Below are 57,671 nucleotides of genomic sequence, written 5' to 3'. Positions count from 1 at the left end.
CCAGCTGGCAGACGATGGCGATCTCGCTGCGAACCTGGTCGCTGGGTGGGGCCAGCCCGCCGCGCGACAGGTGCACCATCGACATCGAATCCTCTACCGACACCACCTGTTTGCCGGTCGCCTGGAAATCCTTGTCGGTGCGGCCGAGCGTCGGCAAGATCAGCGCCGTGCGCCCGTGGATCAGGTGACTGCGGTTGAGCTTCGTCGAAATCTGCACCGTCAGGGCGCAATTGCGCATCGCCGCGGCGGTGACGTCGGTGTCGGGAGTGGCCGAGACGAAGTTGCCGCCCATCCCGACGAAGACCTTGGCCTGTCCGTCACGCATGGCCCGGATCGCGTCCACGGTGTCGAGGCCGTGCTTGCGCGGGGAGCTGATGCCGAACCGGGTGTCCAGCGCGGCCAGGAACTCCTCGGGCATCTTCTCCCAGATGCCCATGGTCCGGTCACCCTGCACATTCGAGTGCCCGCGCACGGGACACACTCCCGCGCCGGGCTTTCCGATCATGCCGCGCATCAGCAAGAGGTTGGTCGCCTCGCCGATGGTGGCCACCGCATGCGTCTGCTGGGTCAGGCCCATCGCCCAGCAGATGATGGTGCGCTCCGACCGGACCAGCGCGTCGGCGACCCGTTGCAACTGGTCACGTCCGATTCCGCTGGCTTCGGAGACGACGTCCAGTTCGACTGCGCGGGTGCGGGTTTCGTACTCGTCGAAGCCGGCGCAGTGCTGGTCGATGAAGTCGCGATCCAGCACGGTCCCCGGTGCGATGTCGTCGGCTTCCAGTAGCAACCGGCCCAGGCCTGCGAACAGGGCCATGTCGCCGCCGATTCGGATTTGCACGAACTCATCGGCGATGGGTACCCCGTGGCCGACGACACCGTGCACCTTCTGCGGATCCTTGAAGCGCATCAGTCCGGCCTCGGGCAGCGGGTTGATGGCGATGATGTTGGCGCCGTTCGCCTTTGCTTTCTCCAGCGTGGACAGCATCCGGGGGTGGTTGGTGCCCGGGTTCTGCCCGGCGATGACGATGCAGTCGGCGTGGATGAGGTCGTCGACGGTGACCGACCCCTTGCCGATGCCGATCGACTCGACCAGCGCGGTGCCCGACGATTCATGGCACATGTTCGAGCAGTCCGGCAGATTGTTGGTGCCGTAGCTGCGCACGAGCAGTTGGTAGAGGAACGCGGCCTCGTTGCTGGTGCGGCCGGAGGTGTAGAACAGCGCCTCGTCAGGGGAGCTGAGCGCCTGCAGTTCGTCGGCGATCAGCGTATACGCGTCGTCCCAGTCGATCGGGAGGTAGTGAGTGTCGCCGGGCGCCAACATCATTGGGTGTGTTAGCCGGCCCTGCTGCGACAGCCAGTACTCGGGTCGCGCGGCCAGATCGGCGACCGAATGCCGGGCGAAGAACTCCGGGGTGACGCGGCGCAGCGTGGCTTCCTCGGCCACGGCCTTCGCGCCGTTCTCGCAGAACTCGGCGATCTTGCGGCCGCCGTGTTCCTCGGGCCACGCGCAGCCCGGGCAGTCGAAGCCGTGGCGCTGATTGATCTTGCTCAGCGTCTCCGCGGTGCGGAGCGGCCCCATCTGTGCCATGGCGCGCTGCATGCTGACCAGCACGGCCTTGACCCCGGCGGCTTCGTGTTTCGCGCCGGTGACCTGAACGTCGTGTTCGTCGTAGGTGGCGTCGACGTCGTGGCCGTCCCTGACGGTGGTCATCTCCCCAATCTAATCCCCGGAATCGGCTCCCCGGGGCCGGAAAGAGTGCGCAGCTGATCGGCATTTCAAATGCATTGATAGGCAGCGCCTATCGCCGTCGGCAACAGTAGAGCGCCTGACGAGAGATCCCATCTGGCTTATCGAAGGCCTGAAGGCAGGCGAACCATGCTGGACGAACCAAGTAGTGCAGCGCCGAGCGCGCGACAAATCCACGTAGTGCCGTACGGGGCGGCGGCGCTGTGAGGTGGCCGAGTGTGTCGGTATCGCTGTGGTGTTCTTTCGAATCGGGGTTGTGATGGAAAGCCGTGATGCTGGTCCGTACGCCGGCAGGACCCGCCGGTTGAGGTCACTGTTGCAGTCGGGGTCGGCGGTGATCACCGCCGTGACAGTGGCTGGTGGCGCGGTGGCTGCGGTGAGCCTGCCTGTCAGCGAGCCTGCGCCTGTCACTGTGCAGCCGGATTCGGCGGTGCCTGTGCGATGGGCAGCGGTCGTCGCCCCGACTCCGAACAGCCTCTACGAGGCGGTCTTGGGCACGGGCGGGGCGGGGCGGTCATGGGACGGCCCGCACGCCTTTGGTTCGGGGAACGTGGCTGAATCCGGGTGGGCGCCTGGCACCGGCAGCCCCCCGCCGTCCGTGCGCTTCGAGCCATCGGTGCTGATGTTGCCGGCGCGTACGGGTGCGAATCAGGTGTCGTCGGTGTTGGCGCGCAACACGTTGGCTGCCACGGGGTCGCCGGCGTCGTTGTCGCAGCCGTTGGTGGTGGTCGGTCCCAACACGTCTGCTGCTGTTTTCCTGGCGGCGGTGGTGGCGGTGTTCATCAGCAACGGTGACGAGCCGGGTGAGAACGGCGGCCTGCTCTGGGGCAATGGTGCCGACGGCGGGCCGGGGCAGAAGGGCGGCAACGGCGGCTTCTTCTTCGGCAACGGCGGTCACGGCGGCGCCGACGGCGGCAGCGGCGGAAACGGCGGCCTGCTGATCGGCAACGGAGGCAACGGAACCAACGCCGTGACGGCCGGGAAGGACGGCGGCAGCGGCGGAAACGGCGGTCTGCTGATCGGTAACGGCGGCCACGGCGGAAACGGCGCCGCAGGCACCAACGGCCCCAACGGTGTCAACGACGGAACCGGAGCCGCAGCGGGTGCGAACGGGTTGCCCGGCACACCGCTCGCCGGCGGCGGCCAAACGGACGGATCACCGGCGGACGGCGGTACGGGCGGCACCGGCGGCCATGGCGGCGACGCCTACATACCTGCTGCGCCGTCTGCCGTCGCCACTGGTGGCGACGGTGGTGCGGGCGGGGTCGGAGGCCAGGGCAGCGCCGGCGGAACGGGTGGCATTGGCGGCAAGGGCGACACCGGCGGTTTGTCCGCCACGGCCCATGGCGGGGTCGGTGGTGCCGGCGGTGCCGGCGGGGACGGCGCATCAGGCCATGCGGGCACAGCCGGCGGCAAGGGCGGCAGCGGCGGAAACGGCGGCCTCCTGTCTGGAAACGGCGGAAACGCCGGTGCCGGTGCCAATGGCGGTGACGGCGGGAACGGCGCGGATGGCGGCAACGGCGGCAAGGGCGGCAAGGGCGGCGACGCGAACGCCAATACCGGAGGCTACTTGCCCGGTCAGGCAGAACAAGGCGGCGTCGGCGGCAAGGGCGGTCAAGGCGGCAAGGGCGGAGACGGGGGCGCCGGCGGCGCCGGCGGCGCCAGCGGTACAAGTGGCAAGGGCAGCATCTTTGGCAAATCCGGCAAGACCGCCACCTCCGGCACTGCAGGCCGCACCGGCATCGGTGGCACCGGCGGTACCGGTGGCACCGGCGGTACCTCCGGCCAGATCTCTTACAGGGACAAGGGCAACGTCGGTACCTCCGGTAGCGCTGGCTCGGCTCCGGGCGCGGGTGGCGCCGGGGGCGCGGGCGGAGAGGGTGGCACAGGTGGGCCCGGCCCCCATGCGCAAAACTGAGGCAGGCTGAACCAAGTAGTGCAGCGCCGAGCGCGCGACAAATCCACGTAGTGCCGTACGGGGCGGCGGCGCTGTGAGGTGGCCGAGTGTGTCGGTATCGCTGTGGTGTTCTTTCGAATCGGGGTTGTGATGGAAAGCCGTGATGCTGGTCCGTACGCCGGCAGGACCCGCCGGTTGAGGTCACTGTTGCAGTCGGGGTCGGCGGTGATCACCGCCGTGACAGTGGCTGGTGGCGCGGTGGCTGCGGTGAGCCTGCCTGTCAGCGAGCCTGCGCCTGTCACTGTGCAGCCGGATTCGGCGGTGCCTGTGCGATGGGCAGCGGTCGTCGCCCCGACTCCGAACAGCCTCTACGAGGCGGTCTTGGGCACGGGCGGGGCGGGGCGGTCATGGGACGGCCCGCACGCCTTTGGTTCGGGGAACGTGGCTGAATCCGGGTGGGCGCCTGGCACCGGCAGCCCCCCGCCGTCCGTGCGCTTCGAGCCATCGGTGCTGATGTTGCCGGCGCGTACGGGTGCGAATCAGGTGTCGTCGGTGTTGGCGCGCAACACGTTGGCTGCCACGGGGTCGCCGGCGTCGTTGTCGCAGCCGTTGGTGGTGGTCGGTCCCAACACGTCTGCTGCTGTTTTCCTGGCGGCGGTGGTGGCGGTGTTCATCAGCAACGGTGACGAGCCGGGTGAGAACGGCGGCCTGCTCTGGGGCAATGGTGCCGACGGCGGGCCGGGGCAGAAGGGCGGCAACGGCGGCTTCTTCTTCGGCAATGGCGGCCGCGGCGGCGATGCCGTCGTGGTCGTTGTGGACGGTGGCCAACTGGTCGGGCAGGACGGGGGCGACGGCGGCCATGCGGGTCTGTTCGGCATGGGCGGAGCGGGAGGAAACGGCGCGGCTTCGGAAGTGGACGACACCGGTAGCGATTATCGGCCCGGCAAGGGTGGCAAGGGTGGCAAGGGTGGTAACGGTGGGCTTCTGGCCGGCAGCGGCGGGGATGCCGGAAATGGTGGCGCCGCCCATCTCATCGGCCAAGCCGAAGGGGGTGCCGGCGGTATCGGTGGGCGCGGCGGGTTCCTGTCCGGTGATGCGGGTAGCGGCGGTGCCGGAGGGGCGGCGACATCCGTGTTTTCCGATGTCGACCCGACCGGTGGTGCCGGCGGCGACGGTGGTAGCGCCGGCCTGAACGGTGCCGGCGGCGCCGGGGGCGCCGGGGGTGCCGGTGGGCACGGCGCCATTGTTCATGGCGGTGCCGGCGGCAAGGGCGGCGACGGCGGCGTGCTGACCGGAGACGCCGGCGGCGGCGGGCGCGGCGGCAACGCCGAGACCGGCAGCCAGACCATCGCCGGAGCGGGCGGTGCCGGCGGAAATTCCCGCCTCGGTAGCGCCGGTGCCGGCGGTGCGGGTGGCGATGCAGCCTCTAGCGGCGGCGCAGTCACCGCGGGTGCCGGCGGGCGGGGCGGCAACGCGGCGTCCGACCGTGCCGGCGGGCGGGGCGGCGACGGCGGCAACGCCCGCTCCGGCCAACCCACTTCCCTCCTGGGTGGCGATGGCGGACGTGGTGGAAACAGCTTGAGCGGTACCGGAGGGTCCGGCGGCAACGGCGGCGGCTCGGTTTCATCATTGGGCGGAACTGGCGGTAAAGGTGGCGACGGCGGCAACGGCCGCACCGGCGGGACGGGAGGCAACGGCGGCACTCCCGGCGGGGCCGGCGGCACCGGCGGTTCGCCGGGGGGCAGCGACGGCGCAGCCGGTTAGATCAGTTCCCGCGGTGGCGACCTCCGAGGACTATGCGGCGGCATTGCGACGGCTTCCCGAAGCACACGCGCTGGCACTGCGGTTGCGCGACGCCGGGTTCGCCGATGACGTCATTTGCCGCCGGCTGAACATCGACGCCGAGAGTCTGCCCATCCTGCTCGATGTGGCGCGGCTGAAGCTGGAGGCTGTACTGGGCAAACCTTCGCCAGAGGATCGAGGGAGCCGATAGCATCGGCGCCATGGTGCAGCGGTGGCCGCTGACGGGTCGCGCCGAAGAGCTGCTCGTGGTCGAGAAGGCGCTCGTCGACGACGAGCACGCCGGCATCGTCATCGCCGGCCCCGCCGGCGTCGGAAAAACCCGTCTGGCCCGCGCTGCTGCCGAGTCGGCCGCGCAGAGCGGCTGGGCCGTCCATCGCATCGCGGGGACTGTGACGGGACGGGGGGTTACCCTGGGCGCCTTTGCGCGCTGGGTCGACGATACCGACGTCTCGTCACTTACGTTGGCACGCAAGGTGTTCGCCGGCTTGACGGCCGGTGCGGACAGTCGGAGGCTTTTGCTGTTCGTCGACGACGCCCATCTGCTCGATGACCTTTCGGCGCTCATCGTCCATCAACTGGTGGTACAGGAGGCCGCCGCCGTCGTTGCCACCATTCGCACCGGCGAACCCGAGCCCGACGCGGTGACCGCGTTGTGGAAAGACGGTCATCTGCGCCGGCTGGAGCTACAGCCGCTGTCGCGCGACGAATGCGTCGACCTCTTGCGCAGCGTCTTGGGTTTGCCCGTGGACGCGGGTTGTGCCGAGCATATGTGGAATCTGAGTCGCGGCAACGTGCTGTTCCTGCGACATCTGATCGAACACGAGCACACGTCAGGTGCGCTCAGCCAGGCCGACGGCCGATGGGTTTGGGCGGGTAAATCATCCTTGTCGCCGTCGCTGATCCAACTCGTCGACATGCAGATCGGCCGCGTGCCCGACGGCGTGCGTGAAGTCGTCGATCTTGTTGCGATCGCCGAGCCCATGGACCGCTCGGTGCTGGCGGTACTCGCCGACCAGGAATCGATCGAGGATGCCGAACATCGAGGTTTGATCACCGCTGCCGCGGCGGGCGACATCGTGTATGTCGGGCATCCGCTGTACGCCGAGAGTCGACTCAGTCAGTGTGGTCCATTGCGGCTGCGCCGACTGCGCGGCCGGGCCGCGACCGTGATGGCGCAGACGAAGTCCTGCGATCCGCTTCGGTTGGGTCTGCTCTGGCTCGAGTCCGATCTCCCGCCCGACCCGGCCGTCTTCGCCCGGGCGGCGAGCATCTCGGCGTTGCGGCTCGACGTCGGTCTGGCCGAACGGCTGGCGCGGGGGGCCGTCGAGGCCGAACCGAGCCCGGCCAACAAACTTCAGCTGGCGCACATCCTGTACTTGCAGGAGGACGGTGAGGGGGTCGAGACGATCCTCGACGGCCTCGATGAACGGGAGCTCGCGGTGCCGGGCTTTCTCGACGGCATCATCATTCGCGCAGCCAATCTGCTTCTACCGCTACGTGATCCGCGGCGTGCCCGCGAAGTCCTCGACGACGCGGTGAGCCTCGGTGACGAGGAACGCAACCACGCGTTACGAACGTTCCAGGCGGTCTGGCTGGCCATGGCGGCTCGACACGCCGAGGCACTCGACGCGATGTCGGCGGTGGACTATGGGCACCTGGACAACTACGGCCGCGTGGTCGGCTACGCGGCGGAGACGATCGCACTCGGCGATCTCGGACATGTGGACGAGGCGGTGCGCCGGGCCGCGGCAGGCGAGCGGGTACTCGACGAATCGCCCATGGATTCGTTCCACGCCACGGGCCTGGCCGAATTCCACGCGTTCGTACTGCTCGCCGCAGGCTTCCTGGACGAGGCGGCGGCGGTCGCCGAGAGCGGTTACCGACGGTGCGCGGGCCTGCCCGGTGCGTCGCATTGGATGGCCGTCGCCGCGTTGGGCATGACCGCGCTGGCAAAAGGCGATCTGACGGTCGCGCGGGGGCATTTGCAGGCGGCCGGCGAGAGTTTCGGTGGCTACGGTGAAGTCTCGGGCCTGTTCTATCGATTCAGGATTCTGCAGACCGAATTGTTGGCCCGGTCCGGCGACATCGACGGCGCCGTCGCCGCTCTGAAAGCCACCCAAGGCAGTCGCCACCCCGCGTACGAGTATGTCGAATCTGGTTACCTGTTGGCCGTTGCGTGGGTGTCCGCCGTCCAGGGCCGCGTCGCCGAGGCGCGCGAGAGTGCTTTGCGCGCAGCGGAATTCGCCCGCGCGCATGGGCAGCCGGCGCGCGAAGTGCTGTGTCTGCAGGCGGCACTCCAGTTCGGCGACGTCAGTGCCGGCGACCGGTTGGCGGAGTTGGCCGCGGTGGTCCAGGGACCGCGGGCGCCGCTGGTGACCCGCTATGCGCGCGCCCTTGCCAACGACGACGGCGCTGACCTGGATGCGGTTTCGGTCGAGTTCGAGCGGATGGGCGACGCCTTGGCGGCCGCCGATGCCGCGGCGCAGGCAGCGGCGTCGCACCGGCTGGCAGGCCGTCGGGGCAGCGCACTCACCGCCAGCGCACGCGCATGCCTGCTCGCCGAGGAATGCGGTGGCGCGGTCAGCCCCGCTCTGGCCGCAGCCCGGGTTCCGCTGCCGTTCACGCGCCGGGAACACGAGATCACCAGGCTCCTGTCGCGCGGCATGTCGAACAGGGCCATTGCCGAGGCGACCTCATTGTCGGTCCGCACCGTGGAAGGCCACATCTATCAGGCCAGCGCCAAGGCAGGAGTGTCGTCGCGTTCCGAGCTTTCCGAACTGGTGCAACAGTTCAGCAAGCTGGCGGCCGCCGCACCGTCCTGATTGTGCAAATCTTCACCAGACCGACATGTCGCCGCCCCGTCGCCGGACGTGCGCGGTTGCCCAGCTTCTGGACAATGGCCGTATGGATACCGATACCGGTCGTGGTACGCCGGGTCGCCGCGCCTGGGCCGACCCGCTGACGTTGGGGTTCCAGGCACACCGGCAGCTGATGCTGCTGCGCCTCCGGTGGCATGGCCGCCGTCTGGACACCCGTCCAGACGGCCAACCGGACTGACGCCTAATCTCTTGTGCCGCCGGGCATTTCCGACGCGGCCGAGCGCTAGCGCAGACGGCTACCGATCGGTAACCGCGTTCTTAGGAATTCCGTCGAGTGGACGTGATGAAAGCCACATTTTGACAGGTGTCAAGCGCCTGCAATCCGTTTGACGTGCGTATTCATGTGGTCGTCACCCGGCCTTCAATGGCGCGTCCTGGCGAGTGCACCCTAAGAGAAGTGCAATAATCGGTACTAGCAGTGACATCAAAATTTTGGCGGCGCCGGGCTGGCGATCGTGAGCACCGTTCCGCGGCGTCTACGACACAGTGCGACGGGCTGCCGAAACAGAATGTGAAAGGCAGGCGTCGTGGGTCTTAACGACGGCGACAACGGCACCGGCGCCGGGAGCGGCGCAGCCTCGCGCCAGAAGCTCGAGAAGGTCGTCATCCGCTTCGCCGGTGACTCCGGTGACGGTATGCAGCTGACCGGTGACCGGTTCACTTCGGAAGCCGCGCTCTTCGGCAATGACCTTGCGACGCAGCCGAATTACCCCGCCGAGATCCGCGCACCACAGGGCACCCTGCCCGGTGTGTCGTCGTTCCAGATCCAGATCGCGGACTACGACATCCTCACCGCCGGTGACCGCCCCGACGTGCTGGTCGCGATGAACCCGGCCGCACTCAAGGCCAACGTTGCCGACCTGCCGCGCGGCGGCATGATCATCGCCAACTCCGACGAGTTCACCAAGCGCAACCTGGCCAAGGTCGGGTACGACGAGAACCCGCTCGAGAACGATGAACTGTCCGAGTTCGTCGTCATCCCGGTCGCGATGACCACGCTGACCCTGGCCGCCGTCGAGGCCATCGGCGCGACCAAGAAGGACGGTCAGCGCGCCAAGAACATGTTCGGGCTCGGCCTGCTGTCCTGGATGTACGGCCGCGAGCTGGAGCACAGCGAGGCCTTCATCCGCGAGAAGTTCGCCCGCAAGCCCGAGATCGCCGAGGCCAACGTCCTGGCGCTCAAGGCCGGCTGGAACTACGGCGAGACCACCGAGGCGTTCGGTACCACCTACGAGGTGGCCCCGGCCAAGCTCAAGTCCGGCGAGTACCGCCAGATTTCCGGTAACACCGCCACCGCGTACGGCATCGTCGCCGCCGGCCAGCTGGCCGACGTTCAGGTGGTGCTCGGCACCTACCCGATCACCCCGGCCAGCGACATCCTGCACGAGCTGTCCAAGTACAAGCACTTCAACGTCATGACCTTCCAGGCCGAGGACGAGATCGCGGGCATCGGCTCGGCGATCGGCGCCTCGTACGGTGGCGCGCTCGGCGTCACCAGCACCTCGGGTCCCGGCGTCTCGCTGAAGTCCGAGGCCATCGGCCTCGCGGTGATGACCGAGCTGCCGCTCATCGTCATCGACGTGCAGCGCGGTGGCCCGTCGACCGGTCTGCCCACCAAGACCGAGCAGGCCGACCTGCTGCAGGCGCTCTACGGCCGCAACGGTGAATCGCCGGTCGCGGTGCTGGCCCCGTGCTCCCCGTCGGACTGCTTCGACATCGCGGTGGAGGCGGTGCGGATCGCCATCGGCTACCACACCCCGGTGATCATCCTGTCGGACGGCGCGATCGCCAACGGCTCCGAGCCGTGGCGCATCCCGGACATCGCCAGCTACCCGGCCATCGAGCACACGTTCGCCAAGCCGGACGAGCCGTTCCAGCCGTACGCGCGTGACCCCGAGACCCTGGGCCGCCAGTTCGCCATCCCGGGTACGCCGGGCCTCGAGCACCGGATCGGTGGTCTGGAAGCGGCCAACGGCTCCGGCAACATCTCCTACGAGCCCAAGAACCACGACCTCATGGTCCGGTTGCGCCAGCTCAAGATCGACGGCATCAAGGTGCCCGACATCGAGGTCGACGACCCGAGCGGCGAGGCTGAATTACTGATGCTCGGCTGGGGCAGCTCGTACGGCCCCATCGGCGAGGCGTGCCGCCGCGCCCGACGCAACGGCATCAAGGTGGCCCACGCCCAGCTGCGTCACCTCAACCCGTTCCCGGCAAACCTGGAAGAGGTTCTGCGCAAGTACGACAAGGTCGTCGTGCCCGAGATGAACCTCGGCCAGCTGGCCCTGCTGCTGCGGGGCAAGTTCCTGGTCGACGTGCAGTCGGTGACCAAGGTCGAGGGCATGGCGTTCCTGGCCGACGAAGTCGAAGGCATCATCGGCGCGGCACTGGACGGATCGCTGCGCGAAAAGGAAACTGACAAGGCCAAGTTCGCACGGTTGGCGGCCGCCACCGTGGAGACCGGTGTGGGAGCAAACGCATGACGGATCTGATCGGTGCTGATCTGGGCCTGACCGAAGCCCTCAGCAAGAATGCCCTGGTTCCGACTACGGACCAGCCGCAAAAGGGCAAGGACTTCACCAGCGACCAAGAAGTGCGCTGGTGCCCGGGCTGTGGCGATTACGTCATCCTCAACACCATCCGCAACTTTCTGCCGGAACTGGGCCTGCGCCGCGAGAACATCGCGTTCATCAGCGGCATCGGCTGCTCCAGCCGGTTCCCGTACTACCTGGAGACCTACGGTTTCCACTCGATCCACGGTCGTGCCCCGACCATCGCGACCGGCCTGGCGCTGGCGCGTCCGGACCTGTCGGTGTGGGTCGTCACGGGCGACGGTGACTCGCTGTCGATCGGTGGTAACCACCTGATCCACGCGCTGCGCCGCAACATCAACATCACGATCCTGCTGTTCAACAACCGGATCTACGGTCTGACCAAGGGTCAGTACTCGCCGACCTCCGAGGTCGGCAAGGTCACCAAGTCGACCCCGATGGGCTCGCTGGACCAGCCATTCAACCCGGTGTCGCTGGCGCTGGGTGCCGAGGCCACGTTCGTCGGCCGGGCGCTCGACTCCGACCGCAAGGGCCTGACCGAGGTGCTGAAGGGCGCGGCTGCCCATCGTGGCGCCGCCATCGTCGAGATCCTGCAGGACTGCCCGATCTTCAACGACGGCTCGTTCGACCCGCTGCGCAAGGAAGGCGCCGAGGACCGGCTGATCAACCTGGTGCACGGCCAGCCGATCGTCTTCGGTGCCCAGGGCGAGTTCTGTGTCACCAAGTCCGGTTACGGGCTGGAGATCGGCAAGACCGCTGATGTGGACCCGTCGGACATCGTGGTGCACAACGCCAACCTCGACGACCCGGCCTACGCCTTCGCGCTGTCGCGCCTGTCGGAGCAGAACCTGGAACACACCGTGATGGGTATCTTCCGTCAGGTGAACCGGCCCACCTACGACGACGAAGCGCGTCTGCAGCTGAAGACGGCGATGGATTCCAAGGCGCACGACACCGCCGCTCTGCAATCCTTGCTGCGTGGCAAGGACACCTGGACCGTGGATTAGTCGCGCGAGTAGTCCGATTTTGACCGAGGACGCCCCGCTGGCCGCAGTTGTATTGGCCGGCGGGGCGTCTCGTCGTATGGGGCGGGACAAGGCCACCGTTCGGTTCGACGGGCCGGCGGGGGAGATCACGTTCGTCGAACAGGCGGTGGACACCTTACGAGCGCGGTGTGCGCAGGTGTTCGTGATCGCAGCTCGTGGCCAGGCGCTGCCGGACCTGGATGCCCAGGTGCTGCGGGACGCGACACCCGGCGTCGGGCCGTTGTTGGCCACCGCGCGCGGGTTGCGTGCCGCGGCCGACGCCGGATTTCCGCGCGCGTTCGTGTCCGCCGTGGACATGCCCTACTTGACCGTTGATCTGATCGACGAGCTTGCCGAGCACGCGGCGCGGGTCGACGCCGACGTGGTGCTGCCCTGGGATGGCCGGGACCACTATCTGGCAGGCATCTACCGCACCGCGCTGGCGACTCGGGCGGAGGAGTTGGTAGCCCGCGGACGACGCAGCATGCGGGCACTGGTCGACACCGCCGACACCCAGCGGGTGGTGATGGATCGGCAGCGGGCGCTGGTGAACGTCAACAGCCCCGACGATTTCGCCTGAGCGTCTCAGCAAATGCCCGTAACCGGGTTGCTCATTCTTGAATTTCCTTCTGTGTCGCGAATTGGAATTGATGTTATTTCGGCGATGCGCAAATAACATGCAAATTAAGTGCCGCAATTCCGGCAAATTATCACCCCAATTGTTCGACTAATTCTGAACCTGTTGCAGGACAATGGATTTGGGTGACTTGGGCGAGTGGCGGCCGGTTAACAGGTCCTGAACGGGCTGCGGCGTCAATGTGAAAAGTCCTGATTGGCGGCCGTATTGCCCGATCCTGCCCAGTCAATGGCAGTTTGACGCACCCGTCGGTAGCGAACGGGGGCCTGAAAGGGCGGAGATTCCACCGGGCGACACGCCGGAGGTTTACTGTCGACGCCGCATGATTATGCCGCTGACCTGCGACAACTGTGACTAATGTGAATTGAATTGTGTGTGCCAGGCCACAATTTCATGGTGACCTCTATCACGGAATGTTGCCGAACTGTGATTTGTTAGCGGGCCTTTATATGTCACATGACCTGCTTATGTTCCTCTCAGGTTGGGCCGTGATCTGCCTGTTATCTGGCTGGGATGGATTCGACATCGCAGGGTCAGTTCTTGCTACGGTCCTCGTACTGCTCCAAGAGAGCAAATAACTGAAAAACCATGAACCTGCGTGTGAGCGGGATCGCGGTGGGACCAGAGCAGATGGCCTGTTGCCCGTGGCGTCCGCCGGCATTGAGCCCGGACCGATCAAACCGCCCCCGCTGTCGTGTCTGACCGAGACGACACGACTCAGCCCCCCTAACGCCTGCCCGGCAGGCAGTAGTTCGCACCGCCTATGCGCGGGCGATGTTTGGCGCGCGCTCGGCGAGAGGAACGAAGTGAAGAACATCCGCACAACGCTTGGACTGGTTGCCGTTGCTGGGGCAGTTGCAGTTGCCCCCATGGTCATCGGTGCCGGTACCGCGAATGCGGACGGCGGCCGCAATTGGGACGCCGTTGCAGCCTGTGAGTCTGGTGGCAACTGGGCCATCAACACCGGCAACGGTTACTACGGCGGGTTGCAGTTCAACCTGGGCACCTGGCGTGCCAACGGTGGCACGGGCATGCCCCACACCGCCAGCAAGGACGAGCAGATTCGGGTTGCCGAGAATGTGGTGCGCACCCAAGGCATCGGTGCGTGGCCGGTCTGCGGTCGTCGGGGCTAATACCCCCTCACGAGCGCCACAAACGCTCGCACGAGACAACAAAGGGTGTCGGACCATACGGTCCGACACCCTTTGTCGTTGTCTGGGATGCCTTGGGGGCCGACCGGTGTGATCCGTCACATGATGAAACTGGCCTCGTGGCCGTCCATACCGCGAGCGCACCGATCGCGAAGACGGCACCGAGAATGCTGGACCCGATCCATCCGGCGGCCGAGTACAGGGCTGTGGTGCCGACCGCGCCGAGGGCTGAGCCGAGAGAATAGAAGAGCATGTAGCCGCCGAGGACACTGCTGGCGTGGTTCGGGTGGATGGCGGTGAGTAGGTGCTGATTGCTGACATGCACAGCCTGGACGGCGAAATCGAGAATGATCACGCCGACGACGAGCAGCCACAGTCCCCACGATGTCTGGGCGATCGCCAGCCATGACGCGGCCAGGAGCGCGAGGGCTGCCCCGGTGACCGCGTTGGCGAAACCGGCATCTGCCCAGCGGCCGGCGCGGCCGGCGCCCAGCGCGCCGGCCAGCCCTGCGATCCCGAACAGGCCGATCTGAGCGGCGCTGAGATGCCACGGTGACGCTGTGAGCGGGAGGGCGAGGCCGCTCCAGAGGGTGCCGAACGACGCGAACAAGAAGAACGCGATCAGGCCACGTGAGACGAAAAGCCGGTCGCCGAACAACATGCGCGACGCGCTCAGCGCCTGCCGATAGCCCGGGCGGTCAGCGCGTGGGTCGGGCGGAAGGAGCGTCAGGACCAGCGCCGCGAGCACGACAAGCAGTGCGGCGAGTGTGGCGTAGGCGCTGCGCCAGCCCCAAGCTGTGGCGAGAGCGCCGGCGACGGTCCGAGCGCCGAGAATGCCGATGACGACGCCGGCGGTCACGACGCCCAGGGTGCGTCCGCGCTCCTGTGGCGCCGACAATGCCGCTGCATAGGCGACCGTCGTCTGTACGACGACCGAGAACAGACCGGCTATCGCTACGCCGGCAAGCATGGTCCACGCGTGCGTCGCGGTTCCGGCGATCACGACACCAACCGCGGTGAGTAGCAGGTGTCCGACGATGAGCGTGCGCCGGTCGCGTACGTCACCCAGGGGTACCAGTAGGCCCAATCCCGCGAGGTAGCCGAGCTGCCCTGCCGTGACGATCCAGCCGAGGCTGCCGCTCGATACGCCAAGGTCACTGCCGATCTGAGTGAGCATGGGCTGGGCCGAGTAGATGGTCGCGACGGACACCCCGCAGATGGTCGCGAGCAGCAGGCGGGTGCTTCGAGGCGTCACATGAAGTCCAATCGGTAGCAATTTGCAACTGATTCGACGCTACGTCACATTGGTTTCAATTAGCAACTAATGTGGAGGTGTGATGACCCAGTCCGAGGTTGAGTGGACCGACCCCACGTGTCCCGTCGCGCGCACGCTCGATCTGGTCGGTGACCGCTGGAGCCTGCTGATCGTTCGCGATGCCATGGATGGTGCCCGGTCCTTCGGGGATTTCCAGCAGGTGACGGGAATCGCGCGCAACATCCTCACCGACCGGCTCCGGCGACTCGTCGAGCGCGGAATCCTGGAACGAAAACCGGCTCCGACGGGCAGGCGGCACATCTACGAGCTCACGCCCACCGGATTGGACCTGTTCACCGTCGTCGTTGCGTTGCGTCAGTGGGGTGAGCGGCACGCATTCGCCCCGGCCGAGGAGCGCTCCGTCCTGGTGGACGACGGTGGGCTACCCATCCGCGAGTTGCAGCCCACCAGCTCAACCGGTCGGCGGGTAAGCGTCGAGACCACGTCTGTACAGCGGAATCGGTGACCGCCGGAAACTAGCTGCGCGAGTTCGACGTGGGGCGTGTGATACCAACGGAGTATGGCCGGAACTCCTTTTGCCGATCTCGACGCCTACCTCTCTCTGCCCCGGGTGTCCGGGCTCGCAGTCTCGCCCGACGGCCGCCGCGTCGTCACGATGGTCAGCGAACTGAACAACAAGGGCACCGAATATGTCACCGCGGCTTGGGAACTCGACCCGGACGGCGAGCATGCGGCGCGCCGGCTGACCTACGGAGCCAAGGGGGAATCCCAGCCGACCTTCACCGCGGCCGGAGATCTGCTGTTCGTCGCGGCGCGACCCACCGACTCCGACGAGGAGCCACCGGCGGCGCTGTGGCGATTGCCGGCGAACGGCGGTGAAGCACAACGGATTCTCGAGTTGGCCGGCGGCGTCAGTGGAGTGCACGCGGCCCGTTCGGCTGACGTCGTGGTGGTGACGGCGCCGATGCTCCCGTCGGCCGGTACTCCCGAGGATGACAAGCGACTACGCACCCTCCGCAAGGACAACAAGGTGTCGGCGATCCTGCACACCGGCTACCCGGTGCGGCACTGGGACCATGATCTGGGGCCGGATCATGCGCACCTGCTCCGCGTGGAATCCGGTGCGGCCCAAGACATCACCCCGCAGCCTGGCATGGCGCTGAACGAGGCCACCGTCGATATCACCGCGGACGGGAGCTTCGCCGTCGCGTCGTGGGAGTTACCCGCGCCGGGGGCCGCGTTGCGCAGCGTTCTGGTCCGCATCGACATCGGTACGGGGGAGCGCACCGTGATCGCCGACGACCCGGTCGCCGATCTGGGCAGCCCGGCGATCTCGCCCGACGGCAGCACGGTCGCGTTCATCCGGGAGACGCACTCGACGCCGGATCAAGCGCCGCGGATCACCTTGTGCACCCAGGTCTCCGGTGGCGAGCGAGTGGAGCTCACCGCGCACTGGGACCGCTGGCCGACGTCGGTGACGTGGTCGCACGACGGATCCACACTGCTGGTGACCGCGGACGACGACGGCCGCGCACCGATCTTCTGCGTCCGGCCCGGCACGGGCGACGTGAGCCGGCTGACCCACGACGACTTCGCCTACAGCGACGTGCGGCCCGTCGCAGATGGTGCGCTGTACGCCCTCCGCAGCAGTTACCTGACGCCGCCCCATCCTGTCCGGGTCGCCGCCGATGGATCCGTGACCGTGCTGCCCTGCGTCGAATTCCCCGAATTGCCAGGTGAATTGGTCGAGGTGACGGCAACCACGGATGACGGTACGCCCATCCGGTCCTGGCTTACGCTCCCGGCCGGCGACACTCCTGCGCCGCTGCTGCTGTGGGTGCACGGCGGACCGCTGGGCAGCTGGAACAGCTGGCACTGGCGGTGGAATCCTTGGGTGCTCACTGCGCTCGGTTACGCGGTGCTGATGCCTGACCCGGCGCTGTCCACCGGATACGGTCAGGACTTCATCCAACGTGGCTGGGGTGCTTGGGGTTTCGCGCCGTTCACCGACCTGATGGCAGCTGTCGACGCCGCCTGCGAGCAGCCGCGTGTCGACGCCGGCCGGATCGCGGCGATGGGCGGCTCGTTCGGCGGTTACATGGCCAACTGGATCGCCGGGCACACCGACCGGTTCGCCGCCATCGTCACCCATGCCAGCCTGTGGGCGCTCGATCAATTCGGGCCGACGACCGACGGCGCCTACTGGTGGGCCCGCGAGATGACACCGGAGATGGCCGAACACAATTCGCCGCACCGCCACGTCGAGCGCATCACGACCCCGATGCTGGTGATCCACGGCGACAAGGACTATCGCGTCCCCATCGGTGAAGGCCTGCGGTTGTGGAACGACCTGCTGACCCGGTCAGGACTGCCCGCCGACGACACCGGCGGCACGGCGCACCGCTACCTCTACTACCCGTCCGAAGGGCACTGGATCGCCGCGCCGCAGCACGCCAAGATCTGGTACCAGGTGGTGACGGCGTTCCTGTCCGAGTACGTCCTGAAGGAACACATCGACCTGCCCGAAATGCTCGGATAGGTTGGCAACCATGACCGCACCGCAGCGCGAATTCGACATCGTCCTCTATGGCGCCACCGGCTTCGTCGGGAAACTGACCGCCCAGTATCTGGCCCAGCACGCCGGGTCGGCGCGGATCGCGCTGGCCGGCCGCACCATGGACAAGCTCGCCGTGGTCCGGGACTCCCTGGGCGCGGCGGGCAAGGACTGGGGACTGATCCAGGCCGACGCTTCATCGCAGCAGAGCCTGGATGCGATGGCGGCCCGGACCCAGGTGGTCGTCACGACCGTCGGGCCGTACCTCAAGTACGGCCTGCCACTGGTGGCGGCGTGCGCCGCGGCCGGCACCGACTACGCCGACCTGACCGGCGAGAGCCTGTTCATCCGGGAGAGCATCGACCTGTACCACAAGCAGGCCGCCGACACGGGGGCCCGCATCGTGCACTCCTGCGGATTCGATTCCATCCCTTCGGATCTCACCGTATACGCGCTGTACAAGGCCGCCCAGGCAGACGGTGCCGGCGAGCTCACCGACACCGACTACGTGCTCCGCGGATTCTCCGGCGGAGTGTCGGGCGGCACCGTCGCGTCGATGCTCGAGCTGTTTACCATGACGTCCGACGACGCGGACCTGCGTCGGACCATGATGGACCCGTACACACTGACCACCGATCGCGGCGCCGAGCCCGATCTCGGCCATCAATCCGACACCCCGTGGCGCCGCGGCAGGGACATCGCCCCGGAACTCGCCGGGACCTGGACCGGTGCTTTCGTCATGGCTGTCGCGAACACGCGCATCGTGCGGCGCACCAACGCGCTGTTGGACTGGGATTACGGCCGCCGGTTCCGCTACTCGGAGAACATGAGCCTGGGTTCGTCGCCGATCGCCCCCGTGGCCTCGGCGCTGGGCACCGCGGCCAACGCGGCGGTCATGGGCCTGGGCAGCCGCTTCTTCAACAAGCTGCCCCGCGGCCTGGTCGACCGTGTGGTCCCGAAGCCCGGCACCGGGCCCAGCGAACAGGCCCGGGACAACGGCTACTACCGCGTCGAGACCTACACCCGCACCACCAGCGGCGCCCGGTACCGCTCCGTCATGGCGCAGCAGGGCGACCCGGGCTACAAGGCCACCGCGGTGCTGCTGGGGGAGAGCGGGCTGGCGCTGGCCCTCGACCGTGACCGGCTGTCGGACTTGCGCGGCGTCCTCACCCCGGCCGCGGCGATGGGCGACGCGCTCCTGACCCGGCTGCCGGCCGCCGGCGTCACCTTTGAAACCGAAGCACTGGGACGCTGATTCGCGCACCGGGCGTCGAAGTCCTGTGCGGCCGGCCGGAGCGGGCTAGTGTCGGCAGCGACGCACATCACACATCTCGGTGACGAAGGGGGACTTTGCCATGGCCGGTCTTGACGATCTGCTCAATCAGATTCCGACGCAACAGATTGCGAGTCAGCTGGGTGCTGATGAAGGCGAGGTGAACAGCGCCGTCCAGCAGCTCGTGCCGCTGCTGGTGGGCAGCCTGCAGCACAACGCGCAGGACCCCGATCACGCCGCCACCATCGAGAGCGACGCGACCAGCCAGGCTGCCAGCGGCCTGCTCGACGGCGGCGTCAGCGTCGACCAGGTCGACCAGGACGGCGGCGCCGAGGCCATCTCGCGAATCTTCGGCGGCAACAGCACCGATCAGGTGGCGTCGGCGCTGGCCGGCGGCGGAGCGGGCAACAGCGGATTGATCCAGAAGCTGCTGCCGATCCTGGCGCCCATCGTGCTCGCCTACATCGGCAAGCAGCTCGCGGGCGGCGGAGGCCAAGCCCAGCCGCAGGCTCAGCCGCAAGCGCAGGGCGGTGGCGGGCTCGGTGATGTGCTGGGCAACATCCTCGGCGGCGCCCTCAGCGGCGGCGGCTCGGGCGGCGGCAACAACAACCCGCTGGGTGACATCCTCGGCAACGTGCTGGGCGGGGCGTTGGGCGGCGGTTCCGGCAAGGCCGGGAACAACCCGCTCGGCGAAATCCTCGGCGGACTGTTGGGTGGCCGCAAGTAGGGCGCAGCCTTCCCGAAGGACAGACATAAAAGTGCCCAGATGGTCCACTTTCTGGGCACTTTTACGTCTGCTCACCGGGCTTACCTAGAATTGGCCGGTGACTGCCAGCGATACACCTGATCCCGCGACCGTGACTGCGGCCGATGACCTGCCCAAATCGTGGGATCCGAGCGCGGTAGAAGCTGACATGTATCAGGGCTGGGTCGACGCCGGGTATTTCACCGCCGACCCGACCAGCGACAAGCCGCCGTACTCGATCGTGCTGCCGCCGCCCAACGTCACGGGCAGCCTGCACATGGGTCACGCACTCGACCACACGCTGATGGATGCGTTGACCCGGCGTAAGCGGATGCAGGGCTTCGAGGTGCTGTGGCTGCCGGGCATGGATCACGCCGGCATCGCGACGCAGACCCTGGTCGAGAAGCAGCTCGCCGCGGGCGGCCAAACCAAGGAAGACTTCGGCCGCGAGGGCTTCGTGGAGAAGGTCTGGGAGTGGAAGCGCGAGTCCGGCGGCACCATCGGCGGCCAGATGCGCCGCCTCGGCGACGGCGTCGACTGGAGCCGGGACCGCTTCACCATGGACGAGGGCCTGTCGCGCGCCGTCCGCACCATCTTCAAGCGGCTGTTCGACGCCGGACTGATCTACCGGGCCGAGCGTCTGGTCAACTGGTCGCCGGTCCTGGAGACCGCGATCTCCGACCTCGAGGTCAAGTACGACGACGTCGAGGGCGAGCTGGTCTCGTTCCGGTACGGCTCGATGGACGACGCCGAGCCCCACATCGTGGTGGCCACCACGCGACTCGAGACGATGCTCGGTGACACCGCCATCGCCGTGCATCCCGACGACGAGCGCTACCGTGCGCTGGTCGGCAGCACACTGCCGCACCCCTTCCTGGATCGCGACATCATCATCGTGGCCGACGAGCACGTCGACCCCGAATTCGGCACCGGCGCAGTCAAAGTCACGCCCGCACACGATCCGAACGACTTCGAGATCGGCCTGCGGCACAACCTGGCGATGCCGACCATCATGGACACCAAAGGCGCCATCGCCGGTACCGGAACCGAATTCGACGGCATCGACCGTTTCGAAGCCCGGGTCAAGGTGCGCGAGAAGCTGGCCGCCGAGGGCCGGATCGTCGCCGAGAAGCGGCCGTACCTGCACAGCGTCGGGCACTCCGAGCGCAGCGGCGAGGCCATCGAGCCGCGGCTGTCCATGCAGTGGTGGGTCAAGGTGGAATCGCTGGCCAAGGCCGCCGGTGACGCAGTCCGCAACGGCGACACCGTGATTCACCCGACCAGCCTGGAACCGCGCTGGTTCGCGTGGGTCGACGACATGCACGACTGGTGCATCTCCCGCCAGCTGTGGTGGGGACACCGCATCCCGATCTGGCACGGACCGGACGGCGAAACCGTCTGCGTCGGCCCCGACGAAGAGCCGCCGGCGGGCTGGGAGCAGGACCCCGACGTGCTGGACACGTGGTTCTCCTCGGCGCTGTGGCCGTTCTCCACCATGGGCTGGCCCGAGAAGACGCCGGAACTCGAAAAGTTCTATCCGACAACGGTTCTGGTCACCGGCTACGACATCCTGTTCTTCTGGGTGGCGCGGATGATGATGTTCGGCACCTTCGTGGCCGACGACCCCATCCTGGGCGGCGCCAAGGTGCCGTTCGAGAACGTCTTCCTGCACGGGCTGATCCGGGATCAGTTCGGGCAGAAGATGAGCAAGTCCAAGGGCAACGGCATCGACCCGCTGGACTGGGTCGAGATGTTCGGTGCAGACGCGCTGCGCTTCACCCTGGCCCGCGGGGCCAGCCCCGGCGGCGACCTGTCCATCGGTGAGGACCACGCCCGCGCGTCCCGCAACTTCGCGACCAAGCTGTTCAACGCAACGCGTTTCGCGATGATGAACGGCGCCGCGCCGGCCGCGCTGCCGGACGCTGCCGAGCTCACCGATGCCGACCGCTGGATTCTGGGCCGGCTCGAAGAGGTCCGCGTCGAGGTCGACAACACGCTGGAGCGCTACGAGTTCAGCCGAGCCTGCGAGGCGCTGTATCACTTCGCCTGGGACGAGTTCTGTGACTGGTACCTGGAGCTCGCGAAAGCCCAACTGTTCGAAGGTGGTTCGCGTGCCGAGCACACCAAGGCCGTGCTGGCGGCGGTGCTCGACGTGCTGCTCAAGCTGCTGCACCCCGTGATGCCGTTCGTCACCGAGGCGCTGTGGAAGTCGCTGACCGGTGGCGAGTCGGTGGTCATCGCGCAGTGGCCGCAGGCATCGTGCGTCGAGCTCGATGAGGTTTCCGCCGGGCGCATCACCGACATGCAGAAGCTGATCACCGAGGTGCGCCGGTTCCGCAGCGACCAGGGCCTCAACGACCGGCAGAAGGTCCCGGCCCGCCTGGTGGGCATCAGCGAGGCGGACCTGGACGCCCAGGTGGCCGCGGTGACGTCCCTGGCCTGGCTGACCGAGCCGGCTGACGACTTCAACCCCTCCGCGGCAGTGGAGGTCCGGCTGTCCAAGGGCACCGTCGTGGTCGAGGTCGACACCTCGGGCACGGTCGACGTCGCCGCCGAGCGCCGCCGACTGGAGAAGGACCTGGCCGCCGCGCAGAAGGAACTCGCCCAGACCGCAGGCAAATTGGGCAACGAGGCGTTCCTGGCGAAGGCCCCGGAGGATGTGGTCGCCAAGATCAAGGCGCGGCAACAGCTGGCGACCGAAGAGGTCGACCGGATCAACGCCCGCCTGGCCGGGCTGCCGTCCGCATGATCGCGCCCACGCCTGACGAGATCGCCGAGCTGCTGCAGGTCGAGTACCTGCTCGACCAGCGGTGGCCGGAAACGAAGATCGAACCGAGCACCGTGCGTATCGAGGCGCTGCTGGAGATGCTCGGCTCGCCGCAGCGCGGCTACCCGAGCATCCACGTGGCGGGGACCAACGGCAAGACGTCGGTCACCCGCATGATCGATGCGCTGCTGACGGCGTTCAGCCGTCGTACCGGCCGGACCACCAGCCCGCACCTGCAGGCCGCCACCGAACGCATTGCGATCGACGGAAAGCCCATCAGCCCAGCGCAATACGTCGCCACCTACGCCGAGATCGAGCCGTTCGTCGAGATCGTCGACCGGCAGTCGGAAGCCGGCGAGTTGGGCGAGCCGGGCCCCAAGATGAGCAAGTTCGAGGTGCTCACCGCCATGGCGTTCGCCGCGTTCGCCGACGCCCCGGTGGACGTCGCGGTCGTCGAAACCGGGCTGGGCGGACGGTGGGATGCCACCAACGTCGTCGCCGCCCCGGTCGCTGTCATCACCCCGATCGGCTTGGACCACACCGATTTTCTCGGCGATACCATCGCCGCCATCGCGGGGGAGAAGGCGGGCATCATCGCCCGCCAGGAGCCCGACCTGGTGCCCACCGGCACCGACCCCAGCACTGTCGCGGTGATCGCCCGCCAGCCTGCCGAGGCCATGGAAGTGCTGATGGCGCAGGCGGTTACGGCCGACGCCGCGGTGGCACGCGAGGACTCCGAGTTCACCGTCCGTGGCCGTCAGGTCGCCGTCGGCGGGCAGGTGCTGGAACTGCAGGGCCTCGGTGGCGTCTACACCGACATCTTCCTGCCGCTGCATGGCGAGCATCAGGCGCACAACGCCGTCCTGGCGCTGGCAGCGGTGGAGGCGTTCTTCGGCGCCGGTGCCGACCGTCAACTCGACATCGACACCGTCCGGGCCGGTTTCGCCTCGGTGACCAATCCTGGTCGCCTGGAGCGGATGCGCAGTGCCCCAACGGTATTCATCGACGCCGCGCATAACCCGGCCGGTGCCGCCGCCCTCGCCGACGCGCTGGACACGGAGTTCGAGTTCCGGTTCCTGGTCGGCGTCATCTCGGTCATGGCAGACAAGGACGTCGACGGCATCCTGACCGCCCTCGAGCCGGCGTTCGACCTGCTGGTCGTGACCCACAACGGCTCGCCGCGGGCCATGGATATCGAATCCTTGGCCGCGTTGGCAGAAGAGCGCTTCGGCCCGGAGCGGGTCGTCACCGCGGCGACGCTGCCCGACGCCATCGAGGCGGCGACGGCGTTGGTGGAGGAGTCGGGCAACGACGGGTCGTCCGACGGCTTCTCCGGCGCGGGCATGGTGATCACCGGTTCGGTCGTGACGGCCGGAGCGGCCCGCACCCTGTTCGGAAAGGATCCGGCATGACGGCACCGAGCAGCGGAGCGGATCGCGAATCGAGTCAGCCTGATCCCTGGAAGAGCTTCCGCGGCGTGATGGCCGGCACCCTGATTCTGGAAGTCATCGTGGTGCTGCTGGCGCTGCCGGTCGTGTCGGTGTTCCACGGCGGCCTGACGCCGGTCAGCAGCGGCTACCTGATCGGCATGGCGATCGTGCTGGGCCTGCTGTCGGGGATGCAGGGCCGGTCGTGGGCGCTGCCGGTCAACATCGGGATCCAGTTCGTGCTGATCCTCGGCGCGTTCATCGACGTCACCATCGGCATCGTCGGCATCATCTTCCTGCTGGTCTGGTTGTTGATCTTGTATCTGCGGTCCGAGGTCAAGCGCCGCCAGGACAGGGGACTGCTGCCCGGCCAGCAGTGAGCCCGCCCGAATCGCAAGATTCGGTTACTGGCCGGTACGCTGTCCGCCGTGACTGAGCAGACCCTTGTATTGATCAAGCCCGACGGCGTGCAGCGCAACCTGATCGGCGAAATCATCAGCCGGATCGAGCGCAAGGGCCTGACCTTCGCTGCTCTCGAGCTGAAGACCGTCAGCGTGGAGCTGGCGACCAAGCACTACGCCGAGCACGAGGGCAAGCCCTTCTTCGGCGACCTGCTGGAATTCATCACCTCCGGCCCGGTTGTGGCCGCCATCGTCGAGGGCCCGCGGGCCGTCGCCGCATTCCGCCAGATCGCCGGCGGCACCGACCCGGTGGAGAAGGCCGCGACCGGCACCATCCGTGGTGACCTGGCCCTGGTCACCCAGGACAACCTGGTGCACGGCTCGGATTCCCCGGAGTCCGCGGCCCGCGAAATCGCTCTGTGGTTCCCCGCTAACTGACACTGTGGGCCGCCGGTAGCTGAGCTACCGGCGGCACCTCGTCGGAGATTGGCCGACGATGTGGGATACTGGCATCGGGTGACCTGCTTCATACCAGGAGCGGACGCCCGGATGAAGACTTAGACGACGCGACCACCCGGAGAAATCCAGGTGCGGCGCCGACCGTCCAGCCATCATTCAGCCAGGCGCCGAGGGCTCCCCTGTGGGCCGCTAGGTGCGAGACCACAACAATCTCGGGAGAAGTTCCCCGAGCCAATACAAGAAGCCCTCGCGTGGCCGCGTCGCACGACGCGCCCGGGGGCTTGAGGAGAATACGTGGCCGACGATGCCCGACTTGATGCCCCATCCGAAGACGCCAGCAGCGCAGCGGAGCCGATAGAGCTCCCGGAGCGCCTGCGGATTTTCTCGCTGGCCCGAATCCTCGGGACCACCAGCAAGAAGATCACCGAGACGCTGGCCAGCGTCGACGGTAGGCCCCGCAACCCCGCGTCCACGGTGACCCGCGCGGAGGCCGAGCGCGTCCGCGACCTGCTGGGTCTCAGTGGCGACGCCACGGAGACCGCGGCGCCCGCCGCCGAGGTGCCGGTCGCAGCCAACGATGAGGCGCCCGCCGAAGTCGCCGTCGAAGCCGTCGACGTCGCCGAAGCAGCCGTCGAAATCGCCCGTGAGGCGGAGGCCGAAGCAGCCGACGTGGAATCCGACGCCGGCGAGCCCGAGTCCCGGCTGCTGCTGGAGACGGTCCCGGCGCCCACTGCCGAGCCCGCCGACTACCTGCCGCTGTTCGTGGCCCCGCAGCCCGTGACCTTCCGGCCGCCCGCTCCCGAGCCCGACGACTTCGCCGACGCCGACGCCGACGACGACAACGCCGATGACGTGGCCGACGGTGCCGACGACGGTGGCGAGGACGGCACCGATGAAGACGGCGAGCGGCCCGCCAACCGGCGCCGTCGTCGTGGTCGCCGTGGCCGTGGCCGTGGCAGGGGCGAACAGAGCAGCGACGACGCGACCGACGCGGACGCCGAAGGCGACGCGCAGGACGCCTCAGCTGAAGGCGATGAGGACACCGACGGCGAGGCCGACGACGACTCCGGTGACGACGACGCGAACGCGTCCGACGGTGCCAGCCGCCGTCGACGTCGTCGCCGCCGCCGCAAGTCGGGCGGTGCCGGAGGTGACGATGCCGATGGCGAGGCTGGTTCGCCGGACGATCCGCCCAACACCGTCGTCCACGAGCGCGCCCCGCGCGCCAAGTCGGACAACAACGAAATCCAGGGCATCACCGGGTCCACCCGGCTGGAGGCCAAGCGTCAGCGCCGTCGCGACGGCCGCGACGCGGGCCGCCGCCGCCCGCCGATCCTGAGCGAGGCCGAGTTCCTGGCTCGCCGCGAAGCCGTCGAGCGCGTGATGGTGGTGCGCGACAAGATCCGCACCGAACCGCCGCACGAGGGTGCCCGGTACACCCAGATCGCCGTGCTGGAAGACGGCGTCGTGGTCGAGCATTTCGTGACGTCCGCCGCATCGGCCAGCTTGGTCGGCAACATCTACCTCGGCATCGTGCAGAACGTGCTGCCGTCGATGGAAGCGGCGTTCGTCGACATCGGCCGTGGCCGTAACGGTGTGCTCTACGCCGGTGAGGTCAACTGGGAGGCTGCCGGCCTCGGTGGCAACAACCGCAAGATCGAGCAGGCGCTCAAGCCCGGCGATTACGTCGTCGTCCAGGTCAGCAAGGACCCGGTCGGGCACAAGGGCGCGCGTCTGACCACGCAGATTTCGCTGGCCGGGCGCTACCTGGTGTACGTGCCGGGCGCGTCCTCGACCGGGATCAGCCGCAAGCTGCCCGACACCGAGCGCCAGCGCCTCAAGGAAATCCTCAAGGAGGTCGTGCCTGCCGACGCCGGTGTGATCATCCGCACCGCGTCCGAGGGCGTGAAGGAAGAGGACATCCGCTCGGACGTCAATCGGTTGCAGGAACGCTGGACCGAGATCGAGACGACCGCCACCCAGACCAAGGCCAAGGCCGCCGGTGCCGCCGTGGCGCTCTACGAAGAGCCTGACGTGCTGGTCAAGGTGATCCGCGACCTGTTCAACGAGGACTTCACGAAGCTGGTGGTGTCGGGCGACGAGGCCTGGAACACTATCAGCACCTACGTCAATTCCGTTGCGCCGGAACTGCTTTCACGTATGTCGCAGTACGAGCCGGCGGGCGGTGCTACCGGCCCCGACGTGTTCTCGGTGTACCGCATCGACGAGCAACTGGCCAAGGCGATGGACCGGAAGGTGTGGCTGCCCTCGGGCGGCACCCTGGTGATCGACCGCACCGAGGCCATGACGGTCATCGACGTCAACACCGGCAAGTTCACCGGTTCGGGCGGAAACCTGGAGCAGACGGTCACCCGCAACAACCTGGAGGCGGCCGAGGAGACGGTGCGCCAACTCCGGTTGCGCGATATCGGCGGCATCGTGGTGATCGACTTCATCGACATGGTGCTCGAATCCAACCGCGACCTGGTGCTGCGCCGCCTGACCGAGGCATTGGCACGGGACCGGACCCGGCACCAGGTGTCGGAGGTGACGTCGCTCGGCCTGGTCCAGCTGACCCGCAAGAAGCTCGGCACCGGGCTGATCGAGGCGTTCTCGACGACCTGTACGCACTGCGCCGGCCGCGGCATCATGCTGCACGTCGACCCGGTGGACACCGCGTCGCCCAACGGCCGCAAGGCCGAGGCGGCCGGCGGTGCCGGCGCTGGTGGCGGTGGCCGCCGCAGCAAGCGCGCCAAGAAGGCCGCCCCGCGCCCCGAAGAAGAGCCGCAGGTCGTCAAGGTGCCGCCGCATCCGCAGGGTGAGCACCCGATGTTCAAGGCCATGGCGGCCGCGAACGGCAAGCACGAGGACGACGTCGACGACGAGGACCTCACCGAGGACATCGCCGACGAAGCAGCCGACGGCGACGCCGTCGAGTCTGCCGAGGCGCTGACCGACCTGGACCAGGCCGATGACGACCTGGATGCCGACGAGGCTGACGAGGACGACTCCGACGAGGCCGAGGACGACGAGGACTCGGATGAGGACGAACTCGAAGTCGAGCTCGACGAGGACTTCGAGGACAGCGACGACGAAGACGACGAAGACGACGATCTGGACCTCGACGAGGACGACGAGGACTCGGACGACGACGACGAAGACGACGAAGACGACGACGAGGACGACGACGACGAGGACGACGAAGATGACGACGAGGAAGAGGCTGATCAGCCTGCTCAATCGGTCGTCACCCGTGCTCCCGTCGTCCGTCAGCGGCGCCGCGCCGCGGCCCGTCCAGCCGGTCCACCGGTCGGAGGTGTCGATGACTGATGCCGTGAGGGTCCACGCGGTTTGACCCTCGATTAACTGGTCACGTACCCTTGACCAGTTGTCGCCTGGCTGACACCGGCGGCATGGAGCTGCCGGGGGATGCCCCGCGCCACTCCAACCTAAGACCCGCGTTCGCAACCTTCGGGTGGCGCGCGCCCCGCAGTAGACGCAACGAAGAACAGAGGAACACCAACGATGGCAGCCGATAACGCCACGTACGCAATCGTCAAGACTGGTGGCAAGCAGTACAAGGTTGCCGTCGGTGACGTGGTCAAGATCGAGAAGCTCGACGTCGAGCAGGGCGCTTCGGTGTCGCTGCCGGTCGCTCTCGTGGTCGAGGGTGCGAAGGTCATCACTGGTGCCGACGCCCTGGCCAAGGTCGCTGTCACCGGTGAGGTGCTCGAGCACACCAAGGGCCCGAAGATCCGCATCCACAAGTTCAAGAACAAGACCGGCTACCACAAGCGCCAGGGCCACCGTCAGCAGCTGACGGTCGTCAAGGTCACCGGCATCAAGTAAGAGGGAGCGAACAGACATGGCACATAAAAAGGGCGCTTCCAGCTCTCGTAACGGTCGCGACTCAGCCGCCCAGCGGCTCGGCGTCAAGCGCTTCGGCGGCCAGGTCGTCAAGGCCGGCGAGATCCTCGTCCGCCAGCGCGGCACCCACTTCCACCCGGGCGTGAACGTCGGTCGCGGTGGCGACGACACCCTGTTCGCGACGGCTGCCGGCTCGGTGCTGTTCGGCACCAAGCGCGGCCGCAAGACGGTCAACATCGTCCCGGCAGAGGTCTAACCTTTTTTCACGAGGTGTGAAGCTGCCACGAGGTTTCGCCTCGTGGCAGCTTTTCTTTTTGTGATGGAGAGGACGACAGATGGCACCCCGGTTTGTTGACCGTGTGGTGATCCACGCGCGCGCCGGCAACGGCGGCAATGGCTGTGCATCGGTACACCGAGAGAAGTTCAAGCCGCTCGGTGGGCCGGACGGCGGTAACGGCGGTAAGGGCGGCAGCATCGTCCTGGTCGTCGACCCGCAGGTGCACACCCTGCTGGACTTCCACTTCCGCCCGCATGTCGATGCCCCGTCCGGTAAACCCGGCGCCGGTAGCAACCGGGAAGGTGCCGCAGGCGCGGATCTCGAGGTGCGGGTGCCCGACGGCACCGTCGTGCTCGATGAGCATGGCCGCATGCTGGCCGACCTGGTCGGCGACGGCACCCGCTTCGAGGCCGCCGCCGGTGGCCGCGGCGGGCTGGGAAACGCCGCACTGGCCTCGCGGGCCCGCAAGGCGCCCGGTTTCGCGTTGCTGGGGGAGAAGGGCCAGACCTGCGACCTCACCCTCGAACTCAAGACGGTCGCCGACGTCGGCCTGGTTGGGTTCCCGTCGGCCGGCAAATCGTCGCTGGTATCAACCATTTCGGCGGCCAAGCCCAAGATCGCCGACTATCCGTTTACCACTTTGGCTCCGAATCTGGGTGTGGTGTCCGCCGGTGATCACACATTTACCGTCGCAGACGTTCCCGGCCTGATCCCGGGTGCAGCCGACGGCCGCGGCCTGGGACTGGACTTCCTGCGGCACATCGAACGCTGCGCGGTGCTGGTCCACGTGGTGGACTGCGCGACGCTGGAGCCTGGCCGTGACCCGATCTCCGACATCGACGCGCTCGAGGCCGAGCTGGCCGCTTATACGCCGACGCTGCAAGGGGATTCGACGCTCGGCGACTTGGCCGAGCGACCCCGTGCGGTGGTGCTCAACAAGATCGACGTGCCCGACGCTCGCGAACTGGCCGATTTCGTCAAGGACGAGGTCGCCGCAAAATACGGCTGGCCCGTCTACGAGATCTCTACGGTCAGCCGAGATGGCTTGCGCCCGTTGATCTTCGCTCTGTGGGACATGGTCGCGGCGTACCGGGCCGCACAGCCCGTGGTGGCGCCGAGGCGGCCGGTCATCCGGCCGGTGGCGGTCAACGAGAGCGGCTTCACCGTCGAATCGGACGGCTTCGGCGGCTTCATCGTGCGCGGCACGCGGCCCGAACGCTGGATCGCGCAAACAGCTTTCGACAACGACGAGGCGGTCGGTTACCTCGGCGACCGGCTGGCTCGCCTGGGCGTCGAGGACGCGCTGCTGAAGAAGGGCGCTCGTGCCGGCTGCGCCGTCACCATCGGCGACGTCACATTCGACTGGGAGCCGCAGACGCTCGCCGGTGTCGACACCCTGCTGTCCGGTCGTGGCACCGACATCCGCCTGGAGCAGACGGACCGGATCGGCGCCGCCGAACGCAAGGCGGCCCGCAAGGAGCGTCGTCGCTCGGCGGAGGACCTCGAGGACGACGCGTGACCCTCGGCACGGATGCGGCAGTCTCGGCGCACCGCGAAGCCGTGCGGACCGCGCGCAGCGTCGTCGTCAAGATCGGGACCACTGCGCTCACCGCGCCCAACGGCATGTTCGACGCGGGGCGGCTGGCCTCGCTCGTCGATGCCATCGAGAAGCGGATGAAGGCCGGCTCGGACGTCGTGATCGTGTCCTCGGGTGCCATCGCCGCCGGTATCGAGCCGCTCGGCCTGACCAAGCGCCCGACGGATCTGGCCACCAAGCAGGCCGCGGCCAGCGTGGGGCAGGTGGCCTTGGTCAATGCGTGGAGCGCGGCGTTCGGCCGGTATGACCGCACCGTCGGTCAGGTGCTGTTGACGGCGCACGACATCGCCCAGCGGGCGCAGCACAACAACGCCCAGCGCACTCTGGACCGGCTGCGGGCGCTGCACGCGGTGGCCATCGTCAACGAGAACGACACGGTCGCGACCAACGAGATCCGGTTCGGCGACAACGACCGGCTGTCGGCCCTGGTGGCGCAGCTGGTCGGTGCCGACGCGCTGATCCTGCTCAGCGACATCGACGGCTTGTACGACTCCGACCCGCGCAAGGGCGACGCCCGCTTCATCCCCGAGGTCGCCGCATCGGGTGACCTCGATGGCGTGTCCGCGACCGGCGGCAGCCGGCTGGGCACGGGCGGGATGGCTTCCAAACTGTCGTCGGCGCTGCTGGCCGCCGATGCCGGTGTGCCGGTCCTGTTGGCCGCGGCCGGTGACGCCGCCGCCGCGCTGACCGATGCCTCGGTGGGTACGGTCTTCGCCGCGCGCCCCGAGCGCATGTCGGCGCGACGGTTCTGGGTGCGCTACGCCGCGGAGACGACGGGGACGCTGATCCTGGACGCCGGTGCGGTGCGGGCCGTCGTCCGGCAAAGAAAATCTTTGTTGCCCGCCGGCATCACCGCGGTCTCGGGCCGCTTCCACGGCGGCGACGTCGTCGAGCTGCACGGCCCTGACGGCAACGCTGTGGCCCGCGGCGTCGTGGCCTACGACGACTCCGAACTCGCGGGCATCATCGGCCGGTCCACGCCCGAATTGCCCGTGGAGCTGCGTCGACCTGCGGTGCACGCGGACGACCTGGTCGCGATTTGACGTCGACTTCGTGTGTATTTGGATAGAATCCACGCCTCGATCACACGTTTTGCCCGCTGGATAAGGCCTGCCTATTAAATTAGGGTTATGCTGCCTTCGACACCTGCGCAGCAAACAGGATTGAGGGGGCGATGGCGAGACAGTCGGTGCTGGCGGTCGGCGCGCATCCCGATGACATCGAACTGGGCTGCGGCGGCGCACTGGCAAAGCATGTAGCGGCCGGCGACCGGGTCACCATGTTGGTGGTGACCCGTGGCGAAGAGGGGCCGGGCGACTCCCAGGAGCGGGTGCGTGAGCAGCTCCGCGCGGTGGAGGTGCTGGGCGTCCACGAGCTGCTGTGGGGCCAGGGTTTCGGTGACTGTCGGGTCTCGCTGCAGGAATTCGAGTTGGTGCACCTCATCGAGGATGCGATCGAAAAGTCTGCTGCCACAATCGTTTACACCCATACGGCCAATGACAGCCACCAGGATCACCGGGTGGTTTCCCGCTGCACCCTCGGTGCCGCGCGGTGGGTGTCTTCGATCATGACGTACGGCGGACCGTCGGCCATCGGCTTCAATCCGACCGCGTTCGTCGACATTTCCGACTCGCTGGACAAGAAGATCGAAGCCCTGATGTCGCACGTCTCGCAGGCCGAGGCCAGCGAAAAGGTCAGTGCCTCCTGGGTGCGCAGTTCCGCTGAGCACTACGGCTTCCTGTGCCGCCGGACGTTCGCCGAAGGTTTCGAGCCGGCCCGACTGGTCGTCGATTTCTGACCCTGTGCCGACCTTTCTCATCGTCGGAGCCGGTCCGACCGGGCTCGGCGCTGCCGTCCGGCTGACCGAACTCGGCATCGACCACCTGGTGGTGGACGCGGGCGATCAGGTCGGGGGCATGGCGGCGTCGGTCCGCGACGCACATGGTTTCACCTGGGATCTTGGCGGCCACGTGCTGCACAGCCACTTCGCGGAATTCGACCGGGCGGTCGAGGGCTCCGGGGTCAAGATGAACGCCGTCGCCCGGAACGGTTGGGTGTGGCTGGACGGCAGCGGGCCGCAGGCGCTGGTGCCCACGCCCATCCAGCAGCAACTCACCGAGATGCCCACCGACCTGTACCCGGACGCGCCGCTGCACAACCTCGCCGACTATTACCGGAACAATTTCGGTGGCAAACTTTATGACGAGTTTTTCGGCCCCTACAACTACAAGATGTGGACGGCCCCGCTCGAGCAGATCGACCATGAATGGACGTCGCTGCGTAGCGGCAGTGCCGCGCCGAACGTGCCACGCCTCGGCTTGGCGGGCTCGGCGACCGGACCCGCGGGCAGTTTTCCGTATCCGATCGGTGGCACCGGCGCGCTGTGGCAGGGAGTGCACGACCGGATGCTGGCACCCGGGACGGTGCGGCTGAACACCCGCGTCGTCGACATCGACGTTTCCCGGCGGAGCGCCACGCTGGACGACGGCTCGACCGTCTCGTACGAGCACTGCGTCAGCTCTGCGCCACTGACCACGGCCTGGGGCTGGCTCGGTGGCGCCGGCGCTGAGGGGACGGCTCAGCGAAACACTCTGTGCGCCAGTCGTATCTACGCGGTCGGTCTGGGCTACCGCGGTCCGGCCCCTGAGACGCTGGCCGACAAGACCTGGCTGTACTGCCCGGATCTCGGGGTGCCGTGGTACCGGGCCACGATGCTGAACAACTACGACCCCGCCAATGCCGGCGACGGACGCTGGAACGTGCTGTGTGAGGTGCCGTTGCTGCCGGGGCAATCGCTGACGGGCGACGAGGCGGTGCGGCGGACCGAGGAGTCGTTGCGGGCACTGGGCGCCGAGTCGGAGTACGTGGTCAGCCGCTTCGTGCAGGAAGTCCACATGGGCTATCCGGTGCCGACGCTGGGGCGTGACGACATCGTGCGGACGGTCGACGCGCGGTTACGCGCACACGGCCTCTACAGCCGGGGCCGGTTCGGCGGGTGGCGCTACGAGTCGTCCAACCAGGACTACGGCTACCTGCAGGGCCGGCAGGCCGTCGACAACGCGCTGTCCGGTACGCCGGAGGACGTCTACTGGCATCCGGAGAGGTTCTGAGCCGCCAATTCACTGGCCAGCAGGGCGAGGAGTTCCGAACATCCGCTGTCGATCTTGACGGTGGCCAGGTCGTCGCCGCGGGTGATGCCGCGGTTGATGATCGCGACGGCCTTGCCGGCGACAGCCGCGTGCCGGACGAAGCGGTAGCCCGAGTACACCGTCAGTGACGAGCCCGCGACCAGCAGCGCGTCGGCCTCGTCGACCAGGGCGTAGGCCTGCTGCACCCGGTCTTTCGGGACGCTGTCGCCGAAGTACACGATGTCCGGTTTGAGGATGCCGCCGCAGCGTGGACAGTCCAGGTACCGGAACGTGGCGGTGTCCTCGACGATCGCGTCGGCGTCGGGTGCCACGCCGATACTGCCGACCTCGGCCCGTTCGGTGAAACCGGGATTGAGCCGTTCCAGTTCGTCGGCCAGCTCCGCGCGCGTCATGGTGTGCCCGCAGCTGAGGCAGATGACCTGCGCGTAGGTGCCGTGCAGGTTCACCACGGTCTGGGAACCCGCCTTGGTGTGCAGCAGGTCGACGTTCTGGGTGATGACGCCCGTCACCAGGCCTGCGCGTTCCAGCGCGGCCACGGCGCGGTGGCCGGCGTTGGGCCGCCGAGCGGCCATGTGCAGCCAGCCGATGTGGTTGCGGGCCCAGTACCGCTGCCGGAAAGCCGGACCGGACAGAAACTGCTGGATGGTCATCGGATTGCTCGGCGGCGAGTCGGGCCCGCGATAGTCCGGGATGCCCGAATCGGTGGAGATGCCGGCGCCGGTCAGCACGGCGATACGCCGGTCGGCCAGCAGATTGACCAGTTCAGGAGCCTGCACGTCATCGAGGGTAGGCCGTCTGCCCTGTTACGCGACGTGACGGCGCGTCAATCGTGCGCCGGAGCGGTGCGACAATCAGACGGTGGACTTCTACTCCGCCTACCGGCACGGATTCGTCCGGGTGGCCGCGTGCACGCACCACACTGCGCTCGCGGACCCGGCGGCCAACGCTGCCTCGGTGCTGCGCCTGGCCCGGGACTGCCATGACGACAACGCGGCGCTGGCGGTGTTTCCCGAGCTGACGCTGTCGGGGTACTCGATCGAGGACATCCTGCTGTCGGACGCGCTGCTGGAGTCGGTGACCGAGGCGCTGGCCTCGATCGTCGAGGCGTCGGTCGAGCTGTTGCCGGTTCTGGTGGTCGGTGCGCCGCTGCGGCACCGGCATCGGATCTACAACACCGCCGTGGTGATCCACCGCGGCTCGATCCTCGGCGTGGTGCCCAAGTCGTACCTGCCGACCTACCGCGAGTTCTACGAGGCGCGCCAGGTGGCGGCCGGTGACGATGTCGAGGGCACCATCCGGCTGGGCGGTGTCGACGTGCCGTTCGGTCCGGATCTGCTGTTCGCCGCGGCGGATCGGCCGAACTTCGTTCTGCACGTGGAGATCTGCGAAGACATGTGGGTGCCGGTGCCGCCGAGCGCGACGGCCGCGCTGGCCGGTGCGACGGTGCTGGCCAACCTGTCGGGCAGTCCGATCACCATCGGCCGGGCCGACGACCGCAAACTGCTGGCCCGTTCGGCGTCGTCGCGGTGCCTGGCGGCGTACGTCTATGCGGCGGCGGGGGAGGGCGAGTCGACGACGGACCTGGCCTGGGACGGGCAGACCATGATCTACGAAAACGGTGTGCTGCTGGCCGAATCCGAGCGTTTCCCGCGTGGCGAACGACGGTCGGTCGCCGACGTCGACACCGAGCTGCTGGCCGCCGAACGGCTGCGGATGGGCACGTTCGATGACAACCGGCGCCACTTCGCCGACCGGACCTCGGGGTTCCGGCGCATCGAGTTCACGCTCTCGCCGCCGGCGGGCGACATCGGCCTGCTCCGTGAGATCGAGCGGTTCCCGTTCGTGCCGTCGGATCCGCTTCGCCTGCAACAGGATTGCTACGAGGCCTACAACATCCAGGTGTCGGGTCTGGAGCAGCGTCTGCGGGCGCTGAATTTCCCGACCGTGGTGATCGGCGTGTCCGGTGGGCTGGATTCCACGCACGCCCTGATCGTCGCGGCCCGGGCCATGGACCGGGAGGGCCGGCCGCGCAGCGACATCCTGGCCTTCACCATGCCGGGCTTCGCGACCGGTGACCGCACCAAGAGCAACGCCACCGCGCTGGCCAAGGCACTCGGAGTCACGTTCTCCGAGTTGGACATTCGGGACACCGCGCGGCTGATGCTCGCCGAGATGGGGCATCCCTTCGCCCGCGGCGAGGCCGTGTACGACGTGACGTTCGAGAACGTGCAGGCCGGGCTGCGCACCGACTTCCTGTTCCGGTTGGCCAACCAGCGTGGCGGCATCGTGCTCGGGACCGGTGACCTGTCCGAGCTCGGCCTGGGCTGGTCGACCTATGGTGTCGGCGACCAGATGTCGCACTACAACGTCAACGGCGGGGTGCCGAAAACCCTGATCCAACACCTGATCCGGTGGGTGATCTCCTCAGGGCAGTTCGGCGACGACGTCAACGACGTCTTGCAGTCGGTGCTGGACACCGAGATCACCCCGGAACTGGTGCCCGGCGCCGATGTTCAGAGCAGCCAGGCCAAGGTGGGACCGTATGCGCTGCAGGACTTTTCGCTGTACCAGGTGCTGCGGTACGGATTCCGTCCGTCGAAGATCGCGTTCCTGTCGTGGCATGCCTGGCGGGACGCCGCGGCCGGTGACTGGCCCGCCGGTTTCCCGGCCGATGAGCGGGTGGCCTACTCGCTGGCCGATATCCGGCATTGGCTGAAAGTCTTCGTCCAGCGGTTCTACTCGTTCAGCCAGTTCAAACGGTCGGCGCTGCCGAACGGTCCGAAGGTGTCCGCGGGCGGAGCGCTGTCCCCGCGCGGGGACTGGCGGGCGCCGTCGGACATGTCGGCACGCATCTGGCTCGACGAGATCGAGCGCAACGTTCCGGAGCACTGAGCAGGCACGTTGATCCTGCATCTACGGCGCATTTGTTCGAGTGAGGTGCGCCCCCACGTCAGGGTGAATGATCCGGGACGTAGTTGTGCGAGTAGACCTCAGCGCGGGGGCATGCGCAACCGCCAACGCGCTCAGGCGGCGGCCAGCACGTTGGGTTCGTCATCGAGGTCGGTCCGCCGCCGGGACCGCGTTGCCGCATGTACGACCAGCGCGAAGCTGGCGGTGATGGGGATGGCAGGGCCGTCCATGCCGCCGGCGAGGACGGCGTCGGCCGTGGTGAAGGCCGGTGGCACGATCTGCGCGTACAGGCTGGCGGCCGTCGGCGCCGCGGCGAAGCCCCACAAGAGCCAGCGCCACTGGCGTTCGCGCACGGTGTCGCCACCGGTGCGGGCGCGGAACACCCCGCGCACGGCGAGCGCGATGGCGATCCAGGCCGGCACCAGATGGAAAAGCGCCAGGGAGTGCGGGATCGGCGCCGGCAACCGGACGACCAGGCCGGCGTAGGCCAGCGATCCGACAACTGCCAGTCCCATCGCAGCGCCGTATGACCGCATCGGAGCGGAACCGACGCGCGCGTCGGACTGTGCACGCTGGGTCAGCATGAAAGCGAAAATGGCACTGCCGGGTGCGACGACGCCGAGCACGATGGAGCCCACCCCGATATTGGTCAGCAGATCGTGCTGCGGGATCAGCGGCTGAATCCCGATCCAGATCACGCGCAGCAACGGCGCCGTCATCATCAGGGCGATGCCGTAGGTCATCCAGGCCCGGTGGGTGATCACGTCGCGGCGGCGGATCGCGTAGACCGCGTACCAGGCACTGCCGAGCGTGCCGATTGCCAAGGCGCGCAACTGCGTTTCGAATGCCGGTCCGATGAAGTGCTGCGCCGGTGGCGTGAAATACAGGAACACCAAGGCGGTCACCATGCTGACGGACATCAGCGCGAGATACCCGCGGCCAGTCCACCGGTGCATCGCCGGCCACCGGGTGCGCAGTCGCGTCGAGAACTGGAACATGGCCAGCGTCAAGGAAAGTCCGGCCAGCGTGGTGTGGACCATCAGGACCACGCGATGCTCGGCATAGGCGCCATGGCGAACCGCTTCGACCGACCCGTCGCCGACCGCGTAGCCGCGACCGTTGATCAGGGTGTTGACGGTGTCCTGCCAACGAGACATGCCGGGGGCGAACAGCGGCCACGTGTAGTTGAGCGCGAGCGGCACGTAGAAGACGGCGATGGCGACCGTGAGCAGGAAGAATCGCCGCGACACCGCGATTCCCTTGTGGTCGTCCATTTGAACGTCAGATTCTAGGGCCACGCATGGCCAACCTGCAGTATTTGCTGTATCGGCACCGACATGCGGGTTTCTGAGCGTCCAGGGCCGCAGTCGAATGGAACAGTGATGTTGCTAGGAAGCCGCCCGCCACGACTGATCGACACGGTCGAACGCGATGGGCAGGGTGATCGGTCCGCTCAGTCCCAGCAACGGCTTCCACGGGACCGGCCCGGTCACGCGGGCGTTGGGCATGCGCTGGGTCATCAGGGCGAGCGCTTCGGCCAGCTCCATCTTGGCCAGGTGCACGCCCAGGCAATAGTGCCCACGTGCGACCTGACGGTCGACCAGGTCGCTCACGACGTCGACGACTGTCGCGCGTAGTCGGTCAATCGCGCGCCGGCTGAATGCGGTCGCCACCAGGCGGCGCAGCCGGGTGTGTTCGGGGCCGTCGATGCTGATGATCGATGCGCTGGCGCGATCCCACACGGGGCCAGAGGTGATGCCCTGAGCCACCAGGAACATGCCCTGCGGGATGCGGAAACGCGGGTCCCGCAGCACCTCGTGTGCGAGGTCGTAGGTCAGCACTTCAGGTCCGTGCGGACCCATCGCGATCGGCGCCTCCTCCCGCGCCGCGCGGATGACTGCCTGCGCCTCGTCGGGGCTCTGCGCGCCGGCGTAGTCGATGGTCGGGAGCGCGGCGTCGAAGACGTTCGGAATGCCGCTTGCGGTGGTCATGGCATCGACTATCCGGTGATGCGGCCGGCACATCATCAGCCAAGTGGCGTATATCCGCGCGGCAGTTACGGAGCCGAGCCAGCCGCGTCCTCGATGGCCTCGTCGTACGGTGCGCAATCGCCGGCTCCCGCGGTCAGCGTGGCGAGCGCGCCCGCCGTCACGGCCCGCAGCAGGGCATGGTCGGGGTCCACCGGCCAGCCGGCGGCCAGCACCCCGGCGAAGACGTCGCCGGCGCCGGTCGTGTCGATCGCCTCGACCTCGGGTGCCGCGACATGGGTCTCGCCATCGGGTGTGCGATGCACCGCACCGTCGGCGCCGCGGGTGATCACCAGATGCGGGACGGGCCAATGCCATTGTGCGGCTTCGGTCTCGTTGACGATCACCACGTCGGTGACGGCGGCCAGTTCGGCAAGCGCACCCGGATCGGTGCCTACGGGAGAAGCGTTGAGCATTACCGTCGCGCCGCTCGCCTTGGCCGTCCGCGCCGCGGCCAACGCGGTGGACGGGGGGATTTCCAGCTGCAGCAACAGCACCTCGCAGTCGGCGACCACCGCACGAATCTGCCGTGAGTCCAGGGTCAGGTGCGCGTTGGCGCCCGGCGCCACCACGATCATGTTCTCGGCGCTCCGGCCGACCATGATCGCCGCGGTGCCGCTGGGGGTCGGCAGGCTGACGACGCCGTCGAGGCCGACACCGTTGTCCTGCAGGTGCTTTCGCAATACTGCGCCGGTGGCGTCGGTCCCGAGCGCGGCGACCAGCTGGACGTCGGCGCCGGCGCGGGCGGCGGCGACGGCCTGATTGCCGCCCTTGCCACCGGGCTCCGAATGCAGCGACGACGCCAGCACCGTCTGCCCCGGTTCCGGGAGGTCGGCCAGACCGAACACCAGGTCCATGTTCACGCTGCCCACCACAGTGATCCGAGTCACCCGGCCACGGTAGCCCCGACCGGGCTGAACCGCGGATACCTCGTTACCCTGGGTTAATGAGTGTGCACGCAGCTACGGACACCGATCTGCGCCAGCAGGTACATGACGCAGCCCGGCGGGCCCGGGTCGCATCCCGTGCGCTGGCCACACTGACCACCGAAACCAAGAACCGCGCGCTGCACGCCGCGGCCGACGCCCTGCTGGCCGCGGCCGACACGGTGCTGGCCGCCAACGCCGAAGACGTCGAGGCCGCGCGCGCCGTCGGTACCGCCGAAGCGATGATCGACCGCTTGGCCCTGAACAACCAGCGGGTCGACGGCGTCGCCGCCGGGCTGCGCCAGGTCGCCGGCCTGCCCGACCCGGTCGGTGAGGTGCTGCGCGGCAGCACCCTGCCCAACGGTCTGCAGATCCGCCAGCAGCGGGTGCCGCTGGGCGTGGTCGGCATGGTGTACGAGGGCCGGCCCAACGTGACGGTCGACGCCTTCGGTCTGGCTCTGAAGTCCGGCAACGCGGCCCTGCTGCGCGGCAGCTCGTCCGCGGCCCGGTCGAACCAGGCCCTGGTCACCGCATTGCGGTCCGCACTGGCCGCCGAGGGCCTGCCCGAGGACGCGGTCCAGCTGCTGCCGAGCGAGGACCGGGCCAGCGTCACCCACCTGATCCAGGCCCGTGGTCTGGTCGACGTGGTGATCCCGCGCGGCGGCGCCGGCTTGATCGACGCCGTGGTGCGCGACGCCACCGTGCCGACCATCGAGACGGGCGTCGGCAACTGCCACGTCTACGTCCATGAAGCCGCCGATCTCGACATGGCCGAGCGCATCCTGCTGAACTCCAAGACCCGCCGTCCCAGCGTGTGCAATTCAGCCGAGACGCTGCTGGTGGACCGGGCCATCGCCGACACCGCGCTGCCCCGCTTGGTCACCGCGCTGCAGGACGCCGGAGTGACGGTGCACCTGGACCCGAGCGAGGACGAGCTGCGCGCCGAGTTCCTGTCGCTGGACATGGCGGTCGCCGTGGTGGACGGAGTGGACGGGGCCATCGCGCACGTCAACCAGTACGGCACCGGGCACACCGAAGCGATCGTCACGACCAACCTTGCTGCGGCCCAGCGCTTCTCGGAGCAGGTGGACTCCGCCGCGGTGATGGTCAACGCGTCGACGGCGTTCACCGACGGAGAGCAGTTCGGCTTCGGCGCCGAGATCGGCATCTCGACCCAGAAGCTGCACGCCCGCGGCCCGATGGGGCTGGCGGAACTGACCTCCACCAAATGGATCGTGTGGGGCGACGGCCAGACCCGGCCCGCGTAGAGGAGAAGAACTTGAGTACACCCGCTCGTTCGGTGCCGCTGTTCGCGGACATCGATGACGTCGCCAAGCGACTCGCCGAAACCGGATACCTGCCCGATACCGCAACGGCCACAGCGGTTTTCCTGGCCGACCGGCTGGGCAAACCGCTGCTGATCGAAGGACCGGCCGGTGTCGGCAAGACCGAGCTGGCCCGGGCCATCGCCCAGTGCACCGGTTCGGAGCTGGTGCGGCTGCAGTGCTACGAGGGTGTCGACGAAGCCCGCGCGCTGTACGAGTGGAACCACGCCAAGCAGATCCTGCGCATCCAGTCCGGTCAGCAGTCCGGCGACTGGGACCAGACCAAGCTGGATGTGTTCAGCGAGGAATTCCTGCTGAGCCGTCCCCTGCTGACGGCGATCCGCCGCACCGAACCCACCGTGCTGCTGATCGACGAGACCGACAAGGCCGATATCGAGATCGAAGGCCTGCTGCTGGAGATCCTGTCGGACTTCGCGGTCACCGTCCCCGAGCTGGGCACCATCAAGGCCAAGCAGACCCCGCTGGTGGTGCTGACCTCGAACGCCACCCGCGAGCTGTCCGAGGCGCTCAAGCGCCGCTGCCTGTTCCTGCACATCGATTTCCCCGACCCCGACCTGGAGCGGCGCATCCTGCTGTCCCGGGTACCCGAGCTGCCGGAGAAGATCGCCGACGAGCTGGTGCGGATCATCGGCGTGCTGCGCGGCATGCAGCTCAAGAAGCTGCCGTCGGTCGCCGAGACCATCGACTGGGGCCGCACGGTGCTGGCGCTGGGCATGGACACCCTGGACGACGCCATGATCGCCGCGACGCTGGGCGTGGTGCTCAAGCACCAATCCGACCAGGTGCGTGCCGCCGGTGAGCTGAAGCTGAACTAGGGAAACTGCCATGGCCGTCGCACGAACCCCAGCGCAACCGCTTGCCCCGCAAGGTATTCCGGGCCACTTGGTGGGGTTCGTCGAAGCCCTGCGCAAGGTGGGCATCAACGTCGGGCCGTCGGAGACCGTCGACGCCGGACGGGTGATGGCCACTCTTGGCCTGGGTGACCGCAAGGTGCTGCGCGAAGGCCTGGCCTGCGCGGTGCTGCGCCGCCCCGACCACCGCGAGACCTACAACGCACTGTTCGACCTCTGGTTCCCCGCGGCCATGGGGGATCGGGCGGTGCTGGAACTCGACGACGATGAGGACCCGGAGAACCGGCCCGACCGGATACCGCCCGAGGATGTCGAGGCGATGCGATCGGCACTGATCGACCTGCTCTCCAACGCCGACATGGCCAGCCTCGACGACCGGCTGATGGCGATGATCGCGCAGATCGTCGACGCCTACGGCAAGTACAACTCCAGCCGCGGCCCGTCGTACTCGTCGTATCAGGCGCTCAAGGCCATGGGGCTGGACCAGCTGGAAGGCAAGCTGCTGGCCGGCCTGCTCGCGCCGTACGGTGACGAGCCCTCACCCACTCAGGAACAGATCGCCAAAGCGATTGCCGCCAAGCGTATTTCGCAGCTGCGACACATGGTCGAATCCGAGACCAAGCGGCGCACCGCCGAGCAGATCGGCCGCGATCACGTGCAGACCTACGGCATCCCGCAGCTGGCCGAGAACGTCGAATTCCTCAGGGCGTCAGGCGAACAACTGCGCCAGATGCGCAATGTCGTTGCGCCGCTGGCCCGTACGTTGGCGACCCGGCTGGCCGCGCGTCGCCGTCGCTCTCACGCCGGCCAGATCGACCTGCGCAAGACACTACGCAAGTCGATGTCGACCGGCGGCGTGCCCATCGATGTCGTCCTCAAGAAGCCGCATCCGGCGCGCCCCGAGTTGGTGGTGCTGTGCGACGTGTCCGGCTCGGTGGCGGGCTTCAGCCACTTCACCCTGATGCTGGTGCATGCCCTGCGCCAGCAGTTCTCGCGCGTGCGGGTCTTCGCCTTCATCGACACCACCGACGAGGTCACCGAGCTGTTCGGGCCCGACGCCGACCTCGCCGTCGCGGTGCAGAAGATTACCCGCGAGGCCGCCGTGTACACGCGGGACGGGCACTCCGACTACGGGCACGCCTTCGTCTCGTTCCTGGACAAGTGGCCCAACGCGCTCTCGCCGCGCACGGCCCTGCTGGTGCTCGGCGACGGCCGCAACAACTACCGCAACCCGCAGGCCGACCTGCTGGCGCACATGGTGAGCGCCAGCCGCCACGCGCACTGGCTGAACCCCGAGCCCAAGCATCTGTGGGGCAGCGGCGACTCGGCCACCGCCAAGTACCAGGACGTCATCACGATGCACGAATGCCGGTCCGCCAAGCAGCTCGCGTCGGTGATCGACAACCTGCTGCCGGTCTAGCTCCGCCGAAACGGCATTCCAGCAGAAGAAGTGCGAGTAGAGGCCTGCCGGAATGCCGTTTCGTGAGGTCCTGCCCCCGAGTTGGCTCCGAACACTGCCGTAAGCTGGCGAATCGTGACTCGACGCAGGCTGGGAGTGATGGGTGGGACATTTGACCCCATCCACCATGGACACCTCGTCGCGGCCAGTGAAGTGGCTGACCTGTTCGAGCTCGACGAAGTGGTGTTCGTGCCCACCGGGCAGCCCTGGCAGAAGCGGGACCGGCTCGTCACCGCTGCCGAGGATCGGTACCTGATGACGGTCATCGCGACGGCCGCCAACCCGCGGTTCTCGGTCAGCCGCGTCGATATCGACCGCGGCGGTCCGACGTACACCAAGGACACCCTGCGGGACCTGGCCAGGCAGAACCCTGACACCGACCTGTTCTTCATCACCGGCGCCGACGCGCTGGCCTCGATCCTGTCCTGGCAGAACTGGGAGGAGCTGTTCTCCACGGCCCGGTTCATCGGGGTCAGCCGGCCCGGCTACGAGCTGGACGGCAAGCACATCGAGGACGCGCAGAAAGAACTGCCGCCCGACGCCCTGACCCTGGTCGAGGTGCCCGCGCTGGCCATCTCGTCGAGCGACTGCCGTCGCCGCGCGCACGCCAACCGGCCCATCTGGTACCTGGTGCCCGACGGCGTCGTCCAATACGTATCCAAACGTGGGCTCTATCAGGCCACGAACAAGCAGGAGAATTCATGACCGCCACCCCCGAAGCCCTCAGCATGGCGACGGTCGCCGCCCGCGCGGCTTCAGCCAAGCTCGGCGAGAACATCAGCGTCATCGACGTGTCGGAGCAGTTGGTCATCACCGACTACTTCGTCATCGCCTCGGCGTCCAACGACCGCCAGGTCAACGCCATCGTCGACGAGGTCGAGGAGAAGATGCGCTGGGCAGGGCACAAGCCGGCGCGTCGCGAAGGCGCCCGCGAGGGTCGCTGGGTGCTGCTCGACTACGTCGACATCGTGGTGCACATCCAGCATCAGGAAGAGCGCGAGTACTACGCGCTGGACCGGCTGTGGCGGGACTGCCCGGCCATCGAGGTCGATCTGGACGGTGAGCTCCCGGTGAACCCGGACGGTGACGACGCGTCCGACGAGGACGGCGAGTGAGGAACCGTCGCCTCCTGCTGCTGCGTCACGGCCAGACGGAGTACAACGCCACCAGCCGGATGCAGGGTCAGCTCGACACCGACCTCAGCGATCTGGGCCGGGCGCAGGCGGTGGCGGCGGCCGAGGTCCTGGCCAAGCGTCAGCCGCTGGTGATCGTCTCCTCTGACCTACGTCGCGCTCTCGACACCGCGACGACGCTGGGCGACCAGGCCGGCATGTCGGTGTCGGTCGACGAGCGGCTGCGCGAGACGCACCTGGGGGACTGGCAGGGCCTGACCCACCACGAAGTCGACGCCATCGCGCCCGGTGCGCGGCTGGCCTGGCGTGATGACGCCCGCTGGGCGCCGCACAACGGCGAGAGCCGGGTCGACGTGGCGAACCGAAGCCTGCCGGTGGTGGCCGAGCAGCTCCGCAACCTGCCCGAGTGGGGTGTCGACGAGGTCGACCGCCCGGTCGTGCTCGTCGCGCACGGCGGCCTGATCGCGGCGCTGACCGCGGCCCTGCTGAACCTGCCGGTGGACAACTGGCCGGTGCTCGGCGGCATGGGCAACGCCAGCTGGGTGCAGCTGTCCGGACACAGCGCCGGGCTGGCGGACGACGACCCCGTGACGTGGCGTCTGGACGTGTGGAACGCTTCGGCTCAGGTGGCCAACGATGTCCTCTGACCGTCCCGTACTGCTCGTCTTCTGTGACTCGCTGTCCTACTACGGACCGACCGGCGGTCTGCCGTCCGACGATCCGCGCATCTGGCCGAATATCGTTGCCTCACAACTTGGTTGGGACCTGGAACTGATCGGCCGGATCGGCTGGACCTGCCGCGACGTGTGGTGGGCCGCGACGCAGGATCCGCGGTCGTGGGCAGCGCTGCCCAAGGCCGGCGCGGTGATCTTCGCGACCAGCGGCATGGATTCACTGCCGTCGCCGTTGCCGACGGCGCTGCGGGAACTGATCCGCTACGTGCGCCCGCCGTGGCTGCGTCGCATCGTGCGGGACGGCTACGGATGGGTGCAGCCCCGCCTGGCGCCGATCGCGCGGCCCGCGCTGCCTGCGCACCTGACCGCCGAGTATCTCGAAGAGACGCGCGCGGCAATCGATTTCAACCGTCCCGGTATTCCGTTCGTCGCGACGATCCCGTCGGTGCACATCGCGGAGACCTACGGCAACTCGCACCGGTGGCGCGACGCCACCGTGTCGGCGATCACCGATTGGGCTGACGCACAACAGGTTCCGATCGTGGACCTGAAAGCCGCCGTCGGTGACGAGGTGATGTCCGGCCGGGCGAATCCGGATGGCATCCATTGGAACTTCGAGGCGCATCGTGCGGTCGCCGAACTCATGCTCAAGGGGCTGGCCGAGGCCGGTGTGGTGTCGCAGCGGACTGACGACTAGTCATGACCGTGGTGGTGGTCACCGATTCGTCGGCCCGGCTTGGTCCAGATGAGTTGAAGCGCTGGGACATTCGGGTGGTCTCGCTGCACGTGCTGCAGGACGGTGTCGACTACCAGGACGGGGTCGATCCGATCCCGCAGGACATCCAGGACCGGTCGCACGTGTCCACCTCGGGCGCGTCGCCTGCGGATCTGATGGACATCTACCAGCAGGCGCTGGCCGACAGCGGCGGCGACGGCGTGGTGGCGGTGCATCTGTCGGCCGGCCTGTCGAGCACGTTCAGTTCCGCCGCGGCTGTCGGCCGTGAGCTGGGTCCTGCAGTGCGCGTGGTCAATTCGCGGTCAGCTGCCATGGGCGTCGGGTTCGTCGCACTGGCTGCGGCCCGGGCTGCGGCGTCCGGTGCTGACCTGGATGCCGTTGAGGCGGGGGCGCGTTCGGAATCGGGCCGGCAGCACGGATTTATCGTCGTGCATCGGCTGGACAACCTGCGGCGCAGTGGCCGGATCGGCACGGCCGCCTCGTGGCTGGGCACCGCGTTGTCACTGAAGCCGTTGCTGCAGTTGGACATCGATGGCCGGCTGGTGCTGGATCAGCGGATTCGGACCGTGGCCAAAGCGCATGCCGCGATGATCGAGCGGGTGGTTGCCCTGGTCGGTGACCGGCCCGCATCGATCGCCGTGCACCACGTCGACAATCACGATGACGCCGCGTCGATCGGCGCCGCGCTGACTTCCCGTCTGCCCCAGGTCGATTCACTCGTGGTGACCGACATGGGGCCGGTGCTGGCAGTGCACGTCGGCTCCGGGGCCGTCGGCGTGATCGTCAACACCGAGGAGTAGGGCCCGCCCAGCGCGTCGTGCAGCCTGCATTTCAACCGCATCGGAGCAGGTTGGTCGGCGGCCCGTGCCGTGTGTCGGCCGAACTACGCAGGTAGGGGACCGCTAGGCCGCGCCGTTTTCGAGTACCCGTCTACTCGCGCTCAGGAGTCGCCGTCACCGCACTCTGAAATCACGAGCGGCACCCCCTCGCCGCTGACCCGATTGAAAGGTGACGACGATGAGCCACACCATGAACTTCGGCTGGACCCACGCCCTGTCGATTCACGCACCCACCGCGCCTCGGTGGTTCACAACGGTGGAACGGGCGGTCGCGCAGGCGCGCACTTGGCTCGTCGCCGAACACACTGCCAGCCCGGTGTACGAAACCCACGTCGGCTACATCGAGAATGCACTGATGGCACGCGAAATGTACCGGCTGTGAATGCTTTTGGACTAGCCGGCGAATCGGCCGGTGACCGGCGGCAGATCTTTCAGCGTGAGGATGCCCGGCGCAGCGGCCACCACTGCCGGCACTGCGTTGGTCGCCGGCAGCGCGGTGTAGATCATGCCCAGGCCGTTCAGGCTCACCTCGCTCCAGTCCTTCGACGGCAGGCAGTACACCACGGTGCGCATGTTGGGCACACCGAACACCTGGATCACGTGACCGTGTGCCACCGGCTTCGGCGGCGTGACGTGGTTGCCCATGATCCAGTTGAAGCCGACGCTGACGACATTCTTGTCGCCGACCCAGCCCCGGTGATACCCGTAGACACTGGCGACGGTGCCCTTCGGGATCTGCATGAAACCTAGGTCGGAGTCCTCGTCGGCCGCGGTGAAGGTGACGTCGAAGTCGATCCGGTCCAGCTTGGCGCCGATGGCGTCGGCCATCATCGCGGCCGATTCGGCAAACACCTCGCTTTCCAGGCGCACGCTCTCGGCCAGGCCCGGCGTCTCCGGGTCCTTGCCGAAGCCCATCGCGGCCATGGTGCCCGCTGATTCGTAGACGCCGCAGTCGACCGACTCGGTGATGCGGATTTCATCGACGCTCTCGCACGCGCTGGACAGCACTATCCCCATCATGTTTGTCAGGCCGGGGTGCGCGCCGCTGCCGAAGATCGTGGAATTGCCTGCCTCGCAGGCCTTTTGGATGCGCGCCAGGTCCTCGGGGGACTGCTTGCCGCCGGTGATCCAGGCCGCGGTGGAACAGACGTTGATGCCGGACTCGAGCAGCCGGACCAGCTCGTCGACGCTGGGCCAGATCGGGTTGTAGCAGCAGGCGTCGGGCTTGAGCGCCACCAGCTCTTCGATGTCGTTGGTGGCCTTGATGCCGGTGGGTTCGGGCCAGCCGGCCAGATCGGCGGCGTCGACGCCGATCTTCTCGGCGCCGTATGCGTAGACCCCGACCAGCTCCATGTCGTCGCGGGCGATGATCGCGTGCAGGGACCGCTTGCCGATGTTGCCGGTGGTCCACTGGATGACGCGGAGCGGGCGGGCTTCATTCGGTGTGCTGGTCATGGAGGCCTCCTCGTTGGGGCTGTGCGCTTTCGCTAGACACTATGCCGCAGGTGTCTACCCGACGCCGGGGGTCAGCCCCGATTCATGAGTCTGCACCAAGTGACGATCTCGCCATCACCTTCACAAGGACGTATGGAGCGTTGGCGACAAACGATGATGGACTGGCTCGAAGGTCGCCTGCACGCCAAGGAACAGATCGCACGTGCGTGCACTCAGCTCGTCGTGGCGGTCGCGGACGCCAAAATGGCGCACAAAGCACGGGTCAACGAGTTCGGGCGACCACGGTGCGCCGTCCGCTACGGACGCGCCCACACAGACGGCCTCCCAGGACTCGAAATTCTACGTCGGTCACCAGTTTCGGCCTATCTCGGACATCGAGGCTGTCAGTATCTTGAACGTCTCGTGGCGGTGGCGAAAGTGCTGCCGTCATTTCTCTAAATTGCGTCCTCCTGTAGGCGAAGTGCACCCACTGGGCAACTTGCGACCACCTGACGCGCAGCGACCAGCACATCAGCTGGTACTTCGTCAACTAGTACCCGCGCGAAGTCGTTTTCGTCGAGATCGAACAACTCGGGCGCCATGCCCACACATACGGCGTTTGACTCGCACAGATTCAGGTCTACTTCGATACGCATCGTTAACTCAATCTCACGGAGGGGTCTGACTCGACTTCTTGCTGCTTTGCAACGGCTGCGTCGCCGTAGGCCTCGGCGAGTTCAGCTAGCGTCTGGCTGGTTACCTTGCCTGTCGCCCCGCGCGGGAGGTCCGCGACGACGACGAAGTCTCGTGGCACGCTGGGCCGCGACAGTTCTCGGGCGACGTGCTCCTTAAGCCCGGCAACGTCAAGTTCAGCAGTGGTGTCCATGACGATGTAGGCGCGTAGCCGCTGCCCGAAGTCCGCGTCCTGTACAGGAACGACCTTGACGTCCCGGATATGGGGAATGTGTCCTAGGACGGCTTCCACCTGCTCGGGGAAGACGTTTTCGCCACCGGAGACGATCATTCCGTCAGAACGTCCTTCGACGAACAAGCGGCCTTCGGCGTCGACGCGACCGGTGTCGCCGGTCTGGAGCATGCCCCGGTAGTACTTCTTGGTCTCTCCGCTGGTGTAGGCGGCCATCTGTCCGCCTGATCTGACGTAGATCTCGCCAAGTTTGCCGGGCGGCGCCTTGTGGCCGTCTCGGACGATGGCCACTTCGACCCCCAACGGTGGACGGCCCGCACACGCCGGCTCCGCTAGCAGGTCGTCGGGTGTCGCGATCGTGATGTAGGAAGCCTCGGTTGCCCCGTACAAGTTGTGAAGTACCGGTCCGAAGGTCGCCATCACGGTATTGACCAGGCTTGTGTCAAGCTTCGCTCCGCCAGAGCCGATGACACGAAGCCGAGAGCGGTCGATGCGTGCTAGCTCAGAGGAGTCCAGCGCAACAATGCGCTTCAACATTGTCGGAACCGCCATGAGGGCTGTGCATTGATGGTCCACGACAGCGTTAACCGCCCGCTGTGCATCGAACCTTCGGTCGAACACGAGTGTCGCCCCGCACATCAGCGATGCCAGTGCGATGATTGCTCCCCAGCCGTGGAAGATTGGCGGGCCGCAGAACACTCGATCGGCACCGCTGACCGGAATCTTCTGCAGGAACCCGCCAAGCGTCGTTAGGGAAGGGCGTGAATCCCCCCGCGAAGCACCCTTTGGGAGCCCGGTGCTGCCACTGGTCAGAATAATGACGTCCGGCCTGAACTCCGGGCGGGCTGGAGTTCGACCCCGGCTGCGCTCGACAATAGTGTCGATAGTTAGGCCAGCGTGCTTTTGCTCCGACCATGCGTCGATCTGCACGATGCCGTCGTCGAGTAGCGCGCAGGCCGACTGGAATTCGTCGTCCCGGACGACGATTCGAACACCCTCCCGCCGGCAGACCTCTGCCAGCTGGCGAGCTCCCATATCCGTGTTGAGGAAGACCAACTTGGCGCCCAGCCCGACGCCGGCGAACGTAGCAAGGAGCGCGTAGCGGCTGTTGCGACACATCACGCCGATCGTCTCTTGCCCGTCTTTCCGTACGAGTGCACCGAGGCCGCAGGTGAGCGCGGTGACTGCCTCGCCCAGCTCGCGGTAGGTTACTGATCCGGCGGCATCAATGATGGCTATCTTGTCGCCGTGAATATGGGCAAACGCTGGTCCGACAGCAGCGGCCCCGGCTCGTCGAGCGATCTTGATTAGCCCAGGCCAAGAACGTAGCCGCGGCACCGCGCCCGACCGATAGAGAATTCTCGCGCTAGCGGCTTCTCGCGCAAATGTCGTTCGGAAGCTCGTCATTTCGCCACCACTGCCGGTGCTGCGTGCTGCGCCGGGCGAAGCCTCCGGATCGTGACCCTCAGGCCGTCCTTCGGTTCGCCGAGACTACCCGGCCGTTCTCGCCACTGTTGCCCGTCGGGAATCGACCATTCGTAGTCGCGAAGGAGGTTGTGCAGGATCGTTTTGATCTCCATCTGCGCGAAGTAGAGACCGATGCACTTGTGCACTCCGCCCCCGAACGGCATCCAGGCGTACCGGTGGGTTTTCTCCTCCGCGCGCTCGGGTGCGAAGCGTGTCGGGTCGAAGGTTTCGGGTTTAGTCCAGTAGCGAGGATTGGTGTGCACCGAGAACGTGGACGCCATCACGATCGACCCCTTGGGGACGAGGTACCCATCGATGACCGCATCCTCGCGCACCTGGCGGACTACGCCGGGGACGGGTGCGTTTAGACGCGTCGCCTCCCGGAAGATGAGGTCTAGCTCGCTCATCTCGGCCAGCGAGGAGTACTCCGGCAGCGCCGTCATACTTAGCGCCCTTTCGCGCGCACGCACCTGCCACTCCGGATGCTTGGCCATGTAGAAGGCCATGGTCGAGATCGTCACAGCGGATGTGTCATGGGCTGCGAACAACAGGAAGATCATGTGATTAACGACGTCCTCGTCGCTGAAGACCGCGCCTTCCTCCGACCGTGCGTGACAGAGCACCGAGAACAGGTCTGGCGTCTCGGTTGCGCGCTTGGACGGTATGAGTCCGTAAAAGAACTTTTCCAGCTCAGTGCGGCCCCGGATCCCTCGGGCCCACTTGCCGCCTGGCACCGCATAACGGACTGCGGCGCCAAGACTGTCCAAGCTGTCGACGAACGCTTGGTTGATTCGATCAGCCTCGTGACGGGACAGCGTTACGCCCACGAAGACCTTGAGCGCGACATCGAGGATGATCGATTTGAATTCGGCCGCTAGCTGAATATCACCGGCTGGAATCGAGCGGACTCGGTCACCGAGCATTCCTGCCATCTCGCGCAGGTAGCCCTGGAGACGTGCGTTGGTGAACGCCTGCTGCATGATCGATCGGTGAAGCCGGTGTTCGCTGAAATCCATCAGCAATAGACCCCGCTTGAATCGGGAGCCGATCAAATGATCCCACGCGCCTGCACTCTCGAAGTTTTTTTCCCGGTTGAGAGCGATTGTTTCGGCCGCATCCGCAGTGCCGAAGATGACGAGGTTGCGCCCGAAGACGTTGATGAATGTCGCTTGCCCGAAGCGGTTCATGAGCCTTCGTTCCCGGCCATGACGGTCACGCACAAGTAGGGCCAGTTGGCCGACAGCCGGCAAACGCGACCCGAACACGGGCCTCAGTTCCGACTGATCGGGAAGGGCACATAATTGCCTGTCAAGCATGACGCTTTCTCCTCGTAGAAGTTGAGTTGGCTGCAGCCGTGGCCGTCATCGCGATTGTTTCCCTACCTGTTTCAGCGCCCGGCGGTTCCTCAACCGGCTGACGCTGTAGATGCCCCCCGAGAGCCGCGAGTACGGGGGCGCTATCGACCGGGCGATAGATTGCCGCAAAGTCGAGTGAGCGACAGCTCGAGCGTGCGTGAAGGTGGCGAATCCGTACTTGCCGTGATAGTTGCCCATACCGCTCATCCCTACGCCACCGAACGGGAGGCCTGGCAGCATGTTTAAGAGGAAGTCGTTGCCGTTCACCGAACCCGAACGTGTGCGATTGAGAACTTCATCGAAACGCGCGTTGTCCGGCCCGAACCAGTACATCGCCAACGGGAGTTCGTGAGAGGCCAGATGGGCGATTGGCTCCGCCAGATCGGTGTATGAGTGCACTACCAGGGCGGGCCCGAAGATCTCGTCGGTCGCTATCTGCGCATCGGAGCCGACACCGAGCAGGATCGTCGGAGGGATCTTCCGTGTCCTCGGTGCCGGCAGCGCCTCGCCGGTGGGGATCATTTGACGGATCGTCGCGCCTTTTGCGCGGGCGTCATCGATCAGATTGATGATCCTGCGGTAGTTGGAGTCGTTGATGATGGAGGTGTAATCCGAGTTGTCCTCGATGCTCGGGAACATCTCGGCCCAGATTTTGAGCACGGCATCGACGAATGCCTCCACTTGAGAGGCGGGAACGAACACGTAGTCCGGGCAGAGACAGACCTGCCCACTGTTCACCAGTTTGGCCCGGGCGATCCGATCTGCGGCCAGGTTGAAATCGGCTGCGTGGTCGACGATCACTGGGTTCTTTCCGCCGAGCTCGAGCGTGACCGGGACCAAGTTGGCGGCGCAATCCTTTGCGACCTCGCGACCCACTGCAGGCGATCCGGTGAAGAAGAACGCGTCGAAGTTCAGCTTGGAGAACTCCGACCCCGGCCCCGACTCGGCTGTTGCGACGTAGAGCTCATCCGGAGGGAAGTAGCGATCCGCGGCGTCGGCTAGCACTGCGGACGTACGCGCCGTCACCGACGACGGCCGGACCATCACACGATTGCCGGCAGCAAGCGCGGCAACGGCTGGCCCGAACGCCAGTTGGACCGGAAAGTTCCATGGCCCGGCAATGCCGGCGACCCCGAGCGGATCGTGTCGAATCCGGCGCTTGATCCCGAACTTGTCGATGAACTGTGAGGGTCGGTCGACACGCATCCAGCTCTTCAAATGTTGCGTGGCTTCTCGCGCATCAAGCAGGATCGGCGCCAGGTCTCCGGTGAGGGAAAGCGCGCGGGGCCTGGTTCCGAAGTCGGCCGCCAACGCGTCGACGAGCTCGTCGGTGTGGTTGGCGACGAGAGCAGCTAGTCGCTCGATCCGGTCTACCCGGGTCTTGAAACTCGGGTTCCCTTCCGTGAGGAAGGCGACCTTCTGGCGTTGGAGTACGTCGGCCAACGGCGAAACGTGCCCATTTCGATCGAGATGCCCTTCCTCGGGCGAATTTAAGGCTGTCATAGACATCTTTTCGGGTTTGGGTGGTCTGGGTTTTCGGCCTTGGATGGTCCGGGAAGGCGTCGAGGTCACGTTTTTGGTGGGTCGATGCGCTACCTAGACCGAGCGTGCGTGCGTCGAACAATTAGAGAAACACCCGTGAGCGCCGGCTGACTCAGCGCGGCGCTCACGACCAGGCCCAGCAGCAGCGGGACGACGGGGCTGGGCAGTCGGCGCACGCAAAACGGAAATCCTGCTCTGCCCAGCGCGACGTGCCGCGTCATAGCAATGGCAATAGCTTGGGCCTCGATCATCCGGACCTACCTCAGATCCGCCGTCGTACTGACAGTTAATTCTCTGTTGGAACACGCGGGCAAGGACGCATTCGAATTGCTTCCAGCTGTGGAGAACTCCGGCCGTGCTGGTTCGGTCGGCCCCACCACCCCGCACTAGTTGGCGCGGCACACGACCCCTGCGGGGACTCCGATCGTCAACGCGCCGGTGGAGAACTTTGCCCGCCGTCGGGACGCTGTCTACTGCCCTGCGGTACGCATACTGGCGACTGTGCCTGTGGACATTGATGGAGATAGCGGCCGGGCCGGGCCCAGACTCTTGGTCTGGGGACGGACCGATCGAGAGGATTTCAGCGTTGTCCACGAAGCTGTTTACCGGAGGCATCTAGCGCTCTACCTTCTTGATCAGTTGGCCGAAGGGATCGGTGTCGACAACGTCTTTGAACTGGCCGAGACGCCGAAGAGATTTTGCGCGGCCGTCGACGCCGCATCCGTGTGGCCGTCTGCGATGGTGGGCTCACATCGGGGCTCGCGGGCAATGGCGGAACCCCGATGTCTCCGGCTCTGCCTGTCACGACAGCGATTTGAGAAAGACCGGGCGTCCAGCACAGCTGTGCCAATATCACGGTGTCGCCCCAGTGCCGCATTGCCGCGCTTCGGCCAAGGCGACACGCGCGCTCTCAAGGGTGATCTGCCGTGGATCGATGCCTTCCCGATCAAAAGCTTCGACAGCCTTGCTGAAGTAGCGGTACTTCAGCGGTAACCGCTCAAAGATCGGGGCAGACTTGCGCACCACAGCGCAGAGCCTCCTGAAGTTCCGCTCATCTTTGCGATTCCACTCCAATTCAAGGATCGAACGAATCTCAGGCTCCATAGCGCCGATGCTAAACAACCGGACCATGCTGGAGATTCGGGGCCACAGAACCCGCGCCGCCAATTTCGGCATCGGAGGAGCAGGCAGTTGATTGCCCGCGCGAGCGAACCCGACGGAGTATCGCGCCAGGCTCGAATCGACCAGCTGGTTAGCGAGGACATCTTCGAAATAGGCTTCGAACTCATCGAAGTTGGACGGCTGTGCGCGGTCGTCGACTCCGTACAGCGAGAACCATTCCTTGGATTCCTCGAATATCTGCTCCCGCTCGGCTCGAGTAAAGGGCTTCGGAAGCAGCAGTTCAGAGGTGCGGATGATGTTCTCATAGAAGGTTACGTGTGCCCAGTAGTATGTCTCGGGATTGATGGCATGATAAGTCTGCCCTCCTGGCATCTCACCCTTGACCGACTTGTGGTAATTGCGGACCTGAAGGCCGAACTTTCCCGCGTCCTCCTCGGACCCATAGACCATTCCGACGACGGGTTTGAACCCGCGCCGCCCCCGTTCGTAAAAGTTGTCCTTGTCCCCGAATACCTGGGAGTGATCCGAGACTCCCTGAGCGAGTTGTGGCCACAAGTTCTCTAGCACAACGGCGCGGAGGAAAATGAGCTGACAACGAAAGTCAGCCATATATTTCCATGTCAACGACTGCGGAGGCACAGGTCGCTGAACGCGGTGCGACGCACGCAGGCTGCCATCGCCGGAACGGTCTGGCAGCCTGGTGCCGGCGGGAAAGAGGTTCTTGCCCACCTTCTCATCAGCGGTCAGCACGACGACACGGTCTGCTGCTTCGCTCTTTTCATCACCGTTAGCGTCAGCGGTCACGCTACCCATGGTCACTCCTCGTCTTAATTGTTGTGCGCGTTCAAGCGCGACACAAGTGTTGATCCGTATCGCATCACCCACAGTAGGTAGCGAGAATTTGGCATATGCTGATACAAATGTCAACAGATGTATCTACGTTTCGGTTCTGGGTAGGCTCGGCGCCGTTCCATGAAGTTCAGACCTTTGGGAGGGTCCGTTGAGGTGTGTCAAGTGCGATCGGCCGATCATCGAGTGCGACGAGTGCGAAGGGACGGGCGTCGTTGACGAAGTAACCTGCGATGTTTGTAACGGCGCCACGATCGGCTGCCCGGTGCATCACGACGACTGGAAAGCCAAGGACGTCAGCGATTGAGCCTGGGGTGCGACCGCGCAAAGGGTTCTCAATTGGGGGCTGTTCACCTGTGGTGTGGTCGGCAGGACAATTGCATCGATGGGCGCGATCTGTGACGGCACGACAATCCCCTGATCGAATCGTTCTGGAGCAGAAGGCAAATCGAGCTTTCGGACCGCTAGTAGTGGACCACTCGCACAGAGTCGGCTAGCGCGATCTTCGACCAAATCGACGGTGTTCCATTACCGCCGACGCAGGCATTCCGGCCTGGGCTGGTTCACACCAGCAGAGTTCAAGAAGGCATAACGGGGCACTACAACCGGGTTCCTGATTCTCGAAGCCCAGCGGACCGCACCCCGGAATGGGCCAAGTCGCCTCCACAGCGCTTAGTCCGCTGCGGGCAGTTCGGACTCGATCGCGCCGGCGAGCAGGTGGCGGGCGCGATCGAGGGTGATCGATCCGCTGTGCCAGCGTTCGGACAGTCCTTCGACCAGGGCGGTGAGGCGTTCGGCGGCTTCAAGGATCTGGGTGACACGGTCTGACACGGTTCCTCACGCTGTTGCGATGGTGAGGCGGGTCCCTGACGGGCGGCGCGCCGGACCGGCCACCGGTCAGGCAGGCGGCAGGTGTCGCTGGGGCCTGCGGGCGGGATCAGCCGGTGGGTTCCTGCTGTGTGGTGCAGTGGATGCCGCCCCCGCCCGCAGCGATGGCGTCGATCGGAATCTGCACGATCTGTCGGTCCGGGAACAGCCGGGCGAGGGTGGCCTTGGCGGCAGGGTCGGTGCCGGGGTCGCCGAATTCGGGGGCGATGACCGCGCCGTTGCAGACGTAGAAGTTGATGTACCCGGCGGCAAAGTCCTTCGCGGCGTTCTGGTACCGCAATTGCGAAGGCGCGTCGATGGATTCGACCTCGAGGGCGCGACCGTGGGCGTCGGTGGCATTGTGCAGGATGTCGAGATGGCGGCGGGTCAGGTCATACTCGCTGGAGTTCTCGTCGTGGTCCATGGTGGCGACGGCGACGCCGGGACGGGCGAAGCGGGCGTAGAAGTCGGTGTGCCCGTCGGTGATGTCCTGCCCGGCCACTCCGGGCAGCCAGATCACCTTCTTGACCCCGAGTACTCGATCAAGTTCGGCTTCGACGTCGGATTTCTTCCAGCCCGGGTTGCGGTTGGCATTGAGGATGCAGGATTCAGTGGCGATTGCGGTGCCCTCGCCGTCGACTTCGATGCCGCCGCCCTCCATAACCAGAGCGGTGTGCACGGTCTCCACACCCGCGCGGTCGTCGATGAAGGTGGCGACCTTGGCGTCGCGGCGATGTTCCTGCTTGCCACCCCAGCCGTTGAAGTTGAAATTGACCCCTGCCTTGACGCCGTTACCCTTGACGAACACCGGGCCGGTATCACGGATCCACAGGTCGTCGATGTCGGAGACGATCAACTCGACATTCGCGCCTCCGAGCAGAGAGCGCGCCAGATCGAGTTCATCGTGCCGCACCAGCATCGAAACCGGTTCGAAGCGGGCGATGGCGGTCGCGATCGTCGCCAGATCCCGCCGCACCTGCGGCAACAGCTGCGCACCCCAGATCGCCTCACTGGCGCCGAAGGCCATCCAAGTGCGCTTGTGCGGTTGCCCTTCTTCGGGCATCACCCAGGTGCGGCCGTCGTTGCCGGTGCTGGTGGGAATGCCGGACGGCCCCGAGGTGCGGTCGTCGCAGGCCGCGGCCATCAGCCCACCTAGTGTGAGCAGGCTCGACTGCATGAATCGGCGTCGTTTCATCATGAAACTCCTTGCGTGGTCAGGACAATGCGCGACCGTCCTCTCGGCGCACTCACACCTGGAATGCGGGAGCGAAAACCGGCTGATCACTGCGGGTCGTGCACACGACGACCCTGCGGCGCTGACCACTTTAGGCTCTGACTGATTATTTGGGCAAAGTCGAGTGAACGGCGGTGTTGGCGGTTGTGTCGATAAGGAGCCGCCTGATCCGCCGGTCGGGAATCGATCGCGAAAATGTCTCGCGGGCAGCGGAATCCACACGCGAGTCACCGAATCGGGGTCGATGACCGCGCCGTTGCGGACGTAGAAATTGATGCAGCTCGCAGCGAAGCCCTCGCGCGGGTACTGCTTGCGCACGGTGGACGGTCCGGCGACGACCTCCACTCGCAGCATACGTCCCTTCGGGTCCGTCACCGTCCGCGGGATCGATCTGGCGGTGACGCAGCAGCGCCTGATGAGCGGGCCAACTTGCCGCCGGATTGGCCGGCGTTTTCACGGCGCCGTTGGTGATACCAAAAAGATTGCATGGAC

Annotated in this window: 47 protein-coding genes and 1 pseudogene (1 of these 48 only partly in view); 34 read left to right on the top strand and 14 right to left on the bottom strand. The window is 66.8% G+C overall.

The window, feature by feature from the left end; all coding sequences use genetic code 11:
• On the bottom strand, nucleotides 1–1,711 hold the 5' portion of the coding sequence (locus ACNO8X_RS23165; protein WP_418002891.1) for an FdhF/YdeP family oxidoreductase. Its footprint begins 632 nt before the window's first position; only the first 1,711 of its 2,343 coding nucleotides appear in the window; it begins with the start codon at nucleotides 1,709–1,711; the stop codon falls past the left edge of the window.
• 586 nt (nucleotides 1,712–2,297) lie between these two features.
• Between ACNO8X_RS23165 and ACNO8X_RS23160 the strand changes: the two genes are divergently transcribed.
• From ACNO8X_RS23160 to ACNO8X_RS23120, 9 genes and pseudogenes are all read left to right on the top strand, one after another.
• A complete protein-coding gene (locus tag ACNO8X_RS23160) occupies nucleotides 2,298–3,665 on the top strand; it encodes a hypothetical protein (RefSeq protein ID WP_418002890.1) in 1,368 nt (455 codons plus the stop codon).
• 420 nt (nucleotides 3,666–4,085) lie between these two features.
• Nucleotides 4,086–5,408, top strand: coding sequence for a hypothetical protein (locus ACNO8X_RS23155; RefSeq protein WP_418002889.1), 1,323 nt, complete (start codon nucleotides 4,086–4,088; stop codon nucleotides 5,406–5,408).
• A 13-nt stretch (nucleotides 5,409–5,421) separates the two neighbouring features.
• Complete coding sequence (locus ACNO8X_RS23150) at nucleotides 5,422–5,637, top strand: hypothetical protein (RefSeq protein WP_418002888.1); 216 nt, start codon at nucleotides 5,422–5,424, stop codon at nucleotides 5,635–5,637.
• A gap of 10 nt (nucleotides 5,638–5,647) precedes the next feature.
• Nucleotides 5,648–8,269, top strand: coding sequence for a LuxR C-terminal-related transcriptional regulator (locus tag ACNO8X_RS23145; protein WP_418002887.1), 2,622 nt, complete (start codon nucleotides 5,648–5,650; stop codon nucleotides 8,267–8,269).
• Nucleotides 8,270–8,351: 82 nt separating this feature from the next.
• Nucleotides 8,352–8,504, top strand: coding sequence for a hypothetical protein (locus tag ACNO8X_RS23140; RefSeq protein WP_418002886.1), 153 nt, complete (start codon nucleotides 8,352–8,354; stop codon nucleotides 8,502–8,504).
• A 349-nt stretch (nucleotides 8,505–8,853) separates the two neighbouring features.
• On the top strand, nucleotides 8,854–10,809 hold the full coding sequence (locus ACNO8X_RS23135; protein WP_418002885.1) for a 2-oxoacid:acceptor oxidoreductase subunit alpha: 1,956 nt from the start codon (nucleotides 8,854–8,856) through the stop codon (nucleotides 10,807–10,809).
• Nucleotides 10,806–11,885, top strand: a complete 1,080-nt coding sequence (locus ACNO8X_RS23130; RefSeq protein WP_418002884.1) for a 2-oxoacid:ferredoxin oxidoreductase subunit beta — start codon at nucleotides 10,806–10,808, stop codon at nucleotides 11,883–11,885. Before ACNO8X_RS23135 ends, ACNO8X_RS23130 begins: the two co-directional genes overlap by 4 nt.
• A 19-nt stretch (nucleotides 11,886–11,904) precedes the next feature.
• Nucleotides 11,905–12,483 (top strand): molybdenum cofactor guanylyltransferase, encoded by a 579-nt coding sequence (gene mobA / locus ACNO8X_RS23125; RefSeq protein WP_418002883.1) that lies wholly within the window; start codon nucleotides 11,905–11,907, stop codon nucleotides 12,481–12,483.
• A gap of 968 nt (nucleotides 12,484–13,451) precedes the next feature.
• Nucleotides 13,452–13,673: pseudogene (locus ACNO8X_RS23120) on the top strand (transglycosylase family protein); the annotation flags it as partial.
• 7 nt (nucleotides 13,674–13,680) lie between these two features.
• On the opposite strand, the gene ACNO8X_RS23115 reads toward ACNO8X_RS23120, so the two are convergent.
• Complete coding sequence (locus ACNO8X_RS23115; RefSeq protein WP_418002882.1) at nucleotides 13,681–14,946, bottom strand: MFS transporter; 1,266 nt, start codon at nucleotides 14,944–14,946, stop codon at nucleotides 13,681–13,683.
• A gap of 82 nt (nucleotides 14,947–15,028) precedes the next feature.
• Here ACNO8X_RS23115 and ACNO8X_RS23110 point away from each other — a divergent pair, with 82 nt between their 5' ends.
• The 15 genes from ACNO8X_RS23110 (at nucleotide 15,029) to ACNO8X_RS23040 (ending at nucleotide 33,444) form a co-directional block, all read left to right on the top strand.
• Nucleotides 15,029–15,472 (top strand): winged helix-turn-helix transcriptional regulator, encoded by a 444-nt coding sequence (locus tag ACNO8X_RS23110; protein ID WP_418002881.1) that lies wholly within the window; start codon nucleotides 15,029–15,031, stop codon nucleotides 15,470–15,472.
• A gap of 54 nt (nucleotides 15,473–15,526) precedes the next feature.
• The gene (locus ACNO8X_RS23105) at nucleotides 15,527–17,506 is read left to right on the top strand and encodes a prolyl oligopeptidase family serine peptidase (protein ID WP_418002880.1); all 1,980 of its coding nucleotides are present in this window, start codon (nucleotides 15,527–15,529) and stop codon (nucleotides 17,504–17,506) included.
• A gap of 10 nt (nucleotides 17,507–17,516) precedes the next feature.
• Nucleotides 17,517–18,776 carry a saccharopine dehydrogenase family protein gene (locus ACNO8X_RS23100; RefSeq protein WP_418002879.1) on the top strand — a complete coding sequence of 420 codons (1,260 nt, stop codon included), beginning with the start codon at nucleotides 17,517–17,519 and terminating at the stop codon, nucleotides 18,774–18,776.
• 100 nt (nucleotides 18,777–18,876) lie between these two features.
• On the top strand, nucleotides 18,877–19,521 hold the full coding sequence (locus tag ACNO8X_RS23095; protein WP_043987650.1) for a DUF937 domain-containing protein: 645 nt from the start codon (nucleotides 18,877–18,879) through the stop codon (nucleotides 19,519–19,521).
• A 97-nt stretch (nucleotides 19,522–19,618) separates the two neighbouring features.
• Nucleotides 19,619–22,288: a valine--tRNA ligase gene (locus ACNO8X_RS23090; RefSeq protein ID WP_418002878.1), complete on the top strand. Its 2,670-nt coding sequence runs from the start codon at nucleotides 19,619–19,621 to the stop codon at nucleotides 22,286–22,288.
• Complete coding sequence (gene folC / locus ACNO8X_RS23085; RefSeq protein WP_418002877.1) at nucleotides 22,285–23,718, top strand: bifunctional tetrahydrofolate synthase/dihydrofolate synthase; 1,434 nt, start codon at nucleotides 22,285–22,287, stop codon at nucleotides 23,716–23,718. The genes ACNO8X_RS23090 and folC overlap by 4 nt, the downstream gene beginning before the upstream one ends.
• On the top strand, nucleotides 23,715–24,113 hold the full coding sequence (locus ACNO8X_RS23080) for a DUF4233 domain-containing protein (RefSeq protein WP_418002876.1): 399 nt from the start codon (nucleotides 23,715–23,717) through the stop codon (nucleotides 24,111–24,113). The genes folC and ACNO8X_RS23080 overlap by 4 nt, the downstream gene beginning before the upstream one ends.
• Nucleotides 24,114–24,161: 48 nt before the next feature.
• The gene (ndk, locus tag ACNO8X_RS23075) at nucleotides 24,162–24,572 is read left to right on the top strand and encodes a nucleoside-diphosphate kinase (protein WP_418002875.1); all 411 of its coding nucleotides are present in this window, start codon (nucleotides 24,162–24,164) and stop codon (nucleotides 24,570–24,572) included.
• A 315-nt stretch (nucleotides 24,573–24,887) separates the two neighbouring features.
• Nucleotides 24,888–27,923, top strand: a complete 3,036-nt coding sequence (locus tag ACNO8X_RS23070) for an Rne/Rng family ribonuclease (protein ID WP_418002874.1) — start codon at nucleotides 24,888–24,890, stop codon at nucleotides 27,921–27,923.
• Nucleotides 27,924–28,118: 195 nt separating this feature from the next.
• Nucleotides 28,119–28,442, top strand: a complete 324-nt coding sequence (gene rplU, locus ACNO8X_RS23065) for a 50S ribosomal protein L21 (protein WP_418002873.1) — start codon at nucleotides 28,119–28,121, stop codon at nucleotides 28,440–28,442.
• A 16-nt stretch (nucleotides 28,443–28,458) separates the two neighbouring features.
• The gene (rpmA, locus tag ACNO8X_RS23060) at nucleotides 28,459–28,716 is read left to right on the top strand and encodes a 50S ribosomal protein L27 (protein WP_043394256.1); all 258 of its coding nucleotides are present in this window, start codon (nucleotides 28,459–28,461) and stop codon (nucleotides 28,714–28,716) included.
• Between the two features lie 79 nt (nucleotides 28,717–28,795).
• Complete coding sequence (gene obgE / locus ACNO8X_RS23055) at nucleotides 28,796–30,256, top strand: GTPase ObgE (RefSeq protein ID WP_418002872.1); 1,461 nt, start codon at nucleotides 28,796–28,798, stop codon at nucleotides 30,254–30,256.
• On the top strand, nucleotides 30,253–31,377 hold the full coding sequence (gene proB, locus ACNO8X_RS23050) for a glutamate 5-kinase (protein ID WP_418002871.1): 1,125 nt from the start codon (nucleotides 30,253–30,255) through the stop codon (nucleotides 31,375–31,377). The genes obgE and proB overlap by 4 nt, the downstream gene beginning before the upstream one ends.
• A 131-nt stretch (nucleotides 31,378–31,508) precedes the next feature.
• The gene (locus ACNO8X_RS23045; RefSeq protein WP_043394250.1) at nucleotides 31,509–32,132 is read left to right on the top strand and encodes a PIG-L deacetylase family protein; all 624 of its coding nucleotides are present in this window, start codon (nucleotides 31,509–31,511) and stop codon (nucleotides 32,130–32,132) included.
• Between the two features lie 4 nt (nucleotides 32,133–32,136).
• Nucleotides 32,137–33,444, top strand: coding sequence for a protoporphyrinogen/coproporphyrinogen oxidase (locus ACNO8X_RS23040; protein ID WP_418002870.1), 1,308 nt, complete (start codon nucleotides 32,137–32,139; stop codon nucleotides 33,442–33,444).
• On the opposite strand, the gene ACNO8X_RS23035 is transcribed toward ACNO8X_RS23040, so the two are convergent.
• Nucleotides 33,420–34,259, bottom strand: coding sequence for an NAD-dependent protein deacetylase (locus tag ACNO8X_RS23035; RefSeq protein ID WP_418002869.1), 840 nt, complete (start codon nucleotides 34,257–34,259; stop codon nucleotides 33,420–33,422). The two genes, ACNO8X_RS23040 and ACNO8X_RS23035, sit on opposite strands and share 25 nt — an antisense overlap.
• 82 nt (nucleotides 34,260–34,341) lie before the next feature.
• Here ACNO8X_RS23035 and ACNO8X_RS23030 point away from each other — a divergent pair, with 82 nt between their 5' ends.
• Nucleotides 34,342–36,375 (top strand): NAD(+) synthase, encoded by a 2,034-nt coding sequence (locus tag ACNO8X_RS23030; protein ID WP_418002868.1) that lies wholly within the window; start codon nucleotides 34,342–34,344, stop codon nucleotides 36,373–36,375.
• Between the two features lie 131 nt (nucleotides 36,376–36,506).
• Here the strand turns inward: ACNO8X_RS23030 and ACNO8X_RS23025 are convergent, their stop codons facing one another.
• From ACNO8X_RS23025 to ACNO8X_RS23015, 3 genes are all read right to left on the bottom strand, one after another.
• Nucleotides 36,507–37,667 carry a DUF2306 domain-containing protein gene (locus ACNO8X_RS23025; RefSeq protein WP_418002867.1) on the bottom strand — a complete coding sequence of 387 codons (1,161 nt, stop codon included), beginning with the start codon at nucleotides 37,665–37,667 and terminating at the stop codon, nucleotides 36,507–36,509.
• Nucleotides 37,668–37,781: 114 nt separating this feature from the next.
• On the bottom strand, nucleotides 37,782–38,384 hold the full coding sequence (locus tag ACNO8X_RS23020) for a hypothetical protein (RefSeq protein WP_418002866.1): 603 nt from the start codon (nucleotides 38,382–38,384) through the stop codon (nucleotides 37,782–37,784).
• A gap of 65 nt (nucleotides 38,385–38,449) precedes the next feature.
• The gene (locus tag ACNO8X_RS23015) at nucleotides 38,450–39,310 is read right to left on the bottom strand and encodes a ribokinase (RefSeq protein WP_418002865.1); all 861 of its coding nucleotides are present in this window, start codon (nucleotides 39,308–39,310) and stop codon (nucleotides 38,450–38,452) included.
• A gap of 56 nt (nucleotides 39,311–39,366) precedes the next feature.
• On the opposite strand from ACNO8X_RS23015, the gene ACNO8X_RS23010 reads away from it, so the two are divergent.
• The 9 genes from ACNO8X_RS23010 to ACNO8X_RS22970 all read left to right on the top strand — a co-directional run bounded on the left by ACNO8X_RS23010 (nucleotide 39,367) and on the right by ACNO8X_RS22970 (nucleotide 46,766).
• Entirely contained in the window at nucleotides 39,367–40,614 is a 1,248-nt protein-coding gene (locus tag ACNO8X_RS23010; RefSeq protein WP_418002864.1) for a glutamate-5-semialdehyde dehydrogenase, read from the top strand.
• Nucleotides 40,615–40,625: 11 nt separating this feature from the next.
• A complete protein-coding gene (locus ACNO8X_RS23005) occupies nucleotides 40,626–41,507 on the top strand; it encodes an AAA family ATPase (protein ID WP_043394622.1) in 882 nt (293 codons plus the stop codon).
• 10 nt (nucleotides 41,508–41,517) lie between these two features.
• Nucleotides 41,518–42,963 (top strand): vWA domain-containing protein, encoded by a 1,446-nt coding sequence (locus tag ACNO8X_RS23000; RefSeq protein WP_418002863.1) that lies wholly within the window; start codon nucleotides 41,518–41,520, stop codon nucleotides 42,961–42,963.
• Nucleotides 42,964–43,092: 129 nt separating this feature from the next.
• Entirely contained in the window at nucleotides 43,093–43,707 is a 615-nt protein-coding gene (gene nadD, locus ACNO8X_RS22995) for a nicotinate-nucleotide adenylyltransferase (protein ID WP_418006010.1), read from the top strand.
• On the top strand, nucleotides 43,704–44,117 hold the full coding sequence (rsfS, locus tag ACNO8X_RS22990; RefSeq protein ID WP_418002862.1) for a ribosome silencing factor: 414 nt from the start codon (nucleotides 43,704–43,706) through the stop codon (nucleotides 44,115–44,117). Before nadD ends, rsfS begins: the two co-directional genes overlap by 4 nt.
• Nucleotides 44,114–44,782: a glucosyl-3-phosphoglycerate phosphatase gene (gene gpgP, locus ACNO8X_RS22985; RefSeq protein ID WP_418002861.1), complete on the top strand. Its 669-nt coding sequence runs from the start codon at nucleotides 44,114–44,116 to the stop codon at nucleotides 44,780–44,782. Before rsfS ends, gpgP begins: the two co-directional genes overlap by 4 nt.
• Nucleotides 44,772–45,506 (top strand): diglucosylglycerate octanoyltransferase, encoded by a 735-nt coding sequence (gene octT / locus ACNO8X_RS22980; RefSeq protein ID WP_418002860.1) that lies wholly within the window; start codon nucleotides 44,772–44,774, stop codon nucleotides 45,504–45,506. The genes gpgP and octT overlap by 11 nt, the downstream gene beginning before the upstream one ends.
• 2 nt (nucleotides 45,507–45,508) lie before the next feature.
• On the top strand, nucleotides 45,509–46,345 hold the full coding sequence (locus ACNO8X_RS22975; RefSeq protein ID WP_418002859.1) for a DegV family protein: 837 nt from the start codon (nucleotides 45,509–45,511) through the stop codon (nucleotides 46,343–46,345).
• A gap of 217 nt (nucleotides 46,346–46,562) precedes the next feature.
• Complete coding sequence (locus ACNO8X_RS22970) at nucleotides 46,563–46,766, top strand: hypothetical protein (RefSeq protein ID WP_418002858.1); 204 nt, start codon at nucleotides 46,563–46,565, stop codon at nucleotides 46,764–46,766.
• 11 nt (nucleotides 46,767–46,777) lie between these two features.
• On the opposite strand, the gene ACNO8X_RS22965 is transcribed toward ACNO8X_RS22970, so the two are convergent.
• The 8 genes from ACNO8X_RS22965 to ACNO8X_RS22930 all read right to left on the bottom strand — a co-directional run bounded on the left by ACNO8X_RS22965 (nucleotide 46,778) and on the right by ACNO8X_RS22930 (nucleotide 57,140).
• Nucleotides 46,778–47,839, bottom strand: coding sequence for a dihydrodipicolinate reductase (locus ACNO8X_RS22965; protein ID WP_418002857.1), 1,062 nt, complete (start codon nucleotides 47,837–47,839; stop codon nucleotides 46,778–46,780).
• A 434-nt stretch (nucleotides 47,840–48,273) separates the two neighbouring features.
• A complete protein-coding gene (locus ACNO8X_RS22960; RefSeq protein WP_418002856.1) occupies nucleotides 48,274–48,474 on the bottom strand; it encodes a ferredoxin in 201 nt (66 codons plus the stop codon).
• Between the two features lie 2 nt (nucleotides 48,475–48,476).
• Nucleotides 48,477–50,150, bottom strand: coding sequence for an AMP-binding protein (locus ACNO8X_RS22955; protein WP_418002855.1), 1,674 nt, complete (start codon nucleotides 50,148–50,150; stop codon nucleotides 48,477–48,479).
• Nucleotides 50,147–51,526: a cytochrome P450 gene (locus ACNO8X_RS22950; protein WP_418002854.1), complete on the bottom strand. Its 1,380-nt coding sequence runs from the start codon at nucleotides 51,524–51,526 to the stop codon at nucleotides 50,147–50,149. Before ACNO8X_RS22950 ends, ACNO8X_RS22955 begins: the two co-directional genes overlap by 4 nt.
• Nucleotides 51,527–51,571: 45 nt before the next feature.
• Entirely contained in the window at nucleotides 51,572–53,137 is a 1,566-nt protein-coding gene (locus tag ACNO8X_RS22945) for an aldehyde dehydrogenase family protein (protein WP_418002853.1), read from the bottom strand.
• Between the two features lie 822 nt (nucleotides 53,138–53,959).
• A complete protein-coding gene (locus ACNO8X_RS22940) occupies nucleotides 53,960–55,042 on the bottom strand; it encodes an oxygenase MpaB family protein (RefSeq protein WP_418002852.1) in 1,083 nt (360 codons plus the stop codon).
• Nucleotides 55,043–55,750: 708 nt separating this feature from the next.
• Nucleotides 55,751–55,909 carry a hypothetical protein gene (locus ACNO8X_RS22935; protein ID WP_418002851.1) on the bottom strand — a complete coding sequence of 53 codons (159 nt, stop codon included), beginning with the start codon at nucleotides 55,907–55,909 and terminating at the stop codon, nucleotides 55,751–55,753.
• Nucleotides 55,910–56,015: 106 nt separating this feature from the next.
• Nucleotides 56,016–57,140 carry an agmatine deiminase family protein gene (locus ACNO8X_RS22930; protein WP_418002850.1) on the bottom strand — a complete coding sequence of 375 codons (1,125 nt, stop codon included), beginning with the start codon at nucleotides 57,138–57,140 and terminating at the stop codon, nucleotides 56,016–56,018.
• Between the last annotated feature and the right edge of the window lie 531 nt (nucleotides 57,141–57,671).

It is taken from the genome of Mycobacterium sp. PDNC021 (assembly GCF_048282635.1).
In the GTDB taxonomy this organism is placed as follows: Bacteria; Actinomycetota; Actinomycetes; order Mycobacteriales; family Mycobacteriaceae; genus Mycobacterium; species Mycobacterium llatzerense.
The sequence above is the reverse complement of the archived record's forward strand: the minus strand, read 5'-3'. Positions and strand labels throughout refer to the sequence as shown.

What these genes read in the sequence shown, in the direction of transcription:
- ACNO8X_RS23145 (WP_418002887.1), top strand. Translation starts at nt 5,648, where the DNA reads ATGGTGCAGCGGTGGCCGCTGACGGGTCGCGCCGAAGAGCTGCTCGTG.
- ACNO8X_RS23140 (WP_418002886.1), top strand. Translation starts at nt 8,352, where the DNA reads ATGGATACCGATACCGGTCGTGGTACGCCGGGTCGCCGCGCCTGGGCC.
- ACNO8X_RS23130 (WP_418002884.1), top strand. Translation starts at nt 10,806, where the DNA reads ATGACGGATCTGATCGGTGCTGATCTGGGCCTGACCGAAGCCCTCAGC.
- ACNO8X_RS23110 (WP_418002881.1), top strand. Translation starts at nt 15,029, where the DNA reads ATGACCCAGTCCGAGGTTGAGTGGACCGACCCCACGTGTCCCGTCGCG.
- ACNO8X_RS23105 (WP_418002880.1), top strand. Translation starts at nt 15,527, where the DNA reads ATGGCCGGAACTCCTTTTGCCGATCTCGACGCCTACCTCTCTCTGCCC.
- ACNO8X_RS23100 (WP_418002879.1), top strand. Translation starts at nt 17,517, where the DNA reads ATGACCGCACCGCAGCGCGAATTCGACATCGTCCTCTATGGCGCCACC.
- ACNO8X_RS23095 (WP_043987650.1), top strand. Translation starts at nt 18,877, where the DNA reads ATGGCCGGTCTTGACGATCTGCTCAATCAGATTCCGACGCAACAGATT.
- folC (WP_418002877.1), top strand. Translation starts at nt 22,285, where the DNA reads ATGATCGCGCCCACGCCTGACGAGATCGCCGAGCTGCTGCAGGTCGAG.
- ACNO8X_RS23080 (WP_418002876.1), top strand. Translation starts at nt 23,715, where the DNA reads ATGACGGCACCGAGCAGCGGAGCGGATCGCGAATCGAGTCAGCCTGAT.
- rplU (WP_418002873.1), top strand. Translation starts at nt 28,119, where the DNA reads ATGGCAGCCGATAACGCCACGTACGCAATCGTCAAGACTGGTGGCAAG.
- rpmA (WP_043394256.1), top strand. Translation starts at nt 28,459, where the DNA reads ATGGCACATAAAAAGGGCGCTTCCAGCTCTCGTAACGGTCGCGACTCA.
- obgE (WP_418002872.1), top strand. Translation starts at nt 28,796, where the DNA reads ATGGCACCCCGGTTTGTTGACCGTGTGGTGATCCACGCGCGCGCCGGC.
- ACNO8X_RS23045 (WP_043394250.1), top strand. Translation starts at nt 31,509, where the DNA reads ATGGCGAGACAGTCGGTGCTGGCGGTCGGCGCGCATCCCGATGACATC.
- ACNO8X_RS23025 (WP_418002867.1), bottom strand. Translation starts at nt 37,667, where the DNA reads ATGGACGACCACAAGGGAATCGCGGTGTCGCGGCGATTCTTCCTGCTC.
- ACNO8X_RS23020 (WP_418002866.1), bottom strand. Translation starts at nt 38,384, where the DNA reads ATGACCACCGCAAGCGGCATTCCGAACGTCTTCGACGCCGCGCTCCCG.
- ACNO8X_RS23010 (WP_418002864.1), top strand. Translation starts at nt 39,367, where the DNA reads ATGAGTGTGCACGCAGCTACGGACACCGATCTGCGCCAGCAGGTACAT.
- ACNO8X_RS23000 (WP_418002863.1), top strand. Translation starts at nt 41,518, where the DNA reads ATGGCCGTCGCACGAACCCCAGCGCAACCGCTTGCCCCGCAAGGTATT.
- rsfS (WP_418002862.1), top strand. Translation starts at nt 43,704, where the DNA reads ATGACCGCCACCCCCGAAGCCCTCAGCATGGCGACGGTCGCCGCCCGC.
- octT (WP_418002860.1), top strand. Translation starts at nt 44,772, where the DNA reads ATGTCCTCTGACCGTCCCGTACTGCTCGTCTTCTGTGACTCGCTGTCC.
- ACNO8X_RS22975 (WP_418002859.1), top strand. Translation starts at nt 45,509, where the DNA reads ATGACCGTGGTGGTGGTCACCGATTCGTCGGCCCGGCTTGGTCCAGAT.
- ACNO8X_RS22970 (WP_418002858.1), top strand. Translation starts at nt 46,563, where the DNA reads ATGAGCCACACCATGAACTTCGGCTGGACCCACGCCCTGTCGATTCAC.
- ACNO8X_RS22965 (WP_418002857.1), bottom strand. Translation starts at nt 47,839, where the DNA reads ATGACCAGCACACCGAATGAAGCCCGCCCGCTCCGCGTCATCCAGTGG.
- ACNO8X_RS22960 (WP_418002856.1), bottom strand. Translation starts at nt 48,474, where the DNA reads ATGCGTATCGAAGTAGACCTGAATCTGTGCGAGTCAAACGCCGTATGT.
- ACNO8X_RS22955 (WP_418002855.1), bottom strand. Translation starts at nt 50,150, where the DNA reads ATGACGAGCTTCCGAACGACATTTGCGCGAGAAGCCGCTAGCGCGAGA.
- ACNO8X_RS22950 (WP_418002854.1), bottom strand. Translation starts at nt 51,526, where the DNA reads ATGCTTGACAGGCAATTATGTGCCCTTCCCGATCAGTCGGAACTGAGG.
- ACNO8X_RS22940 (WP_418002852.1), bottom strand. Translation starts at nt 55,042, where the DNA reads ATGGGTAGCGTGACCGCTGACGCTAACGGTGATGAAAAGAGCGAAGCA.
- ACNO8X_RS22930 (WP_418002850.1), bottom strand. Translation starts at nt 57,140, where the DNA reads ATGAAACGACGCCGATTCATGCAGTCGAGCCTGCTCACACTAGGTGGG.